General features: G+C 71.9%; 47 protein-coding genes and 1 tRNA gene (2 of these 48 only partly in view). 20 read left to right on the forward strand and 28 right to left on the reverse strand.

The genetic code is table 11. From position 1 onward, the window contains the following. The 5 genes from ACSC1Q_RS28265 to mfd all read right to left on the reverse strand — a co-directional run. A protein-coding gene (locus ACSC1Q_RS28265; RefSeq protein ID WP_436761713.1) for an FtsB family cell division protein crosses the window boundary here: on the reverse strand, positions 1-143 show its start. It extends 268 nt beyond the left edge of the window; the window shows 143 of its 411 coding nt (coding positions 1-143); it begins with the start codon at positions 141-143; its stop codon lies beyond the left edge, outside the window. 286 nt (positions 144-429) lie between these two features. Beyond that, positions 430-1,707: a phosphopyruvate hydratase gene (eno, locus tag ACSC1Q_RS28270; RefSeq protein WP_436761714.1), complete on the reverse strand. Its 1,278-nt coding sequence runs from the start codon at positions 1,705-1,707 to the stop codon at positions 430-432. Positions 1,708-1,869: 162 nt separating this feature from the next. Beyond that, entirely contained in the window at positions 1,870-2,814 is a 945-nt protein-coding gene (locus tag ACSC1Q_RS28275) for a nucleoside triphosphate pyrophosphohydrolase (RefSeq protein WP_436761715.1), read from the reverse strand. Positions 2,815-2,823: 9 nt separating this feature from the next. After that, on the reverse strand, positions 2,824-3,468 hold the full coding sequence (locus ACSC1Q_RS28280; protein ID WP_436761716.1) for a SurA N-terminal domain-containing protein: 645 nt from the start codon (positions 3,466-3,468) through the stop codon (positions 2,824-2,826). Positions 3,469-3,495: 27 nt separating this feature from the next. After that, positions 3,496-7,044 carry a transcription-repair coupling factor gene (gene mfd, locus ACSC1Q_RS28285; protein WP_436761717.1) on the reverse strand — a complete coding sequence of 1,183 codons (3,549 nt, stop codon included), beginning with the start codon at positions 7,042-7,044 and terminating at the stop codon, positions 3,496-3,498. Between the two features lie 153 nt (positions 7,045-7,197). Between mfd and ACSC1Q_RS28290 the strand changes: the two genes are divergently transcribed. Together ACSC1Q_RS28290 and cysC are read left to right on the forward strand one after the other, a co-directional pair. Next, positions 7,198-7,926, forward strand: a complete 729-nt coding sequence (locus tag ACSC1Q_RS28290; protein WP_436761718.1) for a class I SAM-dependent methyltransferase — start codon at positions 7,198-7,200, stop codon at positions 7,924-7,926. A 117-nt stretch (positions 7,927-8,043) separates the two neighbouring features. Next, positions 8,044-9,273 (forward strand): adenylyl-sulfate kinase, encoded by a 1,230-nt coding sequence (gene cysC, locus ACSC1Q_RS28295; RefSeq protein ID WP_436761794.1) that lies wholly within the window; start codon positions 8,044-8,046, stop codon positions 9,271-9,273. 161 nt (positions 9,274-9,434) lie between these two features. On the opposite strand, the gene ACSC1Q_RS28300 is transcribed toward cysC, so the two are convergent. Next, on the reverse strand, positions 9,435-10,508 hold the full coding sequence (locus ACSC1Q_RS28300) for a glycoside hydrolase family 26 protein (protein WP_436761719.1): 1,074 nt from the start codon (positions 10,506-10,508) through the stop codon (positions 9,435-9,437). Between the two features lie 354 nt (positions 10,509-10,862). Between ACSC1Q_RS28300 and ACSC1Q_RS28305 the strand changes: the two genes are divergently transcribed. The 6 genes from ACSC1Q_RS28305 to ACSC1Q_RS28330 all read left to right on the forward strand — a co-directional run bounded on the left by ACSC1Q_RS28305 (position 10,863) and on the right by ACSC1Q_RS28330 (position 18,035). After that, positions 10,863-12,245: a YveK family protein gene (locus ACSC1Q_RS28305; RefSeq protein WP_436761720.1), complete on the forward strand. Its 1,383-nt coding sequence runs from the start codon at positions 10,863-10,865 to the stop codon at positions 12,243-12,245. After that, positions 12,242-13,546, forward strand: coding sequence for a hypothetical protein (locus ACSC1Q_RS28310; RefSeq protein ID WP_436761721.1), 1,305 nt, complete (start codon positions 12,242-12,244; stop codon positions 13,544-13,546). Before ACSC1Q_RS28305 ends, ACSC1Q_RS28310 begins: the two co-directional genes overlap by 4 nt. Before the next feature lie 343 nt (positions 13,547-13,889). Then, a complete protein-coding gene (locus ACSC1Q_RS28315) occupies positions 13,890-14,960 on the forward strand; it encodes an aminoglycoside phosphotransferase family protein (protein WP_436761722.1) in 1,071 nt (356 codons plus the stop codon). Next, positions 14,957-15,814, forward strand: a complete 858-nt coding sequence (locus ACSC1Q_RS28320) for a sulfotransferase family protein (RefSeq protein WP_436761723.1) — start codon at positions 14,957-14,959, stop codon at positions 15,812-15,814. Before ACSC1Q_RS28315 ends, ACSC1Q_RS28320 begins: the two co-directional genes overlap by 4 nt. Then, positions 15,802-17,112 carry a lipopolysaccharide biosynthesis protein gene (locus tag ACSC1Q_RS28325; protein WP_436761724.1) on the forward strand — a complete coding sequence of 437 codons (1,311 nt, stop codon included), beginning with the start codon at positions 15,802-15,804 and terminating at the stop codon, positions 17,110-17,112. The genes ACSC1Q_RS28320 and ACSC1Q_RS28325 overlap by 13 nt, the downstream gene beginning before the upstream one ends. A gap of 5 nt (positions 17,113-17,117) precedes the next feature. Further along, complete coding sequence (locus ACSC1Q_RS28330; protein ID WP_436761725.1) at positions 17,118-18,035, forward strand: sulfotransferase; 918 nt, start codon at positions 17,118-17,120, stop codon at positions 18,033-18,035. Between the two features lie 66 nt (positions 18,036-18,101). Here the strand turns inward: ACSC1Q_RS28330 and ACSC1Q_RS28335 are convergent, their stop codons facing one another. The 7 genes from ACSC1Q_RS28335 to ACSC1Q_RS28365 form a co-directional block, all read right to left on the reverse strand. Then, positions 18,102-19,490 carry a WecB/TagA/CpsF family glycosyltransferase gene (locus ACSC1Q_RS28335; RefSeq protein WP_436761726.1) on the reverse strand — a complete coding sequence of 463 codons (1,389 nt, stop codon included), beginning with the start codon at positions 19,488-19,490 and terminating at the stop codon, positions 18,102-18,104. Beyond that, entirely contained in the window at positions 19,490-20,431 is a 942-nt protein-coding gene (locus ACSC1Q_RS28340) for a glycosyltransferase family 2 protein (protein WP_436761727.1), read from the reverse strand. Before ACSC1Q_RS28340 ends, ACSC1Q_RS28335 begins: the two co-directional genes overlap by 1 nt. Further along, the gene (locus tag ACSC1Q_RS28345) at positions 20,428-21,360 is read right to left on the reverse strand and encodes a sulfotransferase (RefSeq protein ID WP_436761728.1); all 933 of its coding nucleotides are present in this window, start codon (positions 21,358-21,360) and stop codon (positions 20,428-20,430) included. Before ACSC1Q_RS28345 ends, ACSC1Q_RS28340 begins: the two co-directional genes overlap by 4 nt. A 272-nt stretch (positions 21,361-21,632) precedes the next feature. After that, positions 21,633-22,895: a sulfate adenylyltransferase subunit CysN gene (cysN, locus tag ACSC1Q_RS28350; protein WP_436761729.1), complete on the reverse strand. Its 1,263-nt coding sequence runs from the start codon at positions 22,893-22,895 to the stop codon at positions 21,633-21,635. A gap of 103 nt (positions 22,896-22,998) precedes the next feature. After that, positions 22,999-23,913 (reverse strand): sulfate adenylyltransferase subunit CysD, encoded by a 915-nt coding sequence (cysD, locus tag ACSC1Q_RS28355; RefSeq protein WP_350969986.1) that lies wholly within the window; start codon positions 23,911-23,913, stop codon positions 22,999-23,001. 19 nt (positions 23,914-23,932) lie between these two features. Continuing rightward, a complete protein-coding gene (locus ACSC1Q_RS28360) occupies positions 23,933-24,700 on the reverse strand; it encodes a 3'(2'),5'-bisphosphate nucleotidase CysQ (protein WP_436761730.1) in 768 nt (255 codons plus the stop codon). Beyond that, entirely contained in the window at positions 24,700-26,163 is a 1,464-nt protein-coding gene (locus ACSC1Q_RS28365; protein WP_436761731.1) for a sugar transferase, read from the reverse strand. The genes ACSC1Q_RS28360 and ACSC1Q_RS28365 overlap by 1 nt, the downstream gene beginning before the upstream one ends. A gap of 180 nt (positions 26,164-26,343) precedes the next feature. On the opposite strand from ACSC1Q_RS28365, the gene ACSC1Q_RS28370 reads away from it, so the two are divergent. Continuing rightward, entirely contained in the window at positions 26,344-26,826 is a 483-nt protein-coding gene (locus ACSC1Q_RS28370; RefSeq protein WP_436761732.1) for a 3'-5' exonuclease family protein, read from the forward strand. 25 nt (positions 26,827-26,851) lie between these two features. Here ACSC1Q_RS28370 and pth read toward each other — a convergent pair whose 3' ends face one another. From pth to ACSC1Q_RS28395, 5 genes are all read right to left on the reverse strand, one after another. Beyond that, complete coding sequence (gene pth / locus ACSC1Q_RS28375) at positions 26,852-27,457, reverse strand: aminoacyl-tRNA hydrolase (protein ID WP_436761733.1); 606 nt, start codon at positions 27,455-27,457, stop codon at positions 26,852-26,854. 63 nt (positions 27,458-27,520) lie between these two features. After that, positions 27,521-28,135, reverse strand: coding sequence for a 50S ribosomal protein L25/general stress protein Ctc (locus ACSC1Q_RS28380; protein WP_436761734.1), 615 nt, complete (start codon positions 28,133-28,135; stop codon positions 27,521-27,523). A 311-nt stretch (positions 28,136-28,446) separates the two neighbouring features. Further along, positions 28,447-29,424: a ribose-phosphate diphosphokinase gene (locus tag ACSC1Q_RS28385; RefSeq protein WP_436761735.1), complete on the reverse strand. Its 978-nt coding sequence runs from the start codon at positions 29,422-29,424 to the stop codon at positions 28,447-28,449. Between the two features lie 76 nt (positions 29,425-29,500). Next, positions 29,501-30,952, reverse strand: a complete 1,452-nt coding sequence (gene glmU, locus ACSC1Q_RS28390; RefSeq protein ID WP_436761736.1) for a bifunctional UDP-N-acetylglucosamine diphosphorylase/glucosamine-1-phosphate N-acetyltransferase GlmU — start codon at positions 30,950-30,952, stop codon at positions 29,501-29,503. Positions 30,953-31,116: 164 nt separating this feature from the next. Next, positions 31,117-31,191 (reverse strand) — tRNA-Gln (locus tag ACSC1Q_RS28395). A 348-nt stretch (positions 31,192-31,539) separates the two neighbouring features. Here ACSC1Q_RS28395 and ACSC1Q_RS28400 point away from each other — a divergent pair. The 4 genes from ACSC1Q_RS28400 to ACSC1Q_RS28415 all read left to right on the forward strand — a co-directional run bounded on the left by ACSC1Q_RS28400 (position 31,540) and on the right by ACSC1Q_RS28415 (position 36,629). Next, positions 31,540-32,481, forward strand: a complete 942-nt coding sequence (locus ACSC1Q_RS28400) for an acyl-CoA desaturase (protein WP_436761737.1) — start codon at positions 31,540-31,542, stop codon at positions 32,479-32,481. 41 nt (positions 32,482-32,522) lie between these two features. Next, complete coding sequence (locus tag ACSC1Q_RS28405; protein ID WP_436761738.1) at positions 32,523-33,632, forward strand: TetR/AcrR family transcriptional regulator; 1,110 nt, start codon at positions 32,523-32,525, stop codon at positions 33,630-33,632. A 62-nt stretch (positions 33,633-33,694) separates the two neighbouring features. After that, positions 33,695-35,758 carry an RNA degradosome polyphosphate kinase gene (locus ACSC1Q_RS28410; RefSeq protein ID WP_436761739.1) on the forward strand — a complete coding sequence of 688 codons (2,064 nt, stop codon included), beginning with the start codon at positions 33,695-33,697 and terminating at the stop codon, positions 35,756-35,758. Next, entirely contained in the window at positions 35,751-36,629 is an 879-nt protein-coding gene (locus ACSC1Q_RS28415; protein WP_436761740.1) for an NUDIX hydrolase, read from the forward strand. The genes ACSC1Q_RS28410 and ACSC1Q_RS28415 overlap by 8 nt, the downstream gene beginning before the upstream one ends. A gap of 269 nt (positions 36,630-36,898) precedes the next feature. On the opposite strand, the gene ACSC1Q_RS28420 is transcribed toward ACSC1Q_RS28415, so the two are convergent. After that, positions 36,899-38,377 carry a CYTH and CHAD domain-containing protein gene (locus ACSC1Q_RS28420; protein ID WP_436761741.1) on the reverse strand — a complete coding sequence of 493 codons (1,479 nt, stop codon included), beginning with the start codon at positions 38,375-38,377 and terminating at the stop codon, positions 36,899-36,901. 250 nt (positions 38,378-38,627) lie between these two features. Next, on the reverse strand, positions 38,628-39,887 hold the full coding sequence (locus tag ACSC1Q_RS28425; RefSeq protein ID WP_436761742.1) for an MFS transporter: 1,260 nt from the start codon (positions 39,885-39,887) through the stop codon (positions 38,628-38,630). 420 nt (positions 39,888-40,307) lie between these two features. On the opposite strand from ACSC1Q_RS28425, the gene ACSC1Q_RS28430 reads away from it, so the two are divergent. From ACSC1Q_RS28430 to ACSC1Q_RS28440, 3 genes are all read left to right on the forward strand, one after another. Next, positions 40,308-41,345: a sigma-70 family RNA polymerase sigma factor gene (locus ACSC1Q_RS28430; protein WP_436761743.1), complete on the forward strand. Its 1,038-nt coding sequence runs from the start codon at positions 40,308-40,310 to the stop codon at positions 41,343-41,345. A gap of 132 nt (positions 41,346-41,477) precedes the next feature. Further along, on the forward strand, positions 41,478-41,999 hold the full coding sequence (locus ACSC1Q_RS28435) for a pyridoxamine 5'-phosphate oxidase family protein (protein WP_436761744.1): 522 nt from the start codon (positions 41,478-41,480) through the stop codon (positions 41,997-41,999). Positions 42,000-42,042: 43 nt separating this feature from the next. Continuing rightward, entirely contained in the window at positions 42,043-42,738 is a 696-nt protein-coding gene (locus tag ACSC1Q_RS28440) for an alpha/beta hydrolase (protein ID WP_436761745.1), read from the forward strand. A 25-nt stretch (positions 42,739-42,763) separates the two neighbouring features. On the opposite strand, the gene ACSC1Q_RS28445 is transcribed toward ACSC1Q_RS28440, so the two are convergent. Continuing rightward, positions 42,764-43,528, reverse strand: a complete 765-nt coding sequence (locus ACSC1Q_RS28445; RefSeq protein ID WP_436761746.1) for a trans-aconitate 2-methyltransferase — start codon at positions 43,526-43,528, stop codon at positions 42,764-42,766. A gap of 296 nt (positions 43,529-43,824) precedes the next feature. Here ACSC1Q_RS28445 and ACSC1Q_RS28450 point away from each other — a divergent pair, with 296 nt between their 5' ends. After that, positions 43,825-44,313 carry a MarR family winged helix-turn-helix transcriptional regulator gene (locus ACSC1Q_RS28450; protein WP_350970014.1) on the forward strand — a complete coding sequence of 163 codons (489 nt, stop codon included), beginning with the start codon at positions 43,825-43,827 and terminating at the stop codon, positions 44,311-44,313. Positions 44,314-44,395: 82 nt separating this feature from the next. Here the strand turns inward: ACSC1Q_RS28450 and ACSC1Q_RS28455 are convergent, their stop codons facing one another. The 3 genes from ACSC1Q_RS28455 to rsmA form a co-directional block, all read right to left on the reverse strand. Next, positions 44,396-46,207 carry an ABC-F family ATP-binding cassette domain-containing protein gene (locus tag ACSC1Q_RS28455; RefSeq protein WP_436761747.1) on the reverse strand — a complete coding sequence of 604 codons (1,812 nt, stop codon included), beginning with the start codon at positions 46,205-46,207 and terminating at the stop codon, positions 44,396-44,398. Between the two features lie 179 nt (positions 46,208-46,386). Beyond that, positions 46,387-47,289 (reverse strand): 4-(cytidine 5'-diphospho)-2-C-methyl-D-erythritol kinase, encoded by a 903-nt coding sequence (locus ACSC1Q_RS28460; protein ID WP_436761748.1) that lies wholly within the window; start codon positions 47,287-47,289, stop codon positions 46,387-46,389. Between the two features lie 85 nt (positions 47,290-47,374). Further along, on the reverse strand, positions 47,375-48,250 hold the full coding sequence (rsmA, locus tag ACSC1Q_RS28465) for a 16S rRNA (adenine(1518)-N(6)/adenine(1519)-N(6))-dimethyltransferase RsmA (protein ID WP_436761749.1): 876 nt from the start codon (positions 48,248-48,250) through the stop codon (positions 47,375-47,377). 225 nt (positions 48,251-48,475) lie between these two features. On the opposite strand from rsmA, the gene ACSC1Q_RS28470 reads away from it, so the two are divergent. Both ACSC1Q_RS28470 and ACSC1Q_RS28475 read left to right on the forward strand, forming a co-directional pair. Beyond that, entirely contained in the window at positions 48,476-50,590 is a 2,115-nt protein-coding gene (locus ACSC1Q_RS28470; protein ID WP_436761750.1) for a serine/threonine-protein kinase, read from the forward strand. Next, positions 50,587-52,026, forward strand: coding sequence for a hypothetical protein (locus ACSC1Q_RS28475; RefSeq protein WP_436761751.1), 1,440 nt, complete (start codon positions 50,587-50,589; stop codon positions 52,024-52,026). The genes ACSC1Q_RS28470 and ACSC1Q_RS28475 overlap by 4 nt, the downstream gene beginning before the upstream one ends. A 146-nt stretch (positions 52,027-52,172) precedes the next feature. Here ACSC1Q_RS28475 and ACSC1Q_RS28480 read toward each other — a convergent pair whose 3' ends face one another. The 4 genes from ACSC1Q_RS28480 to ACSC1Q_RS28495 all read right to left on the reverse strand — a co-directional run bounded on the left by ACSC1Q_RS28480 (position 52,173) and on the right by ACSC1Q_RS28495 (position 56,576). After that, positions 52,173-53,033, reverse strand: a complete 861-nt coding sequence (locus ACSC1Q_RS28480; protein WP_436761752.1) for a TatD family hydrolase — start codon at positions 53,031-53,033, stop codon at positions 52,173-52,175. Positions 53,034-53,226: 193 nt separating this feature from the next. Further along, positions 53,227-55,008, reverse strand: coding sequence for a methionine--tRNA ligase (gene metG / locus ACSC1Q_RS28485; RefSeq protein ID WP_436761753.1), 1,782 nt, complete (start codon positions 55,006-55,008; stop codon positions 53,227-53,229). A gap of 9 nt (positions 55,009-55,017) precedes the next feature. Further along, on the reverse strand, positions 55,018-55,233 hold the full coding sequence (locus ACSC1Q_RS28490) for a hypothetical protein (RefSeq protein WP_436761754.1): 216 nt from the start codon (positions 55,231-55,233) through the stop codon (positions 55,018-55,020). Positions 55,234-55,304: 71 nt separating this feature from the next. Then, positions 55,305-56,576 carry a glycosyltransferase gene (locus ACSC1Q_RS28495; protein ID WP_436761755.1) on the reverse strand — a complete coding sequence of 424 codons (1,272 nt, stop codon included), beginning with the start codon at positions 56,574-56,576 and terminating at the stop codon, positions 55,305-55,307. A 101-nt stretch (positions 56,577-56,677) separates the two neighbouring features. On the opposite strand from ACSC1Q_RS28495, the gene ACSC1Q_RS28500 reads away from it, so the two are divergent. Next, positions 56,678-57,671, forward strand: partial view of a hypothetical protein gene (locus tag ACSC1Q_RS28500; RefSeq protein WP_436761756.1) — the 5' portion only. 737 nt of this gene lie beyond the right edge of the window; 994 of the gene's 1,731 nt are visible here — the first part of the coding sequence; the start codon lies at positions 56,678-56,680; its stop codon lies beyond the right edge, outside the window.

Genomic DNA, 57,671 nt, shown 5'->3' on the forward strand with positions numbered 1-57,671 from the left:
CTGGCCCTCTCCTGCTCCAGCTGGGCGATCTGGCGGCGCTGGGCGACGTACTCCCTGATGGGGTAGGCGAGGCTCATCGCGATCGCGCACACCACGATCGCGAGCACCGCGGCCCGTCCGGTCAGCTGCGGCCGTGTCGCCATGCGCCCTCCTCCGTCTCCACGCTCTCGTGGCGTCGTCCGCCGTGCCCCGCGCGGTGGACGCGACACCGGCGGGGACCGATCTCCCCGCGTCGATCCGGTATCGATCTCCGGGACCGGATCTTCCGGCACCGGGATCTTCGGCGCCGATCTTCGGTGCCGGCCTCTCCGCGCCGGTCCCCGCGCGCCGGTCCCCTCATCCTGATCGGGGCGGGGAGATCGGCGCTCGTACGCGGGCCGGCCGCCGGTGCGGCCCGCGCCCGGAGCGGGCGCGGGCCGTCAGACGAAACTACCGCCGGAAGCGCGGGAAGGCGGCGCGACCCGCGTAACGGGCCGCGTCGTCCAGAAGCTCCTCGATGCGGAGCAACTGGTTGTACTTGGCCACCCGGTCGGAACGGGCCGGGGCACCGGTCTTGATCTGGCCGCAGTTGGTGGCCACGGCGAGGTCGGCGATCGTGGTGTCCTCGGTCTCGCCGGAACGGTGGCTCATCATGCAGCGGTATCCGCTGCGGTGGGCCAGGTCCACGGCGTCGAGGGTCTCGGTCAGGGTGCCGATCTGGTTGACCTTGACCAGCAGCGCGTTGGCGGTGCCCTCGGCGATGCCGCGGCCCAGGCGCTCCGGGTTCGTCACGAACAGGTCGTCGCCGACCAGCTGGACCTTGTCGCCCAGGGCGCGGGTGATGGCGTTCCAGCCCTCCCAGTCGCTCTCGTCCAGCGGGTCCTCGATGGAGACCAGCGGGTAGCTGGCGACCAGGTCCTCGTAGAAGGCGATCAGCTCGGCGGCGGACAGGCCCTTGCCGTCGATGGTGTAGACGCCGTCCGAGTGGAACTCGGAGGCGGCCACGTCGAGGGCGAGCCCGATGTCCTCTCCCGCGACGTACCCTGCCTTCTCGATGGCGACCAGGATCAGGTCCAGCGCGTCGCGGTTGGAGGGCAGGCTCGGCGCGAAGCCGCCCTCGTCGCCGAGGCCGGTGGCGTAGCCCTTCTCCTTCAGCACGGACTTGAGGGCGTGGTAGACCTCGGTGCCCATCCGCACGGCCTCGCGGAACGTCTCCGCCCCGATCGGGGCGATCATGAACTCCTGGATGTCGACGTTGCTGTCGGCGTGCGCGCCGCCGTTCAGGATGTTCATCATCGGCACCGGCAGCACGTGCGCGTTCGGCCCGCCGAGGTAGCGGAAGAGCGGCAGCTCGGCGCTCTCCGCGGCGGCCTTGGCCACGGCGAGCGAGACGCCCAGGATCGCGTTGGCGCCCAGGCGGGCCTTGTTGGGCGTGCCGTCCAGGTCGATCATGACCTGGTCGATGCTGCGCTGCTCGGCGGCGTCGAAGCCGAGGATCTCGTCGGCGATCTCGTCGGTCACGCCGAGAACGGCCTTCTCGACGCCCTTGCCGCCGTAGCGCTCGTCGCCGTCACGCAGCTCGACGGCCTCGAACTGGCCGGTGGACGCGCCGCTGGGAACCGCGGCACGCCCCTGGCTGCCGTCGTCCAGGAGGATGTCGACCTCGACCGTCGGGTTGCCCCGGGAGTCAAGGATCTCTCGGGCGGTGACGCCCTCGATGGAAGCCACGAAGCGCTCCTAAAGTCGCAGGACAGTTTGCCTCAGAAGCCTACCGAGACCTACTTACCGGTACGGCGGCAGGGACGTTTCCGGATGATGTTCATAAAAGGTCTGGAAGGGATCCGGAAGGGGACGGGGAGGTGATCCGGCCTCAGAGCGACCTCGGACGCCTCAGCGCGGCTGGGCGCGGACCTGGTCGCGGTAGGCGCGGGCCACCGCGCGCAGCTCGGCCTCCGGGTCGAGCCCGGCCTCCCCCGCCCGCCGTACGAGCTCGAAGAGCCTCGCCCCCAGGCCGTCGGCGGGAACACCCTCGGGGAGGGCCGCGGGGGCTCCGGCGCGCTCGGCGCGGCGCAGGAGCTGGGCGGCGAGGGAGAGGGCGGGCTGGCCCATCGGGACGCCGTCGACGGCCGAGCCCGGGTCGCCGCCGTTCTTGGCCGCCCGCTCGGCGGCCTTGATGGTCTCCCAGTTGGCGCTGACCTCGCCCGCGCCCTCCACCCGGGTGTCGGCGAAGACGTGCGGGTGGCGGCGGACGAGCTTGGCGACGATCCCCTCGGCCACGTCGTCGACGTCGAACCCGTCGGGCCGGTCGCTCGCGACCCGCGCGTGGAAGGCCACCTGCAGGAGCAGGTCGCCCAGCTCCTCCCGCAGCGCGGTGTGGTCGCCCTCCTCGATGGTCTCCAGCACCTCGTAGGCCTCCTCGATGAGGTACGGGGCGAGGGACTCGTGGGTCTGGCGGGCGTCCCACGGGCATTCGACCCGGAGGCGGTCCATCACCGCGACCAGGTCGAGCAGCCGCGCGCCCGGCAGGTCGTACGAGCCGGGCACGACCTCGATCACCGGCGGGTCGTCGAGCGCCACGGCGGCGTGACCGATGGAGCGCATCAGCGCCTCGTCGGCCTCCAGCCACACGACGGTCGCCGCCCCGGCCTCGCGGACCAGCGCGGCCGGGTCGGGGACGACCACCTCGACGTCGACCCCGGCCTCCGCCAGGTAGGGCAGGTGCGGGTGCTCCGCGGACCCGGTGCGCACCGGGCCCTCCTCAAGGACCCGCCACGCGTGGCGGCTGAGCAGCCCCGGGGCGACCCGGGGCGAGGTGGTGACGACGATCAGCGGCATGCCCGGAGGCTACTGCTGCGGCGGCGCGGGCGGCGCGTCGGCGGGACCGGGGGCGGCGGGGGCGCCGAACCGGCCCGCGTCGACGAAGACGCTCGGCTGCTGCTCGCTCCGCTGCGTGTTCGGCGTGCCGTACCGGGGGTTCCAGGTGATCGGCATGGCCTGCAGGTCCTTGATCGCCTGCTCCTGGCCGCGCTGGACGGCGGCCTCGTCCGTGCCGCCGCCGTACTTGGCGATGAGCTTGCTGAACAGCAGCTGCGCCCGGATGAAGGGACGCATCTGCGAGGGGGCCACCGCGTTCTGGAGCAGCTGCTGCTCCAGCTTCTGCTGGCCGCCCTGGCCCGCGACCAGCTGGTCGATCTCGCCCTCGGTGATCGTCATGCCCTTGCTCTCCGCGACCTTCGCGAACTGCTTCGCGTTGGCCAGCTGGAAGAGCACGAGCTGCGGGACGCTGTCCTGGAACTTGAGGTCCGAGGGGGTGACCTTGGCCTTGGCCAGCGCCGCCTCGTACTCGCGCACGTTCCTGTCCAGCTCACCGGAGCTGATGCGCTCCCCGCCCACGACGGCGGCGGCGCCGGCCTGGTTCGGAGTGCAGGCGGTCAGCGCGACACCGGCGGCGGCGACCGCCAGGATGACGCGGATTCGAGTCGACTTCACATGCGTTCCCTTCACGACAAACGCCGCTTACTCTACCCGCACCGTTTCGAGGAACATCGCCTCGACGAGATCACCGCACCACTTGAGCAGATCCAGGTCGCGCAGCGGCTGGCCGCCGAGGGGCCTGGTCTTGGGCACCGGCACCAGCAACGTACCGGCCGCCTGCTTCAGTAGCGCCTTCGGGTAAAGCCTTTGCAACCTGACCTGCTGGGAGTCCTTCAGGTCCACCGGCGCGAACTTGATGTTCTGCCCCTGCAGGGTGACGTCGGTGAGCCCGGCCCGGCGGGCCCGGATGCGGAAGCGGGCGACCTCCAGCAGGTTCTCCACCTGCTGGGGCGGCCGTCCGTACCGGTCGACGAGCTCGTCGCGCACCGCGCCGATGTCGGAGTCGGAACCGATCGCGGCGATCCGCTTGTACGCCTCCAGCCGCAGCCGCTCGGAGGTGACGTAGTCGTGCGGGATGTGGGCGTTGATCGGCAGCTCGACCTTGACGTCGGGCCGCTCGTCCTCCCGGTAGGTGCCCGCCAGCTTGGCCTTCTGCTCCTGCACGGCCTCGGCCATCATCCGCACGTACAGGTCGAAGCCGACGCCCGCGATGAAGCCCGACTGCTCGGCGCCCAGGATGTTGCCCGCGCCGCGGATCTCCAGGTCCTTCATCGCGACGTACATGCCCGCGCCCATCTCGGTGTGCTGGGAGATGGTGGCGAGGCGCTCGTGGGCGGTCTCGGTGAGCGGCTTCTCCGGCGGGTACAGGAAGTAGGCGTAGCCGCGCTCGCGGCCCCGGCCGACCCGGCCGCGCAGCTGGTGAAGCTGCGACAGGCCGTAGTTGTCGGCCCGGTCGACGATCAGGGTGTTGGCGTTGGGCACGTCCAGGCCCGACTCGACGATCGTGGTGCAGACGAGCACGTCGAAGTCGCGCTCCCAGAAGCCCACCATGATCTTCTCCAGCTGGTGCTCCTGCATCTGGCCGTGCGCGACGGCGATCCGCGCCTCGGGCACGAGCTCGCGCAGCATCGCCGAGACCTTGTTGATGCTGGCCACCCGGTTGTGGACGAAGAAGACCTGGCCGTCGCGCATCAGCTCGCGCCGGATCGCGGCGCCGATCTGCTTCTCGTCGTACGGGCCGACGAAGGTGAGGATCGGGTGCCGCTCCTCCGGCGGGGTGAGGATCGTGGACATCTCCCTGATGCCGGTGAGGCCCATCTCCAGCGTCCGGGGGATCGGGGTGGCCGACATGGCCAGCACGTCGACCTGGGTGCGCAGGTGCTTCATCGCCTCCTTGTGCTCGACGCCGAACCGCTGCTCCTCGTCGATGATGATCAGGCCGAGCTGCTTGAACCTGACCTCGGGCGAGAACAGCCGGTGCGTGCCGATCACGATGTCGACCGAGCCCTCCCGCAGGCCCTCCATCGTCGCCTTGACCTCGCCGTCGCTCTGGAACCGCGACAGCGGCCGCACGTTCAGCGGGAACCCGGAGAACCGCTCGGCGAAGGTCGACATGTGCTGCTGCACCAGCAGCGTGGTCGGCACCAGGACGGCCACCTGCTTGCCGTCCTGCACCGCCTTGAACGCCGCCCGCACCGCGATCTCCGTCTTGCCGTAGCCCACGTCGCCGCAGATCAGCCGGTCCATCGGGATCGGGCGCTCCATGTCGCGCTTGACCTCGTCGATGGCCTCCAGCTGGTCGCCCGTCTCGGCGTACGGGAAGGCGTCCTCCATCTCCCGCTGCCAGGGGCTGTCGGGCGCGAAGGCGTGTCCCGGCGAGGCCATCCTCGCGGAGTACAGGCGGATCAGCTCTCCGGCGATCTCCTTGACCGCCTTCTTGGCCTTGGTCTTGGCCTTGGCCCAGTCGGCGCCGCCCATCCGGTTGAGGGTGGGCGACTCGCCGCCGACGTAGCGGGTGACCTCGTCGAGCTGGTCGGTCGGCACGTAGAGGCGGTCGCCCTTGGCGTACTCGATCACCAGGTATTCACGGGTGGCGCCCTGCACGGTCCGCTGCACCATCTCGACGTAGCGGCCCACGCCGTGCTGCTCGTGCACGACGTGGTCGCCGACCTTGAGCTGGAGCGGGTCGACCATGTTGCGGCGCCGGGAGGGCAGCCGCCGCATGTCCTTGGTCGACGCCTTCTGGCCGACCAGGTCGAGGTGGGTCAGCACGGCCAGCGCCGGGGTGACGAACCCGTGCTCGACCAGGCCCGTGGTGACGTGGACGACCTTCCTGTCGGGCACGGTGTCGAGGCCCGGCTCCAGGCGCGCGGGCAGGTCGACGCCCTTGAGCAGCTCGACCATGCGCTCGGCGGGGCCGTGGCCCTCGCTCAGCAGGACGACGACCCGGTCGGAGTCGAGCCAGCCCTTGATGTCGGACAGGGCCCGCTGGGTGTCGCCCCGGTAGGACTCCACCTCGCGCGCCCTCAGCGCCTGCCCGCCGCCCGGATCGGCGTCGTCGGAGTCGGGGTCGGCGCCGAACGGCGCGAGCGACCACCAGGGCTGGCCGAGCCGCCGCGCGTGGTCGCGTACCTCCTCCAGGTCGCGGAACGCCGCCGCGCCCAGGTCGATCGGCGCCTCGCCGCCGGACGCCGCGTTGATCCAGGACGCCTCCAGGAACTCCTGGCTGGTCCGCACCAGCTCGTCGGCGCGCCCCCGGATGCGCTCCGGGTCGCACACGAAGATCGCCGCCTGTCCCGGCAGGTGGTCGATGAGCAGGTCCATCTCCCCGGCGAGCACCGGCGCGAACGCCTCCATGCCCTCCATCGGGACGCCCTCGGCCAGCTGCTCCAGGATCTCGGCCAGCGAGGGGTGCGCCTCGGCGAGCTCCCTCGCCCGCTCCCTGACGTCGGCGGTCAGCAGCAGCTCCCGGCAGGGGGCGGCGAACAGCCCGTCCTCGGCCACCTCCAGCGAACGCTGGTCGGCGACCTTGAACCAGCGGATCTCCTCGACGGTGTCGCCCCAGAACTCCAGCCGGAGCGGGTGCTCCTCCGTGGGCGGGAAGACGTCGAGCAGGCCGCCCCTGACCGCGACCTCGCCGCGCTTCTCCACCATGTCGACCCGGTGGTAGCCGTTCTCCACGAGGCTGTGGACGACGGTGTCGAGGTCGGCGTCGTCCCCGGCGCGCAGCCGCACCGGGCGCAGGTCGCCCAATCCCCGCACGATCGGCTGGAGCAGCGCCCTGATCGGCGCGACGACCACGTGCAGCGGGCCCGCCGAGTGGTCGCCCTCGACCGGGTGCGCCAGCCTGCGCAGCACCGCCAGCCGCTGCCCCACGGTGTCGCTGCGCGGCGACAGGCGCTCGTGCGGGAGCGTCTCCCAGGCGGGGAAGACCGCGACGACGCTCTCGTCCAGAAGGCTGGTGAGGGCCGAGGCGAGATCCTCGGCCTCGCGCCCGGTGGCGGTCACCGCGAGAACGGTCCTGGCCGCCCCCTTGGCCCCCTCCCTGGCCAGCGCGGCCACCGCGAAGGGGCGCAGCGCCGGTGGCGCGACCAGCGACACGTCGGAGGAGTCGCCCCCGCGCACGTCCTGAAGAAGGGAAGCCAGCTCAGGCTCCCCGGCGACAAGGTCCAGAAGTCCGGAAAGACTCATCAGATTCGCCCTCAGCCCCACGACGGCAACACGACAGCCCCGGGCCGGGAAGACACGGGGGGTACCTGTTCAAGGCTACTTGCCCGGGCGCCCGCTCTCGCAAAGAGTGGTAAATGCGCGACGAATCGTGCTGAGTTGACTACTCTCGGTTACATGTCAGAGGTGAGGTCGGTCGTCGCTCGCGACGACTTGTTGAGTCAGCGGATCAGGGAGCAGTGGAGCGGCCAGCTCGGCCGGCGGCTCGACATCCTGATCGCCGGGTGCGGATGGCCCGAGCCGCTCGACCTGGCGCAGACGGAGTCCAGGGTCATCGGGATCGACGAGGACCTGCCCGTGCTGCGCACGAGCACGTCCGCCCGCAAGGACCTGGACTCCTGGGCGCTGGGCGACCTGCGCTCGGTGCCGGTGCCCCCGCGGGCGTTCGACATCGTCTACGTGTCGTTCCTGCTGGAGCGGATCGAGCACTCCGAGCTGGTGCTCGACCGGCTGCTGACCGGCCTGCGCCCCGGCGGGCTGCTGCTGGTCAGGATGCGCGACCGGGCCTCGGCGTACGGGGCGTGCGACCGGCTGGCGCCGGCGAGGCTGCGGCGGGCGGTGTGGCGCAGGTTCGCCCCCGCGGGGACCGTGGGCCCGCTGCCCGCCGTCTACGAGCAGATCGCCTCGCGCGAGGGGATGCACTCCTTCTGCCTGGTGCGCGGGCTGATGGTGACCGAGGACGTCTCCGCCAGCAGCGGGTCCGCGCTCCGCGGACCTCTCGGTAAGCTTGCCCGCGCCGCCTGCTCGGTGGTGGAGGCCCTCTCCAGGGGAAGCCGGCCCGCGTCTCACGACGAGATAACCATGGTGATCCGCAAGCCCCAGAGCCATTTCGCCCGGTTGATCTGAGATCCACCGGCCGGGGCACCCGGGATTCACCGGACCGGTGGATCCCAGGCTCGCCGGACAGGGGCCCATCGTGAGCGGGTGAGACAGGAACGTCCGACGATCACGATGGTGGAGCAGATGACGGCGCCTTTCGAGTGGACCCCCGACGCCCGTGAGCTGGCCGACCTTGAGCTGCTGCTCTCCGGCGCCTTCAGACCGCTGACGGGCTTCCTGAGCTCGGCGGACGCGCACACCGTGGACGAGCGCGGCACGCTCGCCGACGGCACGCCGTGGCCCGCGCCGGTCACCCTCACCCTGCCGGACGACCACCCGGCCGCCCCCGGCGACCGGATCACCCTGCGCGACCCCGAGGGCGCGGCGCTGGCCGTGCTGACCGTCACCGGGCGCGAGAACGGCTTCGTCGCCGGTCCCGTCGAGCCCCTGGACGCCCCCGAGCACGGGCCGTTCGCCCGGCTGCGCCGTACCCCGGCACTGGTCCGCGAGGAGCTGGGCGGGCGGGAGTCGGTCCTGGCCGTCACCATGCGCGGGCCGCTGGGCGACCTCGGCGAGATCGTGGCGACCGCGCAGGAGCTGGAGGCGTCGATCCTGCTGCTTCCCCTGGCGTACGGCGAGGGCGGCCCCGCGGTGGTCCGCGCCGCGCTCAAGGCCCGCGACGGGCTGCCCGAGGACACGCTCGTGGCTGTGGTGCCGCTGGCGCCCAGGGATCCCGCCGTCGACCTGGAGCTGCGCGAGCGCGTGGCCGAGGCCTACGGCGCGACCGAGCACCTGGCGGGCCCCGAGCCCGTGACGCTCCCCGGTCCCCCGCACCGGCGGGGGCTGGTGGTCTTCCTCACCGGCCTGTCCGGCTCCGGCAAGTCGACCGTGGCCCGGGGGCTGCGCGACGCGCTGCTGGAGCGCGGCAGCCGCACGGTGACCTACCTCGACGGCGACGTGGTCCGCCACCTGCTGTCGGCGGGGCTGACCTTCTCCAAGGAGGACCGCGACCTCAACATCCGCCGCATCGGCTTCGTCGCCGCCGAGGCCGCCAGGCACGGCGGGCTGGCGATCTGCGCGCCCATCGCGCCCTACGCCGCCACCCGCGAGGAGGTACGGCAGATGGTCGAGGCCGTCGGCGCCGACTTCCTGCTGGTCCACGTGTCCACCCCCCTGGAGGAGTGCGAGCGCCGCGACCGCAAGGGCCTCTACGCCAAGGCCCGCGCGGGGCTCGTCCCCGGGTTCACCGGAATCTCCGACCCGTACGAGGAGCCGGACGACGCCGACCTGGAGATCGACACCACCGGCATCAGCGTGGACCGGGCGGTGCACCAGGTGCTCGACCCGCTGATCCAGGGGGGCTGGATCCGCTGATCCGGGCGATCCGGGCGATCCGGGTCTGACGGGCCGGACCGGCCTGGATTCGACGGTCCGGGGCCGAGGACCCGGGCCCGGCGGTCCGGATCCGCGCCCGCGATGAGGTTCCATGGTCGCGGTCGCGGTCTCGCGGTCGTGGCCGGTGTGGTGCGGGGGGGTCAGCCGGCGGGGACGGCGGCGTTGAGGCGCGCGTCGCGGGCGAGCTCGCCGAAGGCCCTCCGGCCGCCGGGCGTGGTGTCGAACCGGGTGTCGCCCCGGGGGGCGCGTGGCGAGTCGAAGTAGACCATGGCCTTGATCTGCGGATATTCGCCGATCTCCCGGCGTACCGAGGCGAAGAACGACTCCTTGAACCCGGGCCTGTCGTGCCGCTCGAAGACGCCCCACTCGGCGAGCATGACGGGTTTGTCGGGGAAGCGGTCCCGCATCCACCGGTAGAACCCGGACCACCGGGGGAACTCGGGGCGGGTCTTGTTGACCAGATCGTCGAAGCTGTGGACCCTGTGGTCGACGTAGGGGTCCATCGCCACCCAGTCGACCACGTCGTCACCGGGATAGAGCTTCTCGAACCAGGGCTCGGACGCCCAGTTGGGCGCGCCCATGTAGGTCATCACCGTGACCGCGTTGGTCACGCCCCCGTGCCGCAGGCGCGTCACCACGTGCCTGAACATGGCGGCGTAGTCGGCCGCGGTCATCCCCTTGCCCCGGGCCTCCCGCACGTCGTTCTCCGGCTCGTGGTGGACGGTGAGGAAGAACCTCTCGGGGAAGGTGCTCACGATGTGGGCGGCCAGCCGGTCGATCCGCGCGTCCAGCGCCCCGTGCGCGATCTGCTCCCAGGTGTGGTCGAGGGACGGCTTCCAGTTGACCAGCAGGAGCCTGCGGCCGTCCGGGTCGCGGACGATGGCTCGCTCCGCGGGGGTCGGGAAGAGCTCGTCGCCCCGGTGGTAGACGTGCATGATGTCGGCCGGCCTGCCCATGCGCCTCTCCGCCCTCTCCAGGGCCCGCCCGGGAGGCCTGCCCGTGAAGATCTCCGGCGCGATGCCCCACCAGGCTCCGCAGGAGGGGACGAGCTTGGCGCCGACCTCGCAGGCCGCCCGGGACGGCCCCGCGGACGGGTCCGGCGCGCCCGTGCCCCCCGGCGCCTCCGGGGTCCTCCCCGCACCCGCGGCGCTCGGGGTCCGGCCGCCCCCGCTCAGCCCCACGACCCCCAGCGCGAGGGTGCCCAGCCCTATCACCAGGACAAGGCCGGAACCGGCGATTCTGACCCCACGCGGAATTACCTCTATAGCGTCATTTTTCCGATGCACCGATTCCTCACAACTGTCGCGCGTACGCATTCGCGGACGGTCCTCGACCGTCACGGGGGAACACCTTCCCATCGCCCGGACGTGCCTCGTCCCGGACTTTGCCGGTCCGTGCCGTAGCCCCGGAGCGAGCGACAGGAAATATCGGATAAACAGCTGTTATATCCCCGTGATTGATGGGAGCAGCGCAAAGAAAATCTTGTGTATTGGTTCGGGGAAACGAGAACCCGACCTATAGTTCCTAGGGTTCCCAGCGTCTGTTCGCCGGAGAGGCACCCGCGACACATGAGCCCGTCACCGGACGCTCCCGTCCGCCGCGAAGGCGGTGACCTGGCGGACTACGCGTCGCTCCTCCGCCGCCGGTGGCCGATCGTCCTCTCCCTCTTCCTCGCCGGAACCGGTTGCGGCCTCACCCTGCTGTGGCTCACCCCGGCCTCCTACACAGCCTCCGGGCAGGTCCTGGTGACCGCGACCGGCTCGCAGGAGCAGACCAACCAGGTCACCGGCCGCCAGCGCGAACCGCTCAACCTCGACACCGAGGCCCAGGTGGCCCGCTCGGCGGTGGTCGCGGCGAAGGCCCGCCGGCTGTTCGGGGGCCTTCCCTGCGCCGCGGAGGTCTCGGTGCCGCCCAACACCTCGGTCCTGGAGATCTCCTGCGCCGCGGCCGACCCGAAGGCCGCGGCCTCGGGCGCGAGCGCCTACGCCCTCGCCTACCTGGCCCAGCGCCGCGAGTCCGCCACCCAGCTGCTCACCGCCCAGCTCAAGGTCGTGCTGCTCAAATTGAGACAGGCCAACGCGAGTCTCACCAAGGTCGCCACCGAGCTTCCCGGCCTCGGCAGGGGGACCACCGAGCGGGCCCTCGCCCTCCAGCGGCAGAACGTCCTCGCCCGTCAGGTCCACAGCCTCACCGCCAGGTACGACGCCATCAAGACCGTCGCCGTCACCCCCGGCTCCGTGATCAGCCAGGCGGTGGCACCGGCCGGGCCCGCCACCCCCCGCCCGCCCCTCTACCTGGGCAGCGGCCTCATGGCGGGGCTGCTCTGCGGGGTCGGGGCCGCCTGGCTTCGCGACCGCCTCGACACCGCCCTGCGGACCGCCGCCGACGTCACGCGCCTGACCGGCCTCGACACCGTCAACGGTGCCGTCGGCAGTGTCGTCAGCCGTGCCGTCGACAGCGGGAAGCCGCCCGACCTGGCGGGCGCGGTGCTCGTGGTCGCCGTCCCCGGCACCTCCTCACGCGAGGTGAGGGAAGCCGTACGGGCCCTGAACGAACGGGGGGTTCCCGTGGTCGGCGCGTTCGTCGTCGGCGAGGAGGCCCCCTCGCCGCCGACTTCCTTCTCCGTTCCCCCCGCGCAAACTCCCCCCGCGCAGGCACCGCGGATTCCCCACGTTCCGCAGGCTCCGCACGCTTCCCATGTCCCACAGGTCTCCCCCGGCACGCAGGCTCCGCGTGTCCCGCCCGTGCCGCGGTCCGGCGGGGCGCGAGACCGCGAGAGCCTCCAGGGGAGAGCCGGGCGGCCGCTCGCCGGCCTGGCGAGCGGGGCGGGCGGATCGACAGGAGCGTCGGAGGTGTCGCAGGCGTCGGAGGCGCTGCTCGCGCCCGGCGCGTACGGGAACGTTCCACCCGCCGGGCAGGCGGCGGCCGGGCGGAGGGGGCGCAGGTCGTGAGGGGTCCGCGTCCGGCCGTCTGGCCGATCGCCGCGCTCCTGGTGGGATACCCGGTCTGGTGGGCGCTCGGTTTCGGGGGCCTGTCGGTGATCGTGGTGGCCCCGGCGATGGCGCTGGTCCTGTGGCGGAGACGGCCGATCAGGGCGCCGCGCGGCTTCGGGCTCTGGCTGCTGCTCATCGCGGGTTACCTGATCAGCGCGCTCATGCTCGGCGAGATGCCGCCCGGCACCTACGGCGAGTTCGGCGCCGGACGGCTGATCGGCTACCTGATGCGCCTGTGCCTCTACGTGGCACTTTTGATCATGGTGCTCTATCTGGGCAACCTGACGCGGGAGGAGCTGCCGCAGCTCACCCTGGTGCGGATGCTCGGCGTGCTGTTCCTCACGACCGTCGTGGGCGGCCTGCTGGGCGTGTTCGCCCCGCGTGCCGAGTTCACCTCGCCGGTCGAGATGGTCCTCCCCGGCTGGATCAGCGGCAACCCGTTCGTCCACAACCTGATCCACCCCACCGCCGCCCAGGTGCAGAGGGTCCTCGGCCACGCCTCGCCGCGCCCCGAGGCGCCGTTCGAGTGGGCGAACGCCTGGGGCGGCAACCTCTCGGTGCTGCTCATCTGGTTCGTGGTCGGCTGGTGGGTGTACGGCGGGCCGCGCAGGCGCCTCGCGGTGATCCCGCTGGTCGCGCTGGCCGCGATCCCCGTCGTCTACTCGCTCAACCGCGGCCTGTGGATCGGGCTCGGTGTCGCCGCCGCGTACGTCCTGCTGCGCCTGGGCACGCGGGCCCGCGTCGCGACCTGCGCGGCCCTGACCGCGGGGGCGCTGGTGTTCGCACTCAGCCCGCTGCAGGCGATGGTGGCCCAGCGGCTCGACAGCCCGCACAGCAACGACATCCGCGCCTTCACCGTCTCGGCGACCCTCGCCGCCGCGGGCACCGCGCCGCTCGTCGGGTACGGCAACACCCGCAACGCCACGGGCAACCACCGGACGATCACCACCGGCAAGAGCGGGTGGTGCCCCACCTGCGGCCACCCGCCGCTGGGCGGTGACGGCCAGCTCTGGCACCTGATGATCACGCAGGGTTTCACGGGGGCCGCCCTCTACGTGGCGTTCTTCGCGGGGGCCGTCCGCCGCCACTGGCGTGACCGGAGCCCGATCGGCCTGGCCGGGGTCCTCGTGATGATCCTCACCCTCCTCTACATGTTCGTCTACGACGGGCTGGTCACCCCGCTCAGCCTGTACCTCGTCTCGTTCGCGCTGCTCTGGAGGAACTCGGTCAACGACCCCCCCCCGAAGGAGAGGGCTTGAGGTGCGGCAACGCGCTTCGAAGTCCCGCGTTGACCAGCCCGAGCCGATCACCTAGGAGGTGTGTTCGATTGACCACGTTTCACGTAGGCCGGCAGACCCACCAGCGGATGCCTCCTCAGCCCGCTGCTCCGGAATCCACGTCGGCGGACACGCCCGAGGGTGGGCACGAAACGGGACGCGGACACCGCTTCGGCGCGGTAACCGGCACGGAACACGGGCGAGGGGAGATCGGATCAGACGGCATCCGCCTGCTCCGGCGTCACCCCGACGGCGCCGCGGCGCGGCCCCCTGCCACGTTTCCTCCCCCGCCGGAAGGCGTGGGTATCCACGCTGGAGGAATGTGATGAACGACGCCCGCGCCCGCCTGCGCTACCTGGACCAGACCCTCGACCTGCTGTTCCCCGGCCCCGGCGACCCGAGCCCGTACACCCTGCTCCCGCACCGCCTGCTCCCCCGCAGGCTGGTCCCCCGCGCGTGGTGGCATCCCGGCGGGAGGGTCACCGTGCCGTCGGGCAGGGACGGCATCGAGAGCCACCTGAGCGAGGTGTTCGGCACTCCCGTCCGCGTCACGCTGCGCGTGCGGCCCGCTCGGCGGGCCAACCGCAAGCCGATCCTGGAGGCGCGCGCCGCCGACGGGCCGATCGCCTTCGTGAAGATCGGCGACACCGACCTGACCCGGGAGCTCGTCGCCCACGAGGCACGCACGCTCGACCTGCTCGCCGGTGTGCCGCTGAAGACCGTCGTCCCGCCCGCCGTGCTGCACCACGGGTCCTGGCGCGGCCTGTCCGTGCTGGCGCTGACCCCGCTCCCGGTACGGCGGGGACGGATACCCGCCGACGTCCTCACCGACGCGATCGCCGAGATCGCCCGCGTTCCCGGGGGCCCCGTCCAGGAACGCGCTCCACTCGGCGACGCGGCCCGGGGAAACCCGGCTCCGGGAGATCCGCCTCCCGAAGCCGCCGCTCGCACCGGACAGGCCCTTGGAAACCCGGCTCCGGCGGACCCGCTTCCCGGAGACGCGGCCCGGGGCCTCGGAGAATCACTCCCCGGGCAGGGGTTCTCCTGGCACGGCGACCTGACGCCGTGGAACATCTCGCGCGGCCCCGACGGGCGGTTGCTGGTCTGGGACTGGGAGCGGTTCGGCACCGGGGTCCCGCTGGGCTTCGACGCCGTCCACCACTTCTTCCAGCGGGCCCTGCGCCGTGACGATCCGGCCGCCGCGGCCAGGGCCTGCGTGGCGCGGTCCCTGCGGATCCTCGCCCCGTTCGGGCTGTCGGCCGCCGAGGCCCGGCTGACCGCGCTCCACTACCTGATCGCCCTCGCCGACCGCCACGCGGCCGACGGCCACGCGCCCCTCGGCCCGCCGGAGCTCTGGCTCACCCCCCTCGCCGACTCCCAGGAGACCTTGCTGTGAATCCCGCGCTGAAGCGTTCGGTCCACGCGGTGTCGGGGGCGATGGGCCGCCTCACCTCGGGAAGCCGGGTGCTGCCCTCCTTCCTCATCGTCGGGGCGCAGCGCTGCGGCACCACCTCCCTGTACCGCGTCCTGTCCCAGCACCCGCTCGTCATGAAACCCGTCCTGCGCAAGGGCGTGCACTACTTCGACACGGCGTACGACCGGGGCCTGTCCTGGTACCGGTCGCACTTCCCGCTGCGGATGTCGGCCTCCCGGCCGGCCCGCGGGTACGGCATCCGCCCCCAGGCGTTCGAGTCGTCGCCCTACTACCTGTTCCACCCGCTGGCCGGTCCCAGGATCGCCCGCGACCTGCCGGGCGCCAAGCTGATCGTGCTGGTCCGCGACCCCGTCGAGCGGGCCTTCTCCGCGCACGCCCACGAGCTGGCCAGGGGCTTCGAGACGGAGCGGTCCTTCGCCAGGGCCGTACGCCTGGAGGAGGAGCGGCTGGCCGGGGCCGAGGAGGCCCTGATCGCCTCGCCGTACTCGACGAACCAGGCCCACCGCCACCACGCCTACCTCGCCAGGGGCCGTTACGCCGAGCAGCTCGCCCGCCTCGAACCACTGGTAGGCCGCGACCGGCTGCTCGTCCTCGACAGCGGCCGGTTCTTCGCCGAGCCCGATCTCGTCTACGACCGCGTGCTGGCGTTCCTCGGGCTGCCGCACCTGGGCGACCCGGTGTTCGAGCGGCACAACACCCGGGCCAGGCCGGGGCCCATGTCCCGCAAGCTCCGCCGCGAGCTGACGGCCCACTTCGCGGAGCAGGACACCCTGCTGACCTCGTGGCTGGGCGCGGAGCCGTCGTGGCGTCGCTGACCCCCGCCCCCCGCCCGGCGGGCCTGACCGGGGTCGCGCGGGGCGGGGTCGCGGGGCTGGCGGGCGCGGGAGCGGGAGCCGCCGCGCAGTTCCTGACGGTCGTGGTGGTCACCAGGGGGATGGGGCAGGAGACGGCCGGTCTCTTCTTCTCGGGGACCGCCCTGTGCCTCGCGGTCGCCACGGTCCTGCGGCTGGACGCCGGGAACGGGCTGGTCTACTTCATCGCCAGGTCCCGCTCCCCCGACCACCACCGCACCTCGGGCACCTCCGGCTACGTCCGCGCCGCGCTCGTCCCGGTCGCCGCGCTCTCGCTGGCGACGGGTGCGGCGGTCATCCTCACCACCTCCGACCTGGTGTTGCGGGTGCTGGCGGTGGCCCTGCCCGCGGTGGCGTGCTCGGGCGTCGTGGTGAGCGCGACGCGCGGGTTCGGCTCGATGCGGCCGACCGTGCTGCTGGACGGGGTGCTGCAGCCGGTGGCCCAGTTGCTCCTGGTCGGGGCGGTGGTGCTCGCGGGCCGCGACTCCGTGCCGCTGCTCGCCGGGGCGTGGGCGCTGCCGTACCTGCCGGTGCTGCTGCTGGCCTCGGTCTGGTTGCGCCGGCGGCTGCCCCGGTCCCCGTGCCCGCCGGGCACCGCGCGCGACCTGTGGCGCCACACCTGGCCCCGGTCGCTCGCGTCCGGGATCCAGGCGGTGTTCCAGCGGCTGGACGTCGTGATCGTGGCGCTGCTGGCCGGGCCGGCCGAGGCGGCCGTCTACACCGCCGCTACCCGCTTCAAGATCGTGGGCCAGCTGGCCGGTCAGGGGCTGGCGCAGGCCACGCAGCCGGGGCTGGTGCGGGCCCTGGCCGAGGGCGACCTGCCGCGCGCCCGGGAGCTGTACCAATCGGCCACCCTCTGGCTGGTCCTGCTGACCTGGCCGATCTGGCTGGGGTACGCCGCGCTCGCGCCCTGGCTGCTCGGCGCCGTCTTCGGGGACGGCTACAGCGGCGGCGCGCCGGTGGCGTTCGTGCTGGCCGCGACGATGATGCTCGCCACGGCGTGCGGGATGGCCGACGTGGTGCTCACCTCCGCCGGGCACACCGGCTCCAGCCTGGTCAACCTGGTCGCCGCCGTCGCGACGGCGGTCACGCTGGACCTGATGCTGATCCCCTCGGCGGGCTCGCTCGGGGCCGCCCTCGGCTGGGCGGGCGGCACGGTGGTCAAGAACCTGCTGCCGCTCTGGCGCATCCACCGCCTGTACGGCCTGCGCCCCTTCGGCACGCACAGCCTGGCCGCCCTCACTCCCCGGCGAGCACCGTGACGCCCGTGCTGGTCACCGGGCTGCCCAGGACCGGGACGAGCTGGACGGGCAGGATGCTCGCGGCAAGCGGCGAGCTGGTCTACGTCAACGAGCCGCTCAACCCCGAACACCCGCCGGGCCGCTCCCCGGGCGTCCTCGACGCCGTGGTCGGCCACCGCTTCCAGTACATCTGCCCCGACAACGAGCGGGCCTGGCTGCCCGCCTTCACCCGTACGGTCGCGCTGCGCTACGGGTTCCTGGCGGAGCTGCGCCGCAACCGGTCGCCGTACGACCTGGCGCGGATGGTCCGGTACGGCACCGCGTTCACGCTGGGGCGGCTGGGCGGGCGCCGGGCGCTGCTGGACGACCCGTTCGCGCTGTTCTCCGCCGGATGGTTCGCCGACCGTCTGGGCTGCCGGGTGATCGTCCTGTCACGCGACCCGGTGGCGTTCGTCGGCAGCTGGCAGCGGCTCGGCTGGACGGTCTACTTCCACGAGCTGCTCGAACAACCGCTGCTGGTGCGGGACCAGCCCCACCTGGAGGCGTTGCGCCCGCTGATCGGCTCACAGGACCGCGTCGCCAAGGCCGTGGCCCTGTGGCGGGCGGCCGGGATCACCGCCGCCGGCCTGGCCGACCGGCACCCGGAGATCATGCTGGCCCGCTACGAGGACCTGGCCCGCGACCCCCTGACGGGCTTCCGCCGCCTGTACGAGTGGGCCGGCCTGACCTGGTCGGCCCGCGCCGAGGAACGCGTCCGCCGCGCGTGCACGGCCACCCCGGGCACAGCCACCCCTGGCACCGGCCCCGGGGGCTTCGCCTGGAGCGGCCTGTCCCGCACGGCCTACCGGCCGATGGACTCGCGCCGCGCGCTCGCCGAGGCCGGTGCCCGGCTGAGCCCCGAGGAGGCCCGCCGGGTCAGGGAGCTGGCCTCCGCGAAACGCTGACGGCCGATCGCGACGACGATCGGGAACCGCTGCGAAGACCGGCGCTTCGCGGCCTCAGGAGAGGCCTCAGGAGAAGAGGCCGCGTACGAGGGAGACCGTGAGGAGCCGGAGCGCGTACGGCAGGTCGTCGACCAGATAGCGGCGGGCGAGCCTGCCCGGCTCCCGCGTCAGCCGGAAGACCCACTCCAGGCCGCCGCGGCGCATCCACCCCGGCGCCCGCCGGACGGTGCCCGCGGCGAAGGCGATCGCCGAACCGCAGCCGACGAACCAGGTGCCCGGCAGGTCCCGGCGGAGTGAGGCGATGAGCCGCTCCTGCCGGGGGAAGCCGAGCCCGACGAAGACCAGCCGGGGAGCGGCGGCGATCACGGCGTCGCGCACCCGGGCGTAACTCCCGGGATCGTCCTCGAATCCGTACGGCGGGGTGCCGACCCCGGCGATCGTCAGCTTCGGATGGCGGCTCACCAGCTCGCGGGCCGCCCGCGCGGCCGTGCCCCGGGGACCGCCCAGCAGGTATACGGGGTGGCGGTAGAAGGCTGCGGCCTCCGACAGAGACCAGATCAGGTCGGCGCCGGTGACCCTGCCCGGGAGGGGGGTGCCGAGCAGCCTCGCCGCCCACACCAGCGGCATGCCGTCCGCCACCGCGAGGTCGGCGCGCTCGACGAACCGGCGGGCGCGGGGGTCCCGGGCGACGGCCCTGCTGATGTCGACGTTCGGGGTGACGAGGTGGCCGCCCTCGCCGCGTTTCAGGGCGGCGACCACGTGGTCGACGACCTCGCTCTCGGTCATCGGGTCGATCGCGACCCCCGCCACGTGCACGCGCCTGCGCAGACGCCTGCGGGTGGCCTTGTCGGGCCGGGGCCTCCGGCGGGGGACGCCCGAGGTCGTCCCCCGCCTGGCGACCGGCGTCCCGGCCCGCCCTGCGACGGCGGGCAGGCCGGGCACCGGGTCGTGACCGGTGGTCGCGGACCGGTGGTCGGTGAGAGGCGGGGCCGGCGTCGCGAGGTCACGGACGGCCGGGGCCACGGCGTCACGGCCAGCCCGCGCCATGACATCACGGACGGCCGGGGCCACGGCATCGCGGACGGCCGGGGCCACGGGCCGCGTCGGCACGGACGACATGACCGGCGAATCGCGGCGCGTGACCACCGGCGGAGGCTCGGCGGCCCGCCCCGGTGCGAGCGGAACGACCGGCGGACCGCGGCGAACGGTCGAGCGCGGCCGCTCGACGGCCTGCCCCGCCGCGGACGGGGCGAGCAGCAGGCCGCAGGCGAGCACCGGACCGTGGCGGGGGAACACCGGCGGGCGCTTGACGGCCTGTCCCGTCAGGAGCGAGGCGACCGGCGGGCCGTGGAGCGCGAGCGCCGCCGGGCGCTCGGCGGCCTGGCCGGTCGCGGACGGCACGATCCAGGCACCGTGGCGGAGGGTCACCCGGGGCTGCTCGGTGATGGGCGCCATCAGATGCCGTGCCCTCGGTGGTTCAGGACGCTGAGCATGGTCCTCGCGGAGACCAGGCCCGCCGCCACCGCGAGCGCGATGGGCGCGCGGGGCTCGCCGTGGCGGGCGGTGAACGCCCGCCAGGCCCAGCGGCCCGCCTCCCGCCGCTGGCCGAGGGCCGCGTGGTGGAAGGCGAGCTGGCCGTAGACCCGCGCCGCGCCGCGCGGATCCACGGCCAGATCAGGGTGCCGGGCGAGCATCCACTGCAGCCCGGCGATCCGGTCGGCCCAACGGGCCACGTACGAGGAGCCGCCCCAGCGCACCCGGACCAGGGGCCGGTCGACGTGCACGATGGGGTGCTGGGCAGCGGCGCGCAGCGCCAGGTCCCAGTCCTCGTTCTGGCCCTTGGGGGCGCTCTCGTCCGCCCAGAGCCCGCCGCGCCGGAACAGGAAGGTCGAGGAGTGCACCATCACCATCCGCGAACGCACCAGGTGGCGGTAGGTGACGCGGCTGGTCCCGGCCAGCCGGGGGATGCGGCGCGATCCGTACTCGACCTCGATGGCGCAGCTGCAGAAGCGCGCGTCCGGCTCCGCCTCCAGAGCGGCGACCTGGGCCCTGACCTTGCCGGGCAGCCACTGGTCGTCGTCGTCGCAGAAGGCGACCATGTCGGTGCCGAGCGCCGCGATGCCGGTGTTGCGGGCACCGGGCAGGCCCGGGGTGAGCCGGTTGGCCATCACCCGCACGCCGCGTGCGGGTGCCTCCCGCAGGCCGGGCGCGAGTGCCCGGCTGGCCAGGAGGTCGGCCACCTGGTCGGCGACCCAGGCCGGATCACCTCCGTCCACGACGACGACGACCTCGACGGGGCCGAGGTGGTCCTGGCCGAGCACGGCGAGTGTGGCCGCGCGCAGCTGGTCAGGCCGGTGTCCCCGGGTGGGGATGACGACACCCACCGATGCGTTCACGCGAGTCTCCTGTGATAGCCGTATCTGATCATGAGGGGCCAGGTCAGCGCGGTGACCAGGCGCGACTGCCGGGACGACGCGACGGCGCGCCAGCTGTCGTCCCTGGTCAGCTCCGTGCGGCCGATCGTGAATCGCACGGGGTTGCCCGAGGCCGTGTGCGCCGTCGAGAGCTCCGCCCAGCCGCCCGAGAGGAAGTCGAGGCGGCACGGGAGGCCGATCCTGGCGACCACGCGCCTGAGCGTGTCGGCGGGGGCGCCGAGCAGGTCCTCGTAGCGGATCCGGGTGACCGGGACGCCCCTGCGGGCGAGGAGTTCGAGGCTGAGGTTCTCGCTCAGCCAGTGCAGCGAGGTGCGGGAGGGCGACCAGTGGGTCATCGGGCTCCCGTCCTCGGGACGCGCGACCCTCCTGCGCCAGGAGTGCGCGACCGCGCGGGGGTCGCGGACCACGTGGACGACCTGGACGTCGACCCCGGCCGCCGCGAGGCAGAAGGCGAGCGAGGCGTGCTTGCTGGAGTCGATCACGACAGGGCAGTCGGCGACCTCGCCCGCCGCGTTGTACAGGTCGCGGTGGACCGCAGCGTACTCGTCCAGCTCGGCGGTGCCGGGCGTCGGCCACCTGCCGGTGCCCGCCTGCTCCTCGGCCAGCAGCCTGGCAAGGGTCGGGATGCGCCGGGTGCGGTCGACACGGGACCTGAGCGCGATCATCCGGTGGGCCAGCCCCTCGGACCAGCCGCCGAACGCGCGCTCGCCGACCTTCTCCCAGAAGGGGCACGACCCGAAGGGCTCGCCGCAGCCGCAGGACTCGTCCGCGAGCGCGCTCCTGGCCCACAGGTGGACGACCTCGCCGAGCGGCGCGATGCCGGGGACCTCCCCCAGCAGGCGCTCCAGCAGCGTGGTCCCGCTGCGGCCGAGGCCGCCCAGAAATACCACCCGAGCAGGTGACGGACTATCAGACACAGGCACGAATCCTTACCCGACGGATACGGAACGTGCCGAGGCTAGCGCGGAGCGTAACGGAGGAGTCAGAGAACGGACAAAGGATCTACCCAGCGGGTGTAACGCCGCCCGTCTCCTGAACAGAGCCGCCCGTCTCCCGAGCGGAGAGGCGCCGGAAACGGCGAACCGCCCACGGCCTCGCGGCCCCCCACCTCACGTACGGGGAGGAGGGCCACGACGGTCGCGGGCGGTCGGGCGGGGTGTGCCTAGCGGGCGTCGACGATCATCCCGGCGCCGACGGTGTTGTTGGTGGACTCGTCCACGAGGATGAACCCGCCGGTGAGGCGGTTGCGGGCGTAGTCGTCCACGAACAGCGGCTGGGTGACGCGGAGCGAGACCCGCCCGATCTCGTTGAGGCTAAGCGACTGGGCCGTCTCGTCCCGGTGCAGGGTGTTGACGTCCAGCCGGTAGTGCAGGTCCTTGACGAGGGCGCGGGCCGTGCGGGTGGTGTGCTTGATGGTCAGCTTGGTGCGCGGGGCCAGCTTGGCGGTGTCGGCCATCCAGCAGACCATCGCCTCCAGCTCCTGGGAGACCTGCGGCTGGTTGTTCGGGCGGCAGATCATGTCGCCGCGCGAGATGTCGATGTCGTCCTCCAGACGAAGGGTGACCGACATCGGCGGGAACGCCTCGTCGACCGGCCCGTTGAAGGTGTCGATCGACGCGATGCGGGTGGCCAGGCCGGAGGGGAGGTGCATGACCTCGTCGCCCGGCTTCAGCACCCCTCCGGCGACCTGGCCCGCGTAGCCGCGGTAGTCGTGCAGGGAGGGGTCGGTGGCCCGCTGCGGGCGGATGACGTACTGCACGGGGAAGCGCACGTCGACCAGGTTGCGGTCGGAGGCGATGTGCACGTGCTCCAGGTGGTGGAGCAGGGAGGACCCGTTGTACCAGGGCGTGTTCTCCGAGCGGGACACCACGTTGTCGCCGTGCAGCGCCGACATCGGGATGAACGTGAGGTCCGGCGCGTTCAGCTTGGAGGCGAACGCGGTGAACTCCTCGCGGATCTCCTCGAACCGCTCCTGGGAGTAGTCGACCAGGTCCATCTTGTTGACGGCGAGCACCAGGTGCGGCACTCGCAGCAGCGTGGTGAGGAACGCGTGCCGCCGCGACTGCTCAAGCACGCCCTTGCGGGCGTCGATCAGGACGATCGCCAGGTCCGCGGTGGAGGCGCCGGTGACCATGTTCCGGGTGTACTGGATGTGGCCGGGGGTGTCGGCGATGATGAACTTGCGCTTGGGAGTGGCGAAGTAGCGGTAGGCCACGTCGATCGTGATGCCCTGCTCCCGCTCGGCCCGCAGGCCGTCGGTGAGGAGCGACAGGTCGGTGTACTCGGTGCCGCGGTCGCGGGAGGTGCGCTCGACGGCCTCCAGCTGGTCCTCGAAGATCGCCTTGGAGTCGAAGAGCAGCCGCCCGATGAGCGTCGACTTTCCGTCGTCGACACTTCCCGCCGTGGCGAAGCGAAGGATGTCCATCAGCGCTGCTCTCCAGAGGTCGTACGGCGTGCGCGGCGGGACCGCGCGGGAAGGGGCCCGCGGGGGGCCGGGGGGCACGGGAAGCCGGGGAGAAGGACGCTCACTAGAAGTATCCCTCCCGCTTGCGGTCCTCCATGGAGGCCTCGGAGGCGCGGTCGTCGGCGCGGGTGGCGCCGCGCTCGGTGATCCGGGTCACCGCGATCTCCTCGATGATCGCCTCGACCGTCGCGGCACTCGACTGGACGGCGCCGGTGCAGGTCACGTCGCCGACCGTCCGGTAGCGGACCGTCATGTCCAGCAGCGACTCGTCGTCGTCGCGGGTGATGAACTCGCTGTCGGCGAGCAGCATGCCGTCGCGCTCGAACACCTTGCGGGTGTGGGCGAAGTAGATCGACGGGATCTCGATCTCCTCGCGCCGGATGTAGTCCCAGATGTCGAGCTCGGTCCAGTTGGACAGCGGGAACACCCGGATGTGCTCGCCCTTGCGGATCCTGGCGTTGTAGAGGTTCCACAGCTCGGGGCGCTGGTTCTTCGGGTCCCACTGGCCGAAGTCGTCGCGGAAGGAGAACACGCGCTCCTTGGCGCGGGCCTTCTCCTCGTCGCGGCGGGCGCCGCCGAAGACCGCGTCGTACTCGTTCTCCTCGATCGCGTCCAGCAGCGTCGTGGTCTGCAGCCGGTTGCGCGAGGCCCTGCGTCCGGTCTCCTCGGTGACGCGCCCGGCGTCGATGGAGTCCTGGACGCTCGCGACGACCAGGCGGGCGCCCAGCTCCGCGGCGCGGCGGTCGCGGAACTCGATCACCTCGGTGAAGTTGTGCCCGGTGTCGACGTGCATCAGGGGGAAGGGAATCGGCGCCGGCCAGAAGGCCTTCTCCGCGATGCGGAGCATGACGATGGAGTCCTTGCCCCCGGAGAAGAGCAGACATGGGCGCTCGAACTCGGCCGCGACCTCGCGCATGATGTGAACAGCCTCTGCCTCGAGGACGTCGAGCTGCGACGTGGTGTAGTCGCGCTGAAGCATCAGACTCTCCTAGCGGGGATTAGCGGTGCAGATCCCGGATTCCAGCGAGCAACGTTGGCGCCAGTCCCGGTAGGGATACAAGAATATCCGGCAGTGAGGGGTCGGCCTGGTTGTAGACCAGCGGCGAGCCGTCGATGCGGCTCGCGTGGACCCCGGAGGCGAGGGCGACCGCGACGGGCGCGGCGGAGTCCCATTCGTACTGGCCCCCGGCGTGCACGTACGCCTCGACCTGGCCGGTGAGCACGGCGGAGATCTTGGCGCCCGCCGAGCCGATCGGCACCAGGTCGGCGCCGGCGAGGCGGGCGAGGTTCTGGACGAACTCCGGCGGGCGGGTCCTGCTGACCGCGATCCGCGGCCTGGCGCCCGCCTCGGGGGCGGGCGGCACGGGAGGTTCGAGGGTGGAGAGCGTACGGCCCTGGGCGGGCAGCGCGACGGCTCCGGCCGTCAGCGTGCCGTGCTCCCAGAGCGCCACGTGGACCGCCCAGTCGGAGCGGCCCTCCTCGGCGAACTCGCGGGTGCCGTCGAGCGGGTCGACGATCCAGACCCGCTCGGCGCGCAGCCTGCGCGGGTCGAGGCGCTCCTCGCTGGTCGCCTCCTCGGACAGCACACTGTCACCCGGACGCAACCGTGACAGGGCCTCCATCAGGAACACGTGGGAGGCGGCGTCGCCCTCCTCGCGAAGCTCGGACGGGTCGCCGAAGCCCCGCTCCGCCCGCAGGGCCGCCAGCTTCTCGCCGGCCGTCGTAGCCAGCTCCGCGGCGAGTGTGTGATCGTCGCGAACGGTCATCAGTATGCTCCAGCTCCTCGCGCGACAGCCGACCAAGTCTTCCACAGGATCTGCAGGTCCAGCATGAGGGACCAGCTCTCCACGTAACGCAGGTCCAACCGTACGGATTCCTCCCAAGAGAGGTCTGAACGACCACTTACCTGCCAGAGGCCGGTCATGCCTGGTTTGACGAGTAATCGGCGGCGGACGTCGTCACCGTACCTGGCGACCTCCTCCGGCAGCGGCGGCCGGGGACCGACCAGGGACATGTGCCCCAGGACCACGTTGATCAGCTGGGGCAGCTCGTCCAGCGAGTGGCGGCGCAGCCGGGCGCCCAGCGGGGTCACCCTCGGATCGTCGCGGATCTTGAAGAGCACGCCGGGCCCGTCACTGGACAGGGCGATCTTCCGGCGCTCGGCGTCGACGCGCATCGTCCGGAACTTGTAGATCGTGAACTCGGCGCCGTCGCGGCCCACCCTCGTCTGCCGGAAGAACGCGGGACCCGGCCCCGAGGCGCGTACGGCCACCGCCACCCCCGCCAGCAGCGGCAGCAGTGCCGCGAGCAGCAGCCCGGCGCCCGCCCGGTCGAACAGGTTCTTGAGCACCTGGCGCAGGCCGGAGATCTCGGGGTGGTCCACGTGCAGCAGCGGCAGCCCGGCCGCCGGGCGGATGGTGGTCCGCGGCCCGGCCACCTCCATCAGCGCGGGGGCCACGATCAGGTCCGTGTCGGTCTTCTCCAGCTGCCAGGCCAGCCGCCGCAACGCCACCCCGTCCATCTCCGGGCAGGCGAGCACGGCCACGGTGTCGGCCGAGACCTGCCCGACCGCGAGCGCGACGTCGGAGAGGTCGCCCAGCACCGGCACGCCCGCCACGTCGCCCGTCCCCTCGCCCGTCCTGTCGTGCGGGGCACACGCCGCGACGACCTCCATGCCGTGGTAACGCTCCCGGCGGAACCCGCCGACCAGCTCGGCGATCGCCGCCCGGTGGCCCACGGCCACCACCCGCCGCATGCACCCGCCCCGCGCCCGCCTGCGGTGCAGGGAACGGCGCAGGGCGTAGCGCGCGAGGAGGGTGAGCAGCGTCGTCAGCGGGAGCGCCAGCACCACGTAGCCCCGGGCGACCTCGATCTTGGTGAGGTAGGCGCAGACGGCGAGGGCGGCGGTGAGCATGAAGCCGCACTGCAGGATCCGCTGGAACTCCTCCGAGCCCAGGCCGATCAGCCGGGGCTCGTAGGCCCGGTTCAGCGCGACCACGCAGACCCAGACGACGGGCAGGGCCGCGCTCAGCACGACGTACGGGAAGACGTAGGCGGTAACCTCGCCGAATCGAACGAACAGCGCGAGGGCACCGGCCAGGGCGGCGCAGGCGGTGTCGGCGGCGACGGCCGCCGCGCGGTGCTCCCGCACCCAGCCCGGCACGCGCCGGCGCGCGGCCGGAACGGCTCCTGTTTCCCGTGTCTCCTGCGTGGCCTGGACTGCGGTCACGTCGCGCACGCGCTCCCCCTGCGTAACCGTTCACGGACAGACAGTTATGGAATGGTAGCGGCGGCAGGAGAGGCCCGAAGGTTGAAGACCGAAACGTACATCTCTGTGGATGTAGAGGCTGATGGCCCTATTCCGGGGCCGTATTCGATGGTCAGCTTTGGTATGACGGTGGCCGGGCGGATGACCGGAAAGGTCTTCGAACCGGTGGATCCGCAGACGCGCACGCACTACGTGGAGCTGCGGCCGATCAGCGACGACCACGTTCCCGAGGCGCTCGCCGTGAGCGGGCTGGACCGGGAGACGCTGCTCCGCGAGGGCCGCGACCCGGCCGAGGCGATGCGGGAGGCCGCCGCGTGGATCCGCGAGGTGTGCGGGAACAGCTCACCGGTGCTGGCGGCCTACCCGCTCTCCTACGACTGGATGTGGATCTACTGGTACTTCATGCGCTTCACCGGCGTCTCGCCGTTCGGGCACTCGCGCTGCGTCGACCTCAAGACGCTGTACGCGGCCAAGGCGGGCGTGCCGATCGGCTGGGCGACCAAGCGGCAGATGCCCGAGCACCTGCGGTCCCCGCGGCCGCACACCCACAACGCGCTGGACGACGCGATCGAGCAGGCCGAGCTGCTGCAGAACCTGATGGCCTTCGACCCGCCCCGCCCCTGAACGAGCCGGGCGGGCGAGGGGCCGGTTACCTGGGCGGGCCCGAGACGTTCAGGTCGCCGGTGTGGAAGGCGTTCTGGGTCGGCTCCAGGCCGGCCCTGATCAGCGACTCCACCACGTCGGAGGCGCGGTCGACCAGGAACGCGAGGTCCTTGCGCTCGGCGGTGGCGAAGTCGCGCAGGACGTAGGCGGCGGCGTCCATCCGGCCGGGCGGGCGGCCGATGCCGAACCGCACCCGCAGGTAGTCCTTGGTCGCCAGCGACTTGGTGATCGACTTCAGCCCGTTGTGGCCGTTGTCGCCGCCCCCGAGCTTCGCCCTCAGCGCGCCGTACGGGATGTCCAGCTCGTCGTGGACCACGACCACGCGGGCCGGGTCGACCTTGTAGAAGTCGGCCAGGGCCTTGACCGGCCCGCCTGAGAGGTTCATGAAGGAGAGCGGCTTGGCCAGCACGGCGGGGACGCCCGCGAGGCGGCCCTCCAGCACCTCCGCCCGCGACCTGTGCGCCTTGAACCGTCCCCCGGCCCGCGCGGCGAGCTCGTCCAGGACCATGAACCCCGCGTTGTGCCGGTTCCCGGCGTACTCCGGCCCGGGGTTTCCCAGGCCCACGACCAACCAGCGGTCCACGATCGGCATCCCTTCACACGCGCGTCAGGGCGGCCCGGTCCCGGGCCGCCCTGACAGATCTAGCAGAGAAAACTACTCGGCGGCGCTCTCGGAGCTCTCGTCCTCGGCGGCCGGGGCGGCCTCGGCCGTCTCGGCGGCCTCGCCCTCCGGCTCGGCGACCGGGGTCGGGGCGACGATCAGGACCAGCGCCTCGGGGTCGGCGGCGAGCGTCGTGCCCTTGGGCAGCTTCAGGTCGGCGGCGGTGATCTGGGTGCCGACCTCCAGGCCCTCGACGTCGACCTCGACGCCCTCGGGGATGTGGGTGGCCTCGGTCTCGACGGAGACGGAGACGAGCTGCTGGTCGAGGATGCCGTCGGCGACCTCGCCCACCACGGTGACGGGGATGTCGACGGTGACCTTCTCGCCGCGGCGGACGAGGATGAGGTCGACGTGCTCCAGGAAGCCCCTGATCGGGTCACGCTGGACACCCTTGGGCAGGGCCAGCTCGGCCACCGCGCCCTCAAGGCGGATCAGCACGTTCGGCGTACGCAGGGCGAGCAGCAGGTCGTGACCCGGAAGGGACAGGTGCTGGGGGTCGGTGCCGTGCCCGTAGAGGACGACGGGGACCTTGTTCTCGCGACGGATCTTGCGGGCGGCGCCCTTGCCGAACTTGTCACGGAGCTCGGTGGTGATGACCACTTCGGACATGGCTGATCTCCTAGGGATCTTGGGAATCGGAAAGGTGCGCTCCCCCTCACCCGCCCTAGCGGAAGGCGTTACGAACGCACGCAATCCCACAACCCTACCGTGTCAACGGTGACGTCGACGCGCCGCGACTCCGGCCGGCCCCGCTCAGGGGTCCTGTCCGTCCTCCGGAAAGCACGATCGGTCGTGTGGAGAGGCGCACCCCCTGCGCACCCCCTGCGGAACACCCGTGGAAACGCCTGTGGAAACGCCTGTGGAAAAGGCGCGCCCCCGGTGACGCGTCGGTGACGGGTCGCCGGGGGCGGGGCGGGACGTCAGCTGTCGCCCTCGAAGAGGCTGGTCACCGAGCCGTCGCTGAAGACCTCGTTGATCGCGCGGGCGATCAGGGGGGCGATCGACAGCACGGTGAGCTTGTCGAACCGCTTCTCCTCGGGGAGCGGCACCGTGTTGGTGACGATGACCTCGGAGATCCTGGAGTTCTTCAGCCGGTCGACCGCGGGGTCGGAGAACACCGCGTGGGTGGCGGCGACGACCACGTTGGTGGCGCCCTGCTCGTACAGCGCGTCGGCCGCCTTGCAGATCGTCCCCGCGGTGTCGATCATGTCGTCGATCAGCACGCAGGTCCGGCCCCTGACCCGGCCGACGACCTCGCTCACCTTCACCTGGTTGGCCACGTCGAGGTCGCGGCGCTTGTGGATGAACGCGAGCGGGGTGCCCAGCGTGTCGGCCCAGCGCTCGGAGAGCCGCACCCGGCCGGTGTCGGGCGAGACGACCGTGGTCGTGGCCAGGTCGAGCTTGTCCTTGAGGTAGTTGACCAGGACGGGCATGGCGAACAGGTGGTCCACCGGGCCGTCGAAGAAGCCCTGGATCTGGGAGGTGTGCAGGTCGATCGACATCAGCCGGTCGGCCCCGGCCGTCTTGAACATGTCGGCCATCAGGCGGGCGGTGATGGGCTCGCGGCCCCGGCCCTTCTTGTCCTGGCGGGCGTAGCCGTAGAACGGCATGATCACGGTGATCCGCTTGGCGGAGGCGCGCTTGAGGGCGTCCACCATGATCAGCTGTTCCATGATCCACTGGTTGATCGGCCAGGTGTGGCTCTGCATGACGAACGCGTCGCAGCCGCGGACCGACTCCTGGTAGCGGGCGTAGATCTCCCCGTTGGCGAAGTCGCGCAGCGTGGTCGGCGCCGCGTCGACCCCGAGGTGGCTCGCCACCTCGTCCGCCAGCTCCGGGTGCGCGCGCCCGGAGAAGAACATCAGGTTCTTCTCACCGGTCTTCTTGATGCCGCTCACGCCGTCCTCCTCGCCTGACAGCACACCGATGTCCGCGCGACGCTGCCGTGCCCGCCGGGCCGCTCGCTTCGCTCACTCACGTCTGGCTCCCCTGCTGTTTCCCGGCCTCGGCGGCCCGTAGCGCCGCCGCGGCCGATCTGGTGCCCGCGCGCCTGCGCACGACCCACCCTTCGATGTTGCGCTGCCGCGCGCGGGCCACCCCGATGGCCCCGGGGGGGACATCCGCGTCGATGACCGAGCCCGCGGCCGTGTACGCGCCGTCGCCGACGGTGACCGGCGCGACGAGCATGGTGTCGCACCCGACGAAGGCGCCCTCGCCCACCGTCGTGTGGTGCTTGTCGACCCCGTCGTAGTTGACGAAGATCGCCGAAGCGCCGATGTTGGCGCCCGCGCCGATCGTGGCGTCGCCCACGTAGCTCAGGTGGGGCACCTTCGCCCCCTCTCCGACCTGCGCGTTCTTCATCTCGACGTACGTCCCCGCCTTGGCCTTGCGCGCCAGGACCGTGCCGGGGCGCAGGTAGGCGTACGGTCCGACGAGGGCCTCGGGGCCGATCACGGCGTCGACGCAGACGGCGTTGCGCACCAGCGCCCCCTCGCCGACGATCGTGTCGGTCAGGGTGCTGGCGGGGCCGATCTCGGCGCCCTCGGCGACCGTCGTGCAGCCGTGCAGCTGGGTGCCCGGGTGGATCACCACGTCCGCTTCGAGGATGACGTCGACGTCGACCCACGTGGCGGCCGGGTCGATCACGGTCACCCCGGCCCGCATGTGGGCCTCCAGCAGGCGGGCGTTGAGCACCCTGCGGGCGAAGGCCAGCTGCACGCGGTCGTTGACGCCCTCCACCTCCACGTAGTCGGCCGCGATGTGCGCGCCGACCCGGTGGCCGTCCTCGCGCAGGATCGCGAGGACGTCGGTGAGGTACTCCTCGCCCTGGGCGTTGGAGGCGGACACCCGCTTGACCGCGTCGGCGAGCAGGAGGCCGTCGAAGGCGTAGACGCCGGAGTTCATCTCCTTGATCGCCCGCTGCGCGGGGTCGGCGTCCTTCTCCTCGACGATCTCCAGGACCGCGCCCGAGTCGTCGCGGACGATCCGGCCGTATCCGTGCGGATCGGGGACCTCCGCCGTCAGCACGGTGACGGCGTTGCCGTCCTCACCGTGCCGTCCGAGCAGGGCGGCGAGGGTCTCGGTGCGCAGCAGCGGCGTGTCGCCGTAGGTCACCAGGACGGTGCCGCCGATGGTGCCGGACGCCTCAAGGGCGGTCCTGACGGCGTGGCCGGTGCCCTTCTGCTCGGACTGGACGACGGTCTGCGCGTCGGGGTCGGTCCCGGCCAGGTGCGCCTGGACGCGCTCCCGCTCGTGGCCGATGACGACAATGAGCCGCTCGGGGTCGAGACCCCTGGCGGCGACGAGCATGTGGTCGACCAGGGTTCGGCCGCACAGCTCATGAAGGATCTTCGGTGTTCTCGACTTCATCCGGGTGCCCTCGCCTGCGGCGAGGACGATGACGGCTGCCGGGCGCGGCACACTCACGGACGAGGCTCCCTCGGCGTCGCGGCTGAGACATGACGAAGCGCGATGACGGATGGCCACCCCCAGGGGGCGGCATCGTCACCTGCTCGACAACGTGAGGATACCTTCCCCCTCGGGAACGGCCTCAGCCGACCGGCCGAGTGAATAAAACAGACACACAGGGATGGCTCCGGCACCAGGACTCGAACCTGGACAACAAGGACCAAAACCTTGCGGGCTGCCAATTACCCAATGCCGGATCGGCCAGGCGATCGGGACGGTACCCGCGCGCCCGGCACCCCTACGATACAGAGCCCGCGCCGCCGAACGCGCCTCGATTAGCACCTCGATCGGGGACCCTCTACGGCGGTCCTTCCCGGCGCCCGCGCACCCGCGACACACGCCCGCGCGAACGGGCGCGCGCGAGGCCGTCGTTTAGCAGGTCAGCCGGGGGTAGAACAAGTGATGGACCCGCTACGGCGTCAATCCCGAAGAGTCATGTTCCAGACATTCGGTTCTTAGGTGTTCCTAACTTACGATGGCGTAGGTTACGGTGGCGTAGCCGCACATGAGTCCTTGGCCCATTCCGAGCCACCGCGAGGTACCGCATGACCCTCATCGAGGAACGCCCTGCTCAGGGCCCAAAACCCGACTTCGACCCCGAGCGGAAGACCCTGCCCGAGATCATCACCTTCGGGGTGGTGGTCGGCGCACCGCTGATCGCCCTGGTGGCGGCCGTGCCGTTCGCCTGGGGCTGGGGACTCGGCTGGTCCGACATCCTCATCGCGGGCGTCTTCTACGTGGTCACCGGGCTGGGCGTCACCGTCGGCCTGCACCGCCACTTCACCCACGGCTCGTTCAAGGCCAAGCGCCCGCTGAAGATCGCGCTGGGCATCGCGGGCAGCCTCTCCATGGAGATGTCGGTGCTCGACTGGGTCGCCACCCACCGCAAGCACCACAAGTTCTCCGACAAGGAGGGCGACCCGCACTCGCCGTGGCGCTTCGGCACGGGCTTCGTGGCGGTGTCCAAGGGCCTGCTCTGGGCGCACATGGGCTGGCTGTTCGAGGCCGACCGGGCCAACCGGGAGAAGTACGCGCCCGACCTGGTCAAGGACCCGGACATCATCAAACTGCACAAGCTCTTCCCGGTGCTGGCGATCACCACGATGGTCGCCCCCGCCCTGCTGGGCGGCCTGCTGACCTGGTCGTGGTGGGGCATGGCGACCGGCTTCTTCTGGGGCACGCTGGTCCGGATCGGCCTGCTGCACCACGTGACCTGGTCGATCAACTCCATCTGCCACGTCTTCGGCGAGGAGGCCTTCGAGTCGCGCGACAAGTCGCGCAACGTGTGGTGGCTGGCCATCCCCTCCTTCGGCGAGTCCTGGCACAACCTGCACCACTCCGACCCCACCTGCGCCCGGCACGGCGCGCTGAAGGGGCAGATCGACCTCAGCGCGGGTGTCATCCGCCTGTTCGAGAGGGCCGGATGGGCGTACGACGTCCGCTGGCCGACGCCCGAGCGCCTCGCCGCCAAGCGCATCGCCGCCTGACCCGGGGTTCGGGTGCCGTCCGACAGCGTGGGGACGCCATTATGAGAACCGTGAGCGAACCCCGACGGCGCATGTCAGGTAAGGAACGCCGGGAACAGCTGATCCAGATCAGCAGGACCCTCTTCGCGGAGAAAGGGTTCGACGGCACCTCGGTGGAGGAGATCGCGGCGACCGCCAACGTCTCCAAACCGGTGGTCTACGAGCACTTCGGCGGCAAGGAGGGCGTCTACGCGGTCGTCATCGACCGGGAGATGCAGAAGCTGCTGGGCCTGGTGACCGAGGCGCTCTCCGCCTCGCACTCGCTGATCAAACTGGAGCGGGCGGCCCTGGCCCTGCTGGCCTACGTGGAGGAGAACAGCGAGGGTTTCCGCATCCTCGTCCGCGACTCGCACGCCGCCTCGGGGACCGGCACGTTCGCCAGCCTGATCAACGACATCGCGAGCCAGGTCGAGGACGTCATGGTCGACGAGTTCGTCGAGCGCGGCTACGACCCCAAGCTGGCTCCCATGTACGCCCAGATGCTGGTCGGCATGGTGGCGCTGACCGGCCAGTGGTGGCTGGACGTGCGCAGGCCGCCGCGCGAGGAGGTCGCCGCCCACCTGGTCAACCTCGCCTGGAACGGCCTGACCGGCCTGGACCCCAACCCCCGGCTCACCGCCGCCTCGCGCGGCCTGGAGCACCGGCTGGCCCACCCGCCGCAGCGCCCGGCGGAGACGGCGCCCCGCGCCTCGGAGGCAGAAGCGGAGGCGGAGGGAGAGTTACCCGCCGCGGAGGCGGGATCACCCCCGCCTCCGCGTCCCGAATTACCGCCGCCCCCGACCGAAAAGGAGATCCGGGAGCTGGAGAAGGCGCGCGAGCGGGAGCTGAGGAACCAGGAGAAGCTGCGCGAGCGCGAGCTCAAGGAGCGGGAGAAGCTGCGGCAGCGTGAGGAGCGCGAGGCCGAGAAGCTGGCCAGGGAGCTGGAGAAGACGCGGCTCCGCGAGCAGCGGGAGCTCGACAAGGCGCGCGAGCGGGAGTATCGGGAGCAGCAGCGGCTGCTGAGGGAGCAGGAGAAGGCGCGTCTCAAGGAGGCCAAGGCCGCCGAGCGCGAGGCCCTCAAGCACGCGAAACTCGTCGACGAGGAGCAGGAAAAGCTTGAACCAAGTGGATAAGCAACAGCGCTCGTTGAGACTAAATTAACGTTCCGTTCAACCAAAGCGGGCATTCTGGTCATATGTCCGCTGAACTCGTTCGCCCCACCCCCGACGGGCTTCCTCTACCCCAGGAGCGCTTCCTCAACCGAGAGGAGAGCTGGCTCCAGTTCAACCAGCGAGTTCTGGAGCTGGCGGAGGACTCGTCCCTGCCCCTGCTGGAACGGGTACGGTTCCTGGCGATCTTCGCCAGCAACCTCGACGAGTTCTTCCGCGTCCGGGTGGCCGGGCTGAAACGGCGGATGGCCACCGGCCTGCTGCTCCGTACGAAGAGCGGGCTGAAGCCCCGCGAGGAGCTGGCCAGGATCGCGGCGATCGCCAACGACCTCGCGCAGCGGCAGTCGGCCTGCTTCTACGAGCGGATCTGCCCGCAGCTGGGGGCCGAGGGCATCGAGATCGTGCGCTGGGAGGACCTGGGCCGCGACGAGCGCGGCGAGATGCGCAAGCTCTTCAGGGAGCGGATCAGGCCGGTGCTGACGCCGCTCGCCGTCGACCCCGCCCACCCCTTTCCGTACATCTCGGGCCTGTCCCTGAACCTGGCCGTCACCGTCCGCAACCCCTCGACGGGCAACACGGTCTTCGCCAGGGTCAAGGTGCCCAGCCAGCTCCCCCGCTTCGTCACGGCGTCGGTCAACCGCTTCGTCCCGCTGGAGGACGTGATCGCCGCCCACCTCGGGCAGCTGTTCAAGGGCATGGAGGTCGTCGAGCACCACGTCTTCCGGGTGACCCGCAACGAGGACCTCGACGTCGACGAGGACGTCACCGAGAACCTCATGCAGGCGCTGGAGCGCGAGCTGCTCAAGCGCCGCTTCGGCCCCCCGGTCCGGCTGGAGGTCGAGGACACCATCACGCCCGAGGTGCTCGACCTGCTGGTGGACGAGCTGGGGGTGGCCGAGCACGAGATCTACCGGCTGCCGGGGCCGCTGGACCTGACCGGGCTGCACGCGATCGCCGACCTGGACCGGGGCGAGCTGAGCTTCCGCCCGTTCGTGCCCGCGGAGGTCGTGCACGTCGAGGACGACATCTTCGCGGTGCTGCGCGAGCGGGACGTGCTGCTGCACCACCCGTACGACTCGTTCTCCACGAGCGTGCAGCGGTTCATCGAGCAGGCCGCGGCCGACCCCGCCGTCCTCGCCATCAAGCAGACGCTCTACCGCACCAGCGGCGACTCGCCCATCGTGGACGCGCTGATCGACGCCGCCGAGGCGGGCAAGCAGGTCGTCGTGGTGGTGGAGATCAAGGCCAGGTTCGACGAGCACGCCAACATCACCTGGGCGCGCAAGCTGGAACGCGCCGGGTGCCACGTGGTCTACGGCGTCGTCGGGCTGAAGACCCACTGCAAGCTCGCCCTGGTCGTGCGCCAGGAGTCCTCCGGCGAGCTGCGCAGCTACTGCCACATCGGCACCGGGAACTACAACCCCAAGACCGCCAGGCTGTACGAGGACCTCGGCCTGCTCACCGCCGACCGGCTGGTCGGCGAGGACGTCACGGACCTGTTCATCCACCTGACCGGCTACTCCAACCACTCGGCCTACCGGCGGCTGCTGGTCGCCCCGCACTCCCTGCGCGGCGGGCTGCTGGCCAGGATCGAGCGGGAGATCTCCCACCAGGAGGCCGGACGCCCCGCCAGGATCAGGATGAAGACGAACTCCCTGGTCGACGAGCCCATCATCGACGCCCTCTACCGGGCGTCCCGGGCCGGCGTACCGGTGGACCTGTGGGTGCGGGGGGTCTGCACGCTCCGTCCCGGCATCCCCGAGATGTCGGAGAACATCAGGGTGCGGAGCGTGCTGGGCCGGTTCCTCGAACACTCGCGGATCTACGAGTTCGGCCACGGCCGGCGCCCGGAGATCTGGATCGGCAGCGGCGACATGATGCGCCGCAACATCGAACGCCGGGTGGAGGCGCTGGTCAAGGTCTCCAGCCAGCAGCAGCGCAACTACCTCAGCGAGCTGCTGGACCGGGCCATGTCGGACGACACCGCGACCTGGTGGCTCAACTCCGACGGGACCTGGACCCGCCACCCCGGCGACGACCTGCAGACCCACCTAATCGGCACCCGCCGGTGGAGAGCGATCGATGACTGAGCGCGACACCGGCCGGGACGACACGATCCACGCGGCCGGGGTGGTCGTCTGGCGCGGCTCCCCCGCCGCGCCCGAGGTCGCCCTCGTCCACCGGCCCAAGTACGACGACTGGTCGTTCCCCAAGGGGAAGCTGAAACGCGGCGAGCACCCCGTCGCGGGCGCGCTGCGCGAGCTGGCCGAGGAGACGGGGATCACCGCGGAGTTCGGCCGGTCGCTGCCGCCGAGCCACTACCTGAAGGGCGGCCGTCCCAAGCGCGTCGACTACTGGCTGGCCAGGATGATCGCCGAGGGCCGCCGTACCGACACGCACGAGGTCGACGACGTGGTCTGGCTGCCGGTGGACGAGGCCGCGCGGCGCCTGAGCTACGAGTGGGACGCCGGGCTGCTCCACGCGCTCGGCGAGGCGACACCGGCGACCACCCCGCTCGTCCTGGTACGGCACGGCCTGGCGGGCAACCGGCAGGACTGGAAGGGCGACGACGACGACCGGCCGCTCGACAGGCACGGGCGCGAGCAGTCCGAGGCGCTGGCGGGCGTGCTGGGCGCCTTCCGCCTCACGGAGCTGGTCAGCTCCCCCAGCAGGCGGTGCGTGCAGACCCTGGAGCCGTACGCCGAACGGGCCGGTCTGCCGATCCGGCTCGAACCCGTCCTGTCGGAGAACGGCTACGACGCCCAGGCCACCCTGCGCCTGGCCACGGAGGCGATGGCCGTGAACCGGCCCGTGGCGCTCTGCAGCCACGGCAAGGTCCTGCCCGAGCTGATCACCGGGCTCGACGAGCGGGCGGGCGGCACCCGGCCGGCCAAGGGCGCGTTCCTGGTACTGCACCACGCGGGCGGCGACATCGTGGCCGTGGACGGCTACGACGTCTGACCTTCGCGGGGTCCACGGTTCCCGCCCTCTCCTCGGGCTGTCCGGTCTGTCTGGGTTCTCGGGGTTCTCGGGGTTCTCCGGGCTCTCCGGGTTCTCCGGGTTCTCCGGGTTCTCCGGGTTCTCCGGGTTCTCCGGGCTCTCCGGGCTCTCCGGGCTCTCCGGGCTCTCCGGGCCAGGATCACGAACCGCCCGGCCCCCCGGGCCGGGCGACTAGCCGGGCCCTGCCGGAGGAACGGAGAAGCCGGGGGAGTTCGTCCGCGTCCTCGCTGTCAGAGGAGTTTCGCGACGGCGGTCGTGGTCTCCGCCCAGACCCGGGGGAACTCCTCCCACGCGCGCGCGGCCCCGGCCCGTTCCACGCCGGTCAGCACGCCGTAGGTGAACGTGTCCTCCCCGGCCAGGCGGGCGTTCGCGGCCTCGGCCGCGAGCCGCTCCTGCGCGACCACGCCGTCCATGTGGGTGCCCAGCACCTCCTGCACGTCCTCCGCCCGCTTGGCCAGTTTCCTCATGCCGAGCACCTCGGCGGTGTAGCGGGCCCGCTTGGCCGCCTTGCGCACGTCGTGCATGGCGATCTCGCGCTCGGACTCGTTCTCGATGGCCTGGGCGGTGTCGTAGGCCCTGGTGACCCGGCGCCAGCTCTTGGCGGCGACGACGTCCAGGGTGTCGGCGGGCTTCTTGGCGGCCTTGGTGAGCACCGGGGTGCCGGTCAGGTCGTCGAGGGCGTCGAGCAGGGCGAAGTAGCGCTCCCCGCCGAGGGTGTCCCTGATCCGGTCGAGTGCTTCGTGCTCGTCGTCCAGCAGGTCGGAGCTGAGGCGCGCCCTGACCGGGCCCACGATCAGCCCGTCGTCCAGGCTGTCGAGCCTGCGCGCGAACCGCTCGCGGACGACCTCCAGGTCACGGGCCTCGCCGAGGACCGCGCCGAGCCACTTGAGCTCCTCCTGGAGGTTCTCGGTCCCCTCGACGACCGTCCTGAACGACTTCAGCGCGCTGCGGAGCCTCCGGGCGGCGACGCGCATCTGGTGGACGGCGTCCTCCTCCGCCTTCCTGACCCGGGGGTCCTGCGCGAGCAGCGCGCCGGCCTGGGCGGTGAGGTAGCCGACGACGACCTCGCCCGCCGACCCCGGAGCGGTCTCGGCGCGTGGATGCTCCGAGACCGCTCCGGCGCCGCCGAGCAGGCGCGCGAGCTTGCTGGCCGAGTCGGCGGGGACGGCCCCGGCCTTGCCCAGCCGCCTGCCGACCTTCCTCAGCAGCTTCTCGTCGCCCTGGAGCAGCTCCGCCTCGACCTCGCGCCAGCGCTCGACGTGGGGCTCGTCGCCGAACACGGTGCCCTTGACCCGGTCGTCGGCGATCTCGACCAGCCCGACCCCGGCTCCGTTGACCAGGGTGGTGACGGCGCGGCGGGTGTCCAGCTCGGCGATGGGCGCGAGCGGGGCGCCCCGGGTGTACGCGAGCACCAGGTCCGCCAGCTCGGCGGGGACGATCTTGGCGCTCCGGGTCAGCGGGTGGGTGATCTCCTGCCGGACGCCCCTGGCCTTGGGAAGTTTGAGGTGCCAGCCCGGATCGGTGCCGCCCCTGCGCCTCCGCAGGGTGATCCCCCGCGCGGCGAGCCTCAGATCGGGCGTGTCGAAGTAGAGGGCGACCAGCTGGTGGGTCTTCGGGCCCACGACCTCCGCCGAGCCGGGAAGGCCCGTGAGATCCGGCACCTGGTACTCCACCGGCACGTCGAACTTGTCCTCAATCTCTATTCCCACAGGTCATCCCCAGATTTGCCCAGATATCTACCATGTCTTCGCAGTATTTATTGATGCCCTGTTATCCGTCCAGGAACCCCGGCCGATCGCCTCCGAGGCCGCGGGGACGGCGGCGCCGCCGGTCACCCGTCCGGCTGAGCGGCAGGTCACGAGGGTGTCCGGGCCCGATCAACCGGATACGCGGGCGATGTGGGCGTCTCCCGGCGCGATCGGGTCACGGAGGTGATGGGAACCTCACGGCGCGATCGGGTCACGGAGCGGGGGTGACGTTCTCCGGGTGCCGCAGGCGTACGGGGGTGAAGAGGGCGGTCACCGCGATCAGCAGGCAGCAGACGCCCGCGAGGACGAAGACCGGGGTGGCGCCGTAGCGGGCCGCGCCCCAGGTGAGGGCGGCGGCGCCGACGGGGCCCATGGAGAAGTGGATGGTCCAGAACGCCGAGGTGACCCGCCCGAGCAGGTGGTCGGGGGTCACCTGCTGGCGCAGGGACATGGAGCAGATCCCCGCGACGCTCACGCAGCCGAGATAGAGGGCCACGATGACGGCCATCCCCCAGACGGAACCCACGAACCCGGCGCCGACGATCGCGAGCCCGGCCACGGCCTGCGCGCCGATCCACGCGGGGCCGAACCCCACCCGCGCGCGCAGCCGCGCGACCAGGAGGGAGCCGATCACCGTGCCGACCGCGGCGATGCCGAGGACCACCCCGACGGCGGAGTCCGGCTGACCCAGGTCGTACTTGAGCCGGTAGATCACGAGGTCGGTCAGCCCGAGCGTCAGGAAGACGAAGAACGACAGCAGGACGGTGAGGACGCGCAGCACCGGGTGGCGCCACAGGAACACCGCCCCGGCCAGGATCTCGCGCCACGGCCGCTCCCGTACGGCGGGCGCCGCGGTTCCGCCGGTGTCGCGGGGGACGCGGATCAGGCAGACCCCGATCGCGGACACCGCGAAGCTCACGGCGTTGATGCCGATCGCGGCGGTCAGGCCGAACCTTCCGGCCACCACCCCGGCCAGCATCGGGCCGAGGATCCCCGCCGCGGCGGCGGTCGCGTAGAGCTTGCCGTTGGCGTCGGTGACGCGTCCGTCGCCGACGAGGTTGCGCACCGCGGTCACGTAGGTGACCTGGAAGACCATGCCGACGGCCTCGGCCAGCGGCAGCACCGCGTAGAGCAGCCAGATGCGCGGCCCTGTCGTCCAGGCCAGCGGGATCAGCGCGTACAGGACGAGCCTGACGAGGTCGCAGACGATGAGCAGCGTGCGCCGGTCGAACCGGTCGGCGAGGATCCCGGCGAACACTCCGGCGACGACCGAGGCCGCGCCCGAGACACCGGTCAGCAGGCCCATCTGCGCGACGGATCCCGTCGCGTTCAGGATGAGGAGGGGGACGGCGATGAGCGCGAACGAGTCACCGGCCACGGAAAGGGTCTGCGCGCCCCAGAAGACGCCGAAGGAACGATCGCGCCACAGCGGGCGCGGCACTCCCGGGTCGGGCCTCGCTGCTTCTCTCACCGGCCCCCTGACGCTCGTCCAATGGATCGCCGGGCCGCCGCGATCGGGCGCGCGGCTCCGCCCGACACCTCATGAGTGGCTCGCGTACCGTTCGGATCACACCGAATCACACCGAATCACACCGCTCGCCACCGGATCAAGACACTTTTCGGCAGCGCTGAGCGAACACTTCCAACCGCGACGGCCCCTCGCCCGAGCCCCCCGACGCCACCCGTACCACCGCGCGGCTCGTGGGTTCGCGCGATGGCCGGTGCCGGGGAGAGGCTCGGCCACGCCGGCGGGCGTGACCCACGTCCGGCGAGGATCTGGCTAGTATTGCGCCTCCCCGGACCGTCGCCTGGGCGCGGACTGACACTTTCCGCACCGTTCGTCCGTCCTAACGGGGCGAGCGGGTCGCGGAGACACTCGGGAGGCGGGTCATTGGGCGAGGCGAGAGCCGGGGACGACGCACTCGTCGCCGCTGCCCTGGCGGGCGACGAACCGGCGTTCGGCGAGCTCGTCGGGCGCCACCGGCGGGAACTCCAGGTGCACTGCTACCGGATGCTCGGCTCGTTCGAGGAGTCGGAGGACCTGGTGCAGGAGACGTTCCTGCGGGCGTGGCGCGGGCGCGGGACCTTCCAGGGCCGCTCCACCTACCGCGCGTGGCTCTACCGGATCGCGACCAACGCGTGTCTCGACTTCCTCGACCGGCACCCGCGCCACCCGCGACCGCGTGAGCCCGGACAGGTGCAGGATCCGTACGCGGTGTCGCCGCCGGCCGAGATCCGGTGGTTGCAGCCGTATCCGGACCGGCTGCTGGAGCCGGTGGCGTCCGGCGACACGGAGCCGGACGCCACCGTGGTGGGCAGGGAGACCATCGAGCTGGCGTTCCTCGCCGCCCTCCAGCACCTGCCCCCGGGGCAGCGGGCGGCGCTGATCCTGCGGGACGTGCTCGGCTGGCCCGCCAAGGAGACCGCCGAGCTGCTGGAGACGAGTGTCGACTCGGTCAAGAGCGCCCTGAAGCGGGCGCGATCGACCCTGAGGAGGCACCTTCCGGAACGTCGGCTGGAATGGTCGCCGTCGGCGGCGCCGACCGCGCGGGAGCGGGAGTTGCTGCGGCGCTTCATGGACGCCCACGAGCAGGCCGACACGGCCGCTCTCGCGGAGCTGCTGAGTGAGGACGTGCGGATGACGATGCCTCCGCGTCCGTTCTGGTTCTCCGGTCGTGAGGCGTTCGAGGCCTTCGCCGCGCACGCCTTCGGGCCGGATTCGCCGCTGTACCGGGCGGAGTGGCGGAACGTGCCCACCCGGGCGAACCGGCAGCCCGCGGTGGCGGGGTACGTCCGGCTGCCGGGGGACTCCGCGTACCGGCCCCAGGTGCTCAACGTGCTGCGGATCGAGGGCGGGAGGATCGTCGAGATCACCGTCTTCGAGCCGCGCCTGTTTCCCGCGTTCGGGCTGCCGTCGACGTTGCCCTGACCGCGTCCTGACCGCCGGCCGATCCCGCGTCCGGCCGCCACCGGTGCGGTGACCCCTTTTCCGGCGCCTCACCGTCTCAACACGTACGACCTCGACAGGCGTGGTCGAGAGAGACGATGAGGAGCGAGCCTGATGGTGATCGACGGTCACGAGGACGTGATGGCGCTGCCGCAGGGCGATGTCCGCCTGCTGGGCAGCGAGGTGGCGCGGCGCCTGCTCGCCTCCAAGGAGCTGGCGCGGCTGGCGTACGTGGCGGCGGACGGCACCCCGCGCGTGTTCCCGATGCTGTTCCACTGGACGGGCGCCGAGGTCGTCATGTCCACGTTCGCCGGAGCGCGCAAGATCGCCGCCCTGCGGGCGAGGCCCGGCGTCGCCCTCACCATCGACGCCGCGTCCACGCCGCCCGAGGTGCTCCTCGTCCGCGGCCGGGCGTCGGTCACCGACGTCGACGGGATCGTGCCGGAGTACGCGCTCGCCCAGCACCGTTACGCCGGGGCCGAGCAGGGCGCCGCCAACGTGGCGGCGGTGGATCATCCCGGTACGAGGATGGCCCGCATCGCCGTCCGTCCGGCCTGGGTCGGGGTCCTCGACTTCACGACCCGGTTGCCCGGAGGCGTCGGCGTGGCGGACTTCGAGCGCCGGGGCCGGTCGTGACGGCCGGTCCGGACACCCGCCCACCTCGGAGGGAACACCGGCCATGACCACCTACGTACTGATCCCCGGCGCCGCGTCCGACTCGTGGTACTGGCATCTCCTGGCCGCCGAGCTCCGGGCGCGCGGCCATGACGTGGTCACGCCCGACCTGCCCTGCGACGACGACTCGGCCGGGCTCTCCGAGTACGCCGACGTGGTGGTCGACGCCATCGGTGGCCGTGGCGACCTCGTCGTGGTCGCCCAGTCCTTCGGCGGGTTCACCGCGCCGCTGGTGTGCGAGCGGGTGCCGGTCGGTCTCCTGGTGCTGCTGACGGCGATGGTCCCGTCACCGGGCGAACCGCCCGGCGCCTGGTGGGCCAACACCGGCTGGGAGGCGGCGAGGCGTGAGCAGGACGAACGCGACGGCCGGGCGCCGGACGACGACATCGCCCTGTTCCTCCACGATGTCCCGCCCGAGCTGGCGGCGGAGGCGCTGAGGAGAGGTCCCGGGCAGTCCGCCACCCCGTTCGCCGAACCGTGGCCGCTCGACGCCTGGCCGTCCGTGCCGACGAGATTCCTGCTGTGCCGCGACGACCGCTTCTTTCCCGCCGGGTTCATGCGCCGCGTCGTCGGGGAACGGCTGGGAACCGTCCCCGACGAGATCGGCGGAGGCCACAGCGTCGCCCTCAGCCGCCCCGGGGAGCTCGCCGACCGGCTGGAGGCGTACCGGGCGGCCATGGACGGTCACACCGTGACGTGAGTCCCCTTTTCGCCGGGGCCCCGGGTCATCTCCGGGCGACCGCGAAGACCCTGCGGAAGGGGAAGACCGTACCGTGCGGCCCGCGCGGGTAGGCCTCGCGGAGCAGCGCGGCGCAGTCGGCGAGGAAGGCGGCGGCCTCGGCCGGGTCCAGGCGGTCGAGCACGGGACGCAGGGCGGTGCCGGTGATCCAGGCGAGCACGGCGTCGTCACCGGGCAGGACGTGCAGGTAGGTGGTCTCCCACGCGTCCACCCGGCAGCCCAGGCCGGTGAGCAGGCCGAGGTACCCGGCCGGGTCGTCGACCGGGGAGGGACGGACGAGATCGCCGAGCCGGTCGCGCCACGTCGTCCGGCACAGCTCGCGGACCAGGGCGTGGCTGGGGGCGTCGAAGTTGCCGGGGACCTGGAAGGCGAGCCAGCCGCCGGGGGCGAGGGCCTCCACCCAGCGCGGCAGCAGCTCACGGTGCCCGGGCACCCACTGCAGGACGGCGTTGGACACGATCACGTCGACCGGGTGCTCGGGGCGCCACCGCGTGACGTCGTCGACGGAGAAGCTCAGCGAGCCGCCCGCGGGGGCCTTCTCGATCATGGCGGGCGAGGAGTCGAACCCGTGGACGCGGGCGCCGGGCCACCGCGCGGCGAGTTCCGCGGTGAGCTCACCGGTGCCGCAGCCCGCGTCGACCACGTGGCCGGGGCGCTCCGCGGCTATCCTGGAAACAAGATCGAAGAATGGCCGCGAGCGCTCGTCGGCGTAGCGGCCGTAGACCAGGGGATCCCACATATCTCTTGACATCAAGACAATTGATATCCGGCAAGATATCTCGATGTCAAGACAGATAGACTCGCGCCATGACACTGCACCACGCGGACCACGGCCCCGGGCGTCCGTCCGTCGCGAAGGACGCGACCGTCGCGGCCGACGCGTCCGACCGGGACCCCGGCAGTGACCTCGGCGGGAACCCCGGCAGAGACCTCGGCAGGGACCCTGACAGGGATCTCGGCAGCGACCTCGGCGGGAACCCCGGCAGGGACCCTGACAAGAGCCTCGGCAGAGACCTCGGCAGGGATCCCGGCAAGGACGAGGTCGACCTGCTGGTCGCCGCCTGGCGTCAGGAACGCCCCGATCTCGACGTGGAGCCGCTCCAGGTGCTCAGCCGGGTCTCCCGGCTGGCCCGCCACCTCGACCGCGCCCGCCGGGCCTCCTTCGCCGAGCACGGCCTGGAGACCTGGGAGTTCGACGTGCTCACCGCCCTGCGCCGGGCCGGGGAGCCGTACGAGATGAGCCCGGGGGCCCTGCTCCGCGCGACGCTGGTGACCTCGGGGACGATGACCAACAGGATCGACCGGCTGGCCGCGGCCGGGCTGGTGAGGCGGCGTCCCGACCCCGAGGACCGGCGCGGTGTCCTGGTCTCCCTGACCGACGCCGGACGGACGCGCGTGGACGGCGCCTTCGCCGACCTGCTGCGCCGCGAGCGCGATCTCCTGTCGGGCCTGGGAAAACGCGAACAGCAGGCCCTTTCGGACCTGCTGCGCACGCTACTCGTCCCTTTTGACGCCACCGACACCGGAGTGCGCTGACCCCTCGTACCCTCCGAGGCCCTTCGTACCCTCCGAGGAAGATCCAAACGTGGACCTTCCTCGATTTCAGGATGAATCCGGCCTATTCCCCCAGGCGGTCGGCGAGTTCCAGCCACTCGCCCTCGATCGACTCCTTCTCCGCGAGGATCTCCTTCAGCTGCGCGTCGAGCGAGGCCAGCCGCTCGTAGTCGGCGGCCGCGTCGGCCATCGACGCGTGCAGCTTCGCCTCGCGGCCACTCAGCTTGTCGAGCTGGCGCTCCATCCGGGAGAGCTCCTTGCGGAGGTCGCGCTCGTCCTTCGCGGACAGCCCGGGGGCCGTCTCCTTCGCGCCGGTGGACGAGGTCGCCGAGGCCGTGCCGGACACCGCGCCGGACGCCGCCCGCGCGGACAGGGCCGCCCCCGAGGCGCGCCGGGCGAGGTATTCGTCGACCCCGCCGGGGAGCATCGACAGCTTGCGGTCGCCGAGCAGCGCGACGGTCCTGTCTGTGACCCGCTCCAGGAAGTAGCGGTCGTGACTGACCAGGATCAGCGTGCCCGGCCAGCCGTCGAGCAGGTCCTCCAGCTCGTTGAGCGTCTCGATGTCGAGATCGTTGGTCGGCTCGTCGAGCAGCAGCACGTTGGGGTCGTCCATGAGGAGGCGGAGCAGCTGCAGGCGGCGCCGCTCGCCGCCGGACAGGTCGCCGACGACCTTCCACTGCGCGTCGCCCTTGAAGCCGAGACGCTCCAGCAGCTGGGAGGCCGTCCACTCCTTCTTGCCGACCTGGATGAACTTGCGGATCTCCTCGACGGTCTCCAGCACCCGGCGCTCCGGGTCGAGCTCGCCCAGCTCCTGCGACAGGTGCGCGAGGCGGACCGTCTTGCCGCGTACGAGCCTGCCCGAGTCGGGGTGGACCGTACCGGCGAGCAGGCGGAGCAGCGAGGACTTGCCCGACCCGTTCACGCCGATCAGGCCGACCCGGTCACCGGGGCCGAACTGCCAGGTCGAGCGGTCGAGGACCATCGGGCCCTGGCCGGGCCCCCCGGCGTGCAGGGTGACGTCCTCCAGGTCGTAGACCGTGCGGCCCAGCCGGGCGGCGGCGAACTTGACCAGCTCGACGCTCTCCCTCGCGGGCGGCTCGTCGGCGATCAGCGCCTGGGCGGCGTCGATGCGGAACTTGGGCTTGGACGTGCGCGCGGGCGGGCCCCGGCGGAGCCAGGCGATCTCCTTGCGCATCAGGTTCTGGCGGCGGGCCTCGGTGGAGGCCGCGACCCGGGCGCGCTCGGCCTTGGCCAGCACGTACGCGGCGTATCCGCCCTCGTAGCGCTCGACCGCGCCGTCCACGACCTCCCACGTCCTGGTGGAGACCGCGTCCAGGAACCACCGGTCGTGGGTCACGACCACCAGCGCGGTCCTGCGGCCCGCCAGGTGCCTGGCGAGCCAGTCGATGGCCTCGATGTCGAGGTGGTTGGTGGGCTCGTCCAGGATGATCAGATCGTGCTCGTCGATGAGCAGCTTGGCCAGGGCCGTACGGCGCCGCTCACCGCCCGACAGGCTCCCGGCGAGCGCCGTCAGGTCGATGTCGCCGAGCAGGCTGGCGAGGATCTCGCGGATGCCCGCGTCACCCGCCCACTCGTGCTCGGACCTGTCACCGAGGACGATGTCGCGCACCGCCCGCGCCGGATCGAGATCGTCGCCCTGCGACAGCGAGCCCACCTGGAGCCCCCGGTTGTGGGTGACCCGTCCGCTGTTGGGCTTGAGATCACCGGCCAGCACCGAGATGAGGGTGGTCTTGCCGCCGCCGTTGCGGCCGACCACGCCGATGCGGTCGCCCACCTCGATGCCGAGGGAGACGTCGCGGAGCAGGGGCTTGGGACCGTAGGAGTGGGAGACCGACTCAAGATTGACCAGATTCATCGCCACACAAGCGTATCCGCTCCCGGCCGGCGCGCCCCCCACCCGGAAACGCCCCGGCCCGCGCGACCCACCCGGAAACGACCGCCGCCGCGCGCCCGCCGGGAAAGTCCCCGCCGGGAAAAGCTTCCATCGGGAAACGGCCCGGGCACGCGGACCGCCAAGAGCGGGAGCGGGAGCGGCTACACGATTACTGGGCCGGGGACGGGGCCGTGCGCGGTGATGACGTCGCGGGCCACCCCGGCGTCCTTCAGGGAGGCGGCCAGCTCGCCCGCGTGGGCCTCGGAGCGGGCGAGGAAGGCGCAGGTGGGCCCGGAGCCGGAGACCAGCGAGCCGAGGGCGCCGTGCTCGCGGCCGGCGTCCAGGGTGCGGGCCAGGGAGCCGCGCAGCATCACGGCGGCGGGCTGCAGGTCGTTGCACAGCTCGGTGCCGAGGGTCTCCGCGTTCCCCTCGCGGAGCGCGGCCAGCAGCGGCTCGGCGGCCTGGGGCCAGGCCACCCGCTCGCCGGTCGCCTGGCGGAGGCGGTCGCACTCGGCGTAGACGGTGGCCGTGGACAGGCCGCCGTCGGCGAGCGCGAACACCCAGTGGAAGGTGCCCGCGATGTCCAGCGGGGTGAGCCGCTCGCCCCTGCCGGTGCCGACGGCCGTGCCGCCGAGCAGCGCGAACGGGACGTCGCTGCCGAGGTCGGCGGCGATCTCCATCAGGTCCTCCAGCGGCAGGCCGAGGCCCCACAGCTCGTTGCAGGCGACCAGGGCCGCGGCGGCGTCGGCGCTGCCGCCCGCCATGCCGCCCGCCACCGGGATCGACTTGCGGATGAGCAGGTTCACGCCGTACGAGCGGCCCGCGTGCCCGGCCAGCGCGAGGGCGGCCTTGATCGCGAGGTTGTCGCGGTCGCCGGGCACCTGGTCGGCGGACTCGCCCTCCACCCGGACGCTCATCCCGGTCTCCGCGGTGGCCGTGACCTCGTCGAAGATCGAGACGGCGTGGAAGACGTTGACGAGATCGTGGTAGCCGTCGTCCCGCAGCGGCCCGACGGCGAGCTGCAGGTTCACCTTCGCGGGCACGCGGACGGTCACGGAGTTCATGCGTCCCCCATCGGGGCTCGCTCACTGGTCACGACGTCAGATCGTAACGGGATCCCTCCACCGCGCACACAAACCGACCCGCGTATCACGCCACACCGCTTTCCGCCGCGCTCTCCGTCGTACGGTGTTCGGCGATCCGCGCGAAGTCCTCGACGGTGAGCTGCTCGCCGCGCTCGGAGGGGTCGATCCCCGCGGCCCGCAGCGCCCGCTCGGCCGCGGGTGCCGTGCCCGCCCAGGAGGCGAGGGCGGCGCGGAGGGTCTTGCGGCGCTGGGCGAAGGCGGCGTCCACCACCGCGAAGACCTCCTCGCGGGTGGCGACGGTCGTGGGCGGTTCGCGCCGGACCATCGCGACCAGCCCGGAGTCGACGTTGGGCGCCGGCCAGAAGACCGTACGGCCGACGGGACCGGCGCGGCGGACGTCGGCGTACCAGGCGGCCTTGACCGAGGGGATGCCGTACACCTTGGAGCCGGGGGCGGCGGCCAGCCGGTCGGCGACCTCGGCCTGCACCATGATCAGGATCTTGCCCAGCGACGGCTGCGTCTCCAGCAGGTGCAGCACCACCGGCACGGACACGTTGTACGGGAGGTTGGCGACCAGCGCGGTCGGCCTCTCCTGCGGCAGGTCCGCGGGCAGCACGCGCATGGCGTCGGCGAGCACCACGGTGAGACGGTCGGCGAACTCGGGGGCGTGCTCGGCGACGGTCAGCGGGAGCTGGGCGGCGAGGACGGGGTCGATCTCCACCGCGATCACGCCGCGGACCTCGGGAAGCAGCGCGAGCGTGAGCGACCCCAGCCCCGGACCGACCTCGATGACGACGTCACCGGGCTCAAGCCCGGCCACCCGCACGATCTTGCGGACCGTGCCCGCGTCGATCACGAAGTTCTGGCCGAGCTTTTTCGTGGGACGAATGTTGAGCTTGTTCGCCAAAATACGTATTTCTGCCGGACCAAGAAGGCTCATGCTGGTTCTCCGCACGGCGGCTGAAACCCGGCGTCCGCCGGTCCGCCGTGGTCTTCGACTCGTTTGTCTCGATCACCCAAGGTTGCTCTCCCATGCCATCCGACCAGTTTCCCGCACCGAAGACGATGCAAAGACGCTCGATGAAGCGCGAGGGGTTCCGTTGTGGATAACGTTGCCGTACGGGGGCCCAACGGTGAGAAAGGGAATCTTCCCGGTGAAGAGGACGTGAACCAGCCCGGTGTCGAGGGGCTGCGACCCGCCGACCCCGAGCAGATCGGGAGCTACCGCCTGCTCGGACGTCTCGGCGAGGGCGGGATGGGAACCGTATACCTGGCGCTGGCGCCGACGGGGAGGCCGGTCGCGCTCAAGGTGGTGAAGGCGGAGTTCGCGGTCGAGGAGGGCTTCGCGGCGAGGTTCCACACGGAGGTCGAGAACGCCCGGCGGGTGGCCTCGTTCTGCACCGCGCAGGTGCTGGACAACGGCAACGACGACAACGGGCGGCCGTACATGGTCACCGAGTACATCGCGGGCACGCCGCTGTCCCGCCAGATCACCGAGCACGGCGCCCTGGAGCAGGGCACCCTGCACGGCGTGGCCCTGGGGGTGGCGGCGGCGCTGGCCGCGATCCACGTCGCCGGGCTGGTGCACCGGGACCTCAAGCCCGCCAACGTGATCCTGTCCATGTCCGGGCCCCGTGTGATCGACTTCGGTATCGCCAGGGCCCTCGACTCCACGCACAGCTTCACCCGCTCGGGCGAGGTGCTCGGCAGCCCCGGCTGGTGGGCCCCCGAGCAGGTACGCGGCCTGGAGATCACCCCGGCCGCCGACGTCTTCGCCTGGGGCTGCATGGTCGCGTACGCGGGCAACGGCCGCCACCCCTACGGGCGGGGCGACATGATGACCATGGCCACCCGGCTGCTCACCACCCCGCCCGACCTGGGCGCGCTGCCCGCCCCGCTGAACGACCTGGTCCGCCGCGCGACCGAGATGGACCCCTACCAGCGGCCCAGCGCCCAGGACCTGCTGATCGCCCTGGTCGGCGGCGGGATCGCGGCCCCGGCCCCGGCCGTTCCGGCTCCCGTCCGGGCCGACCCGCCCACGCTGATCGCCACCGACCTGCTGAACGAGTCGTGGGAGCCGCCCGCCAACGTCGAGCCCGACTCCACCCAGACCCTCAGCGCGCTGAACCTGGAGGCGGGGTTCACCGACCCTGCCACGGCGCCGACGCCCATCCCCGGATCGGTTCCCGGCTGGGATCCGGCCGCCTCTCCCTCCGTACCGGCCCCGTCCACCCCCGGGGCGGCCTTCGCGTCCGCGCCCCCGGAGACCACGACGCCCTCCGCGGTCTCCACGACCTCCACGGCCTCACCGTCCGGTCCGTCCACGACACCTCCGGCCTCCAGGTCCCGTACGGCACCGGCCTCCCCGACCCTGCCCTCCTCGTCGCCGGGACCGTCCGGGTCGCCGGGGTCGCAGGGACCGCAGGGTTCCCCGACGGCACCGGAGTGGACCCCGCCGCCGAATCCGCTCCCGTACCCGATGCGGGCCGAGCCCACGACCTCACCGTCGCGCCCGTTCACGAACCCGTTCCACGCCCCGCCGTCCGGCCGGGCGGCGGGCGCCGCACCGGTCCTGGACCCGGGCCGGGGACCGGAGCAGGGGCAGGGCCGGCAGGGCCAGGTGCAGAACCAGGTACAGGGCCAGGCGCCGGGTCAGGTGCCCACGCTGCCTCCGACCGGCTTCCAGGTCCCGCCGGGACCGAACACGCCGGACACACCGGACGCGAAGGGCTCGGCACCCCGGCGGCGCTGGCTGTTCGCCGGGCTGGCCGTGCTCGCGGCACTCGTCGTCACGGTCGTCGTCCTGATGAACATCCCCGGCGGAAACGCGAACGACCAGGCGCGGACGGCCACCCCCGGCGTCACCGGGCAGACCGGCGACCTCGCCGGTACCGGCGCGGGCGACGTGGGCCGCAAGATCACGACCGGTTCCTTCCTCGGGGACCCCCAGCTGATCGTCCCGCGCACCCCGGCCTGCGGGCTCACCTCCTACGGGAACGCCACCCCGGCGAAGGGCCGGTTCTGCACGGTCTCGTTGACGCTGATCAACACCGGCGGGGAGCAGGTCCAGCTCGGCGACACCGCCGCGATCACCCTGACCGACGACCGCGGCTCGGCGCACACCCCGGAGCGGGTGTCGACGGCCCTGCCCACCGCCCTCCCCCCGGGTACGAAGGTGGAGGCAGTCCTGGTCTTCGACCTGCCCCCGGCCCGCAAGCCCGTCAAGCTGACCGGCGTGCTGATCAAGGAAGGCAGGAACATCGAGGTGAGGCTGTCATGAGGCTGCTGCTCGCCGTCGCCGCGACCGCCACGATCGCGCTCACCTCCACCGGGGCCGCCGAAGCGCTCACCGCGCCCGCCAGGCCCCTCACGGCCCTGACCGGCACCACGGCCGGCGCTTCGGCCGCCTCGGCCGCCGACTGCACCGGGGCGGGTGCGAGCGACTTCGACGGCGACGGCCTGGAGGACACCGCGGTCGGCGACCCCTTCGCCAACCCCGGCGGGCTGACCGGCGCGGGAGCCGTCCACGTGCTGTTCGGGCGGGGGGAGAGCGGGAAGGCCGTGACCCTCCCCGAGGCGAAGGCGGGCGACGCCTTCGGGTGGTCGGTGCGGCTGGCCAAGGTCGACGGCGACGGCTGCGCGGACCTGCTCGTCGGTGCCCCGTACGCCGACGTGGCGGGCCTCGCGGACGCGGGCGCGGTCTACGTGGTGTACGGCGGCCCCGGGAACAGGACGGCCCGCCTGGTCGCCCCGGAGCCGGAGGCCGACGCCCACTTCGGCTGGTCCCTGACCTCCGGCGGGACGCTGGTGGCGGTCGGGGCGCCGCACGAGAACGCCGACGGTACGGCCGACTCCGGCGCCGTCTACCTCTTCGGCACCCCGACGCCCGGCACGGGGCGGCGGATCTCCCAGGAGACCGAGGGCGTGTCGGGCAACGGCGAGGTGGGCGACATGTTCGGCTGGTCGCTGGCGATCGGCGGGCTCGGTGGCAGCGCGGACGAGCCGGATCTCGCGGTCGGGGTGCCGTACGAGAACGACGACGGCGCGGGCCGCCAGGTCGACGCGGGCAAGTCCGACTCGGGGTCGATCGCGGTGATCTACGACGTGCGCGAGCCCAAGGACGAGTACGAGAGCAGGAAGTGGGACCTTCGTGAGGTGGCCAGGTCCGAGGAGGGTGACCGGTTCGGCTACGCGATGGCCTACACCGAGCAGGGCGACATCGGCTACCTCGCGGTGAGCGCCCCGCTCGGCGACGGCGGCGAGGTGAAGGACTCCGGCCTCGTACAGCTGTTCCAGTCCTCCGGCGACCGGGAGATCAGCCCTCTCACCACCCTCCACCAGGGCGCGGAGGGGGCCGAGGGCGAGGGCTACGGGTTCTCGCTGGCCTTCACCGGCGAGAACGCGGGAGAGGTCAGGCTCGCCGTGGGCGTGCCCTTCGACGGCACCGGCGGGCAGGGCGGCGTGCGGCTGATCACGATAGGCGAGCAGGCGACGAGCACGCTGATCGCCCAGAGCGAGGCGGGTGACCACTTCGGCTGGTCGGTAGGGTTCAGCGGCAACCGGCTGGTCGTCGGGGCGCCCGACAGGGGAGGCGCGGGAGCGGTCGTCCTGCTGGGCCGCAACGACTCCCAGGGCATCCTTCTCTCACCGGGCACCGGGAAGATCCCCGCCCTCGAAGGCGCCGCCTCCGCCGACTTCGGCGCCGCCGTGGGCTGACCCTCCCGGCTTCGGGTCCCGTCCTGGGCCGGGCTTTCCGGCCCGGGTCCCGTCGCGGGGCGAGATCGCACGGGTTCGGGACTCGCCGGGGACCGGGGGCGCGTGGGGTCCGGCCACGCCGTACGCGGGCCCGGAACCCGGGCCCCTCACCAGGAGCCGAAGACGGTCTCCCCGTTGGCGCTGATGGCGGTGGCGAGGTCGGTGAGGTCGGCCGCCTTGACCTCGGCGAGGCAGCGCAACGTGAGCGGGATGAGGTAGGGAGCGTTGGGCTTCCCCCGGTGGGGGGTGGGCGGCAGGTAGGGGGCGTCGGTCTCGACGAGGATCAGCTCCCTCGGCGCGACCCGCGCGGCCTCGCGGAGGTAGGCGGCGTTCTTGTAGGTGACCGGACCGGAGAACGACATGAAGTATCCGGCGGCGACACACCGCTTCGCCATCTCGGCGTCACCGGAGAAGCTGTGGAACACCACGACCTCGGGGGCGCCCTCCTCTGCCAGCACGCGCAGCACGTCGTCGTGGGCCTCGCGGTCGTGGATCACCAGGGCCTTGCCGGTCCGCTTGGCGATCTCGATGTGCGCGCGGAAGCTGGCGTGCTGGTCGTCCTTGGAAGCCCAGTCGCGGTAGTAGTCGAGACCGGTCTCCCCCACCGCCCTGACGTGCGGCAGGCCGGCCAGCCGCTCGATCTCCGCGAGGGTCTCCGGCGTCGAGGCGTGCGCCTCGTTGGGGTGGATGGCCACCCCGGCGTAGACGTCCGCGTGCAGGGCGGCCGTCTCTGCGTTCCAGCGCGAGGACGGCAGGTCGTAGCCGATCGTGACGAGCCGCGTCACGCCGACGGCGCGGGCCTCGTCGAGGATGCCCTCGACGCTCGTCCGGGCCGCCTGCGCGGCCTGCGCGACCGGGTCTCCCGAGGACGCCTGGCGGTTGCCCACCATGATGTCCAGGTGGCAGTGGCTGTCGAACACCTCTGCCGGCAGGGGTCTGGGTGCGTCGGGAAGCTTCGGCGTGCTCACGGCGTCCAACCTACCGAGAAGCCGGTGCGGCCCGCGCCCGGCGCCGGGCGCGGGCCGCGAAAGCCCTGAGCGCGAGCCCTGAGCGAAAGCCCTGAGCGAAAGCCGCGAATCGCGAGCCGTGGAGAGCCCTGAGCGCGGCCCGCAGGTCCCCAAGAGCCCCTGAGCGCGGGTCGCGAGTCGCGGAGAGCCCGTCCTACTCGCCCAGACGGGCCAGCTCCTCCTCGACGATCTTCGGGTCGAGCTTCACGAACAGCGGGGTCGGCGGGGCGAGCGGGGAACCCACCCGGATCGGGGACGACTCCCAGCGCGCGGCGCCGTCGTAGGAGCCGGTGATGATCGGGTACGTCCTGCCGTCGTCGTCGGTGACCTCCTGGATCTCCGGCATGCCCGACCAGACGCAGGTGCCGCCGAGCATCGCGTAGATCTTGTTGGAGGAGTTGGGCAGGACCGGGGTGAGCAGCGTCTTGGCGTCGTCGACGACCTGCAGGGCGACGTGCAGGATGGTCTTCACCCGCGCGGGGTCGTCCTTGATCTTCCAGGGCTCCTGCTCGGCCAGGTAGCGGTTGGCCTCGCGGATGACCTCGAACGCCTCGTTCGTCGCGTTCTTGAAGCGGCAGTGCTGGAACTCGGCGGCGACCTTCGGGAAGGCCGCGCGGCTGCGCTCCAGCATCGCGCGGTCGGCGTCGCTGAGCTCGCCCGCCTCGGGGATGACCCCGAAGTTCTTGGCGGCCATCGAGATCGAGCGGTTCACCAGGTTGCCCCAGGCCGCCACCAGCTCGCCGTTGTTGCGGTTGAGGAACTCCGACCAGGTGAAGTCGGTGTCCTGGTTCTCCGGGCCCGCCACGGCGATGTAGTAGCGCAGCGCGTCGGCGTCGTAGCGCTCCAGGAAGTCGCGCACGTAGATGACCACCGAGCGGGAGGAGGAGAACTTGCGCCCCTCCATGGTCAGGAACTCGCTGGAGACGACCTCGGCCGGCAGGTTCAGCGCGCCGAGGGAACCGGGCTCGCCGTCACGGGCCCCCTGGCCGTTGTAGCCGAGCAGCATCGCCGGCCAGATCTCCGCGTGGAAGACGATGTTGTCCTTGCCCATGAAGTAGTAGCCGAGGGCCTCGGGGTCCTGCCACCACTGGCGCCAGGCCTCGGGGTCGCCGGAGCGGCGGGCCCACTCGATGGAGGCGCTGAGATAGCCGATGACCGCGTCGAACCAGACGTAGAGCCGCTTGTTGGCCTGGTCGCTCCAGCCCTCCAGCGGGATCGGCACGCCCCAGTCGAGGTCGCGGCTGATCGCGCGGGGGTGCATGTCGCCGAGCATGTTGAGGGCGAACTTCAGCACGTTGGGCCGCCAGTCGCCCTCCTTGGAGGACAGCCACGACGCCAGGACCTCGGCGAACGCGGGCAGGTCGAGCATGAAGTGCTCGGTCTCCACGAAGATCGGGGTCTCGCCGTTGACCTTGCTCACCGGGTTGATCAGCTGGATCGGGTCGAGCTGGTTGCCGCAGTTGTCGCACTGGTCGCCACGGGCGCTCTCGTAGCCGCAGATCGGGCAGGTGCCCTCGATGTAGCGGTCGGGCAGGGTGCGCCCGGTGGAGGGCGAGATCGCACCCATCGTGGTCTGGGGGAAGATATATCCGTTGGCGTGGAGTCCCTTGAAGATCTCCTGGGTGACCGCGTAGTGGTTTTCCGTGGTGGTCCGGGTGAACAGGTCGTAGGAGAGCCCCAGCGCCTGGAGGTCCTCGACGATCACTCTGTTGTAGCGGTCGGCGAGCTCGCGGGCGGTGAGGCCCTCCTTGTCGGCCTGGACCTGGATCGGGGTGCCGTGCTCGTCGGTCCCGCTCACCATGAGGACCTTGTTGCCCGCCATCCGCTGGTAGCGGCTGAAGACGTCGGACGGCACGCCGAATCCGGAGACGTGCCCGATGTGGCGGGGGCCGTTGGCATATGGCCAGGCGACCGCGGTCAGGATGTGCTGGGACATGGTGCAAGCCTAAGGGACGCGGCCTCGGGCCTTGGTGCTGTCGTGGTTCTCCGCGGTCTTCGACTTTCCGGGAGCTTTCCCGAAGCCGCCGTGACGCTCCACGGCGGCCACGACGGGGCCCCTGGCGCCCACGGCGACCGCGGGGATCGCCGTACACCCCACGACGGCCACACCGCCGCCACCGCCACCGCTCACGGCGATCGCGGGACCGCCGTGACGCTCCACGGCGATCCCCGCGACGCCGCCACCGTGGTACTCGCGGCAGCCAGTGGCGCTCTTGGCAGGCGCGGTGGCGCTTACGGCAGGCGCGGGGCCGCCGGCGTGACGTCGTCGGCGGGGACGTCCGCCGGGTCGCCGGCCGCGGCGCGGCTGACGGCCTCGGCGGCCTCCTCCGCCGCGGAGGCGGCCACGTCGATGGGCGTCTCCTTGGTACGGCGGATGCCGAGGATGCTGATGAACAGCGCGGCGAAGATCGTCTGGAAGCTCACGATCAGCGCGGTGGCCGAGGGCACGACGAGGCGCAGCGACTCCGACGGGATCAGCGGGCCGAAGCTGCGCGTCTGCCAGTGGACCAGGGAGGCGACCAGGCCGCCCAGGCCGCCCAGGGCGAGCAGTCCGCCGACGATCAGGCCCTTCTCCAGGCTCACGATGTCGACGAGCTTGCGCACCCTCCTGTCTTCCGGCAGGAAGCCCTCCTCGGCGGCGTACACCTTGGTGAACAGGGCGAACAGCGACGCCTGGAAGCCGATCACCACCATGGCCGAGGCGCCGACCAGGGTGTCGACGTCGAAGGCGAGCTTGCCGATGTAGACCGGGCCGAAGGTGAGGGCGGCGCCCGCGACCAGGCCGAGGGTCATCAGGACCAGGCCGGGGATGAAGAACAGCCAGCGCGGGCTGTAGAGCATCAGGAAGCGCAGGTGGCGCCAGCCGTCGCGCCAGGAGCGCAGGTGCGGCGGCCGGGAGCGGCCGTCGGGCGACAGCGTGGTGGGCACCTCGCGCACGTCCAGCCCGGACAGGGTCGAGCGGACCACCATCTCGCTGGCGAACTCCATGCCGCCGGTCTGCAGGCCGAGCTTGAGGATGGAGTCGCGCCGGAAGCCCCGCAGGCCGCAGTGGAAGTCGCCGATCGCGCTGGGGAAGAACAGGCGGCCGATGAAGGAGAGCACCGGGTTGCCCAGGTAGCGGTGGAGCGGGGGCATGGCGCCCGGCGCGATGCCGCCCTTGAACCGGTTGCCCATCACCAGGTCGGCGCCGTCACGGAGCTGCTCGACGAACGGCAGCAGCGCCGTGAAGTCGTAGGAGTCGTCCGCGTCGCCCATGATGACGTAGCGGCCGCGCGCCGCGCGGATGCCGCCCATCAGGGCGTTGCCGTATCCCTTGGCGTCGACGTGCACGACCCGGGCTCCGGCCTCGCGTGCGAGTTGCTGCGAGCCGTCCGTGCTGCCGTTGTCGGCGATCAGGACTTCCCCGTCGATCCCGTGCTCCCGCATGCAGGCGAGCGCCTTGCGTACGCAGGTCTCCACGGTCTCCGCCTCGTTCAAGCAAGGCATGACCACGGTCAGTTCCACGTCTCAACCCTTCACTCACTGCACAAGCCAATCTCACCATGATGCCCTCTGCAGTCCCCTGCCCGGGTCAACTCCCCGAAACGGCTGGCATCCTGTAATGCATGGTGACCGTCGTCGACCGCCCTCGCCCGGACGCGCCTCCGCCCGCCCGGGGCACTCGCCTGCGGGCGTTCCTCCACCGGCACCGCCTCTTCGTGGCCGCCCTCGCGCTGGCCTTCCTGCTGCGTGTGATCACCATGCTCGGCTACGGCCCCGCCCTGTGGTTCAACGACTCCTACGAGTACGTCTCGGGGGCGGTGAACCCCGATCGGCCCAGTGCCCTGCGGCCGAACGGTTACTCCTTTCTGCTCCTGCTGCTGAAGCCGCTGCACAGCTTCGGCCTGGTGGCCTTCGTCCAGCACCTGATGGGCCTGGGCGTCGCGGTGCTGATCTACTCCCTGCTGCGCGTCAGGTTCCGGCTGCCCGGCTGGGGGGCGACCCTGGCCGCGCTGCCGGTGCTGTTCGACGCGTACCAGATCCAGCTCGAACACCTGGTCATGTCCGACGCGATGTTCGTGCTGCTGGTGGTGGGGGTGATCACGCTGGTGCTCTGGCACCGGCGGATGTCCTGGCGGCTCGGCGCGGTGATCGGGCTGCTGCTCGCCCTCACCGCGCTCACCCGGTCGATCGGCCTGCCGATCCTCCTGCTGGTCGTGGTCTACCTGCTGGTCAAGCGCACGGCCTGGAAGACGATCGCGGCGATGATCACCGCGTGCGCCCTCCCGGTGATCGGCTACATGGCCTGGTTCGCCTCGGCGCACGGCAACTTCGCGATGACCAACAGCGACGGCGCGATCCTCTACATGCGGACCTCGCTCTTCGCCGACTGCACGAAGATGAGGATCGATCCGCGCGAGGAGCTGGAGCTGGCGCTGCTGTGCATCAGCGAGCCGCCGAGCGAGCGCCACTTCTCCGGGCAGAAATACCTCTGGTGGGCGCAGAACGGCCAGCGCTTCCACGCCTTCGGGGTGGGCAGCACGTTCACCCCGGAGATGAACAAGACCGCGAGCGCGTTCGCCCAGCGGGCCATCCTGTCCCAGCCGCTCGACTATCTCG

The sequence above is a fragment of the Streptosporangium heterodermiicola genome, assembly GCF_051390675.1.
Taxonomy (GTDB): domain Bacteria; phylum Actinomycetota; class Actinomycetes; order Streptosporangiales; family Streptosporangiaceae; genus Streptosporangium.

What these genes read in the sequence shown, in the direction of transcription:
- ACSC1Q_RS28360 (WP_436761730.1), bottom strand. Translation starts at nt 24,700, where the DNA reads ATGACCGTTCGCGACGATCACACACTCGCCGCGGAGCTGGCTACGACG.
- ACSC1Q_RS28315 (WP_436761722.1), top strand. Translation starts at nt 13,890, where the DNA reads ATGAACGACGCCCGCGCCCGCCTGCGCTACCTGGACCAGACCCTCGAC.
- ACSC1Q_RS28405 (WP_436761738.1), top strand. Translation starts at nt 32,523, where the DNA reads ATGAGAACCGTGAGCGAACCCCGACGGCGCATGTCAGGTAAGGAACGC.
- pth (WP_436761733.1), bottom strand. Translation starts at nt 27,457, where the DNA reads ATGCCGATCGTGGACCGCTGGTTGGTCGTGGGCCTGGGAAACCCCGGG.
- ACSC1Q_RS28435 (WP_436761744.1), top strand. Translation starts at nt 41,478, where the DNA reads ATGGTGATCGACGGTCACGAGGACGTGATGGCGCTGCCGCAGGGCGAT.
- cysD (WP_350969986.1), bottom strand. Translation starts at nt 23,913, where the DNA reads ATGCTTCAGCGCGACTACACCACGTCGCAGCTCGACGTCCTCGAGGCA.
- metG (WP_436761753.1), bottom strand. Translation starts at nt 55,008, where the DNA reads ATGTCCCAGCACATCCTGACCGCGGTCGCCTGGCCATATGCCAACGGC.
- ACSC1Q_RS28275 (WP_436761715.1), bottom strand. Translation starts at nt 2,814, where the DNA reads ATGCCGCTGATCGTCGTCACCACCTCGCCCCGGGTCGCCCCGGGGCTG.
- rsmA (WP_436761749.1), bottom strand. Translation starts at nt 48,250, where the DNA reads ATGAGCCTTCTTGGTCCGGCAGAAATACGTATTTTGGCGAACAAGCTC.
- ACSC1Q_RS28410 (WP_436761739.1), top strand. Translation starts at nt 33,695, where the DNA reads ATGTCCGCTGAACTCGTTCGCCCCACCCCCGACGGGCTTCCTCTACCC.
- cysN (WP_436761729.1), bottom strand. Translation starts at nt 22,895, where the DNA reads ATGGACATCCTTCGCTTCGCCACGGCGGGAAGTGTCGACGACGGAAAG.
- ACSC1Q_RS28370 (WP_436761732.1), top strand. Translation starts at nt 26,344, where the DNA reads ATGACCGGAAAGGTCTTCGAACCGGTGGATCCGCAGACGCGCACGCAC.
- cysC (WP_436761794.1), top strand. Translation starts at nt 8,044, where the DNA reads ATGACGGCGCCTTTCGAGTGGACCCCCGACGCCCGTGAGCTGGCCGAC.
- ACSC1Q_RS28415 (WP_436761740.1), top strand. Translation starts at nt 35,751, where the DNA reads ATGACTGAGCGCGACACCGGCCGGGACGACACGATCCACGCGGCCGGG.
- ACSC1Q_RS28380 (WP_436761734.1), bottom strand. Translation starts at nt 28,135, where the DNA reads ATGTCCGAAGTGGTCATCACCACCGAGCTCCGTGACAAGTTCGGCAAG.
- ACSC1Q_RS28290 (WP_436761718.1), top strand. Translation starts at nt 7,198, where the DNA reads ATGTCAGAGGTGAGGTCGGTCGTCGCTCGCGACGACTTGTTGAGTCAG.
- mfd (WP_436761717.1), bottom strand. Translation starts at nt 7,044, where the DNA reads ATGAGTCTTTCCGGACTTCTGGACCTTGTCGCCGGGGAGCCTGAGCTG.
- ACSC1Q_RS28335 (WP_436761726.1), bottom strand. Translation starts at nt 19,490, where the DNA reads ATGGCGCCCATCACCGAGCAGCCCCGGGTGACCCTCCGCCACGGTGCC.
- ACSC1Q_RS28305 (WP_436761720.1), top strand. Translation starts at nt 10,863, where the DNA reads ATGAGCCCGTCACCGGACGCTCCCGTCCGCCGCGAAGGCGGTGACCTG.
- ACSC1Q_RS28475 (WP_436761751.1), top strand. Translation starts at nt 50,587, where the DNA reads ATGAGGCTGCTGCTCGCCGTCGCCGCGACCGCCACGATCGCGCTCACC.
- ACSC1Q_RS28455 (WP_436761747.1), bottom strand. Translation starts at nt 46,207, where the DNA reads ATGAATCTGGTCAATCTTGAGTCGGTCTCCCACTCCTACGGTCCCAAG.
- ACSC1Q_RS28440 (WP_436761745.1), top strand. Translation starts at nt 42,043, where the DNA reads ATGACCACCTACGTACTGATCCCCGGCGCCGCGTCCGACTCGTGGTAC.
- ACSC1Q_RS28400 (WP_436761737.1), top strand. Translation starts at nt 31,540, where the DNA reads ATGACCCTCATCGAGGAACGCCCTGCTCAGGGCCCAAAACCCGACTTC.
- ACSC1Q_RS28460 (WP_436761748.1), bottom strand. Translation starts at nt 47,289, where the DNA reads ATGAACTCCGTGACCGTCCGCGTGCCCGCGAAGGTGAACCTGCAGCTC.
- ACSC1Q_RS28445 (WP_436761746.1), bottom strand. Translation starts at nt 43,528, where the DNA reads ATGTCAAGAGATATGTGGGATCCCCTGGTCTACGGCCGCTACGCCGAC.